Below are 57,671 nucleotides of genomic sequence, written 5' to 3'. Positions count from 1 at the left end.
ATTAGAGGTTAACTCATTTATTCAAGCCCAGCCTCAAAGGTCAAAAAGATTTCGCTAACTGTTTTATCAGCAAGGGATTGATCTGAATTAGGGCGCTCAATTGCCGCATGTAAGAGATAACGTCCTGCTGAAGGTAAGATCATTGAAACTTTACCGTCTTTATCTGAGGTAAATTCGATTTCCTCTGGTTTGTTACGATATAAGCTACCGTCTTTCATAATGGCGACTTTAACGCCTTCAACGGGCTTACCATCGAAAACAAATTGCAGGGTAGCAGCTTCGTTCTCAACAATATCTGCAGGATGAGTCACAGGCACTAGTTCTAAATATTCCCCCTTAGGCTTTAACACTTCCTCAGTTGGCTTATTACGTGTGACATAGGTTTCAACCCGCGACACATTTAAAGAACTTTCAAGTTCATAGGCTCCCTTTGGCATAGCAGCAGTTGTGGCTTTTTTATCCATACGGCTGCGTACAACCCCTTCTTTTCCTTTAACTTTATACTGAGAAAAATAACGAGGTGAAACTTCTTTTTCAAACTTATAAGTGCCATCTTGCATCAGTTGCACATCAAACACCGACTTACGTCCGCCCGTGTAACTTGAGCTTGGAGACGTTGGTTTTCCATTTGGCTGTAACACACGCACATCACTGGCACTAAAAGGTTTATCCATCATAAACACTTGATTGCTGGCAGACACATCTGAAGTAATCCACACAATTTCTTCACTTTCAGCCGAAACGTTGAAGTGGCTAGGTAAAATCCATCTGTCGTGGCTACTTGCCAATGGGCTAATACAAAGTGTGCCAAGTAATGTAATAAGACGTAATTTCATGCCTTTTCCTTAAGTTTAACGATTAATATACGGGCTAAATATTTAATGGATTGACTCAATGAGCCATGCCGCTTAAGCGTATGTCGATAACGCCAGTTTCTGTCGTGGCGGGCAACTGCACAGAGAAATCTCCTGCAGCTAAATCGATATTTTGTCGTACAAGATCGCGACCACCGTGTTCACGCACCACTTCAATAAATACAGTGTAAGTGGCAGGTTCAAGCACTTTTCCCGCCTCATCTTTTAAATCCCAATCGATTTTGTAATGACCCGCGGGACGTGTCGCAGATGCAATACCGTCAACAAAGCTCATATCTTCGCGTCCGGCTTTACGCCACCAACGACGGATATCTTTCAACCATTTATGGCCTTCATCCCATACCCAAAGGCTTAAGGTTTTAACCGTTTGCCCCTTGGCATCCTCAACCCATACGGCCACATAAGGTCTGTGATATTGCCCTTCGGTAATTTCAGGCAAAGTTAAATCGACTGTCATTTTAGGCGTCGCAAACGCCACAGAACTGACAAACAAAGCACTCACCGTAATGGTGCGAATAAGATGACGCATACTCGGCCTACACTCCTTATGGAACAAAATAAACATACACAAGCCCGCAACTACTGCTGACGAGTACCATGTATAACAATGACTTTTTGAGGCGCTTGGTTTGAGGCAGCAACAAATAAGCCCCAGTGAGCGAAAATAAAATGATAAGCACAGCGCTGAGATCGAGTATCCAAGCCCAAGCTGTGCCTGTGTTACGGCCCTTATGCAAATCATTCACTACGGCAACGACACCGTAATCTAAGGTTTCGACATAGGCTTGCCCGTCGAGTAAGTCCAATGTCAGACTCCGATAAGTACCAGGTCCTTTGCTGACTAAACTAATTTCATCTTCATCGATATCGGCACTCGCCATATCCATAGCCCATTCACTTTTCAACCAATGACCCGCAGCCAGACGCCATTGTGAGTCTTGGGCATTAACGGGTAACAAATAGGCTGGGATTGGCACTTGTTCCCGCTTAGGTTCCTGATCAGCTTGAGAAAACCAATTAGGATGATTTAACGTTATACCTGTCACCGCAAAAAACAGCATCAGCAATAATAAAGCCATAGACACATAAACATGAATAATGCGGGCAAAGGACAAAGATGACTTACTGACTCTTAATTTCAATGATGCACTCTCAAAAACAAACCAAAGAGAAATACCTCCAGAGTCTGCTTTCCCTATGCAGCTAAAGATAGAAATGAGCTGCATTAAACTAATTTAATGCGCCGAGATTAAATGAGATCTATTATCAAACAGAACAAAGTTTACAAACTTTACATATTCAATACTGAAAAAGAAGTTAAAAAGTAAGAAGAAAAATAAGTGCTAAAAATAAAGCACTTAGGGGTAAATCTGTTTTTAGCACTCAAAAACCATTACCTTCGATTAAATTAGCAGCAAATAATCTATTGTATCACCTGTAAATACCTATAAAATTCATAAGGATAAAATTCAACATTTGGGCTAATTTTTTTGCTTAAAATTTACTTTGCCACCCTCTCGTTTACCTTATGCCAATCAGCTACAATCCGCCGCCGGCGACTTGCTGGTACTTCCAAGGAAATATCATCTTGAGTACATCTCTGCTCAAAAAAATGCGCTGCCTGCATATTGTGTGGCTCGCATTAATGCTCAACGCCTGCGTTGCACCACTATTATTAATGTCACCTCAAGGCCAGCTCATGTGGGCCTTGCTTAAACCCCTTGTCGGTTTAGATCCGAACGATGTCGGATTATTCGAACAACCGCTCATCAAAAACCGTATGCAGGAATTGCTGGGTAAAAATTACGATACCACCCTATCCCTGCTCAAAACGGCCGACAAGATCCAACAGGAAGGTCCACTCATCTACTTAGTGTCAACTTACACCCCTGTCCCCGAAATGGCCGAAAAAGCGGGTCTTGTTTGGAACTCAGATACCAACCAAATGGCAGTCATGCTGATGAAAGGCGGTGCACCCTTAGTGATTTCTGAGCAATTCAGTAATCAGGTAGAAAAACGGGTCCCAAGTTGGCCGAAGGAATTAGCCGACTATACCGATCCACAGAAGTTACAACAAAAAGCCTTAGAAGCGGGCGCAAATCAAGTACAGCAACAATTAGCAATACCTGATGCTGTCAAAGCCGTTGCAACAGGTGATGTTAAAGCGGCCCAAGGTGCCGTTATTGATAGTGCGGTCACAGAGAATGCCGTCATTAAGAATGCTGCAATGCCAATCAATATCACTGAAGCGGCTGCAAAAGTCGCCGTTCCAGCGGCTCCAGCAGAAATAAAATCGCCACCTGTTACTCCTGAAGTCAAAAAGCAATAAAACGGATCACCACAGTGCCAGCTCAAATGGCACTGTGGATTAACTTTGAAAATAGCTGAATTGCCACAACCAACGGGAATTATAGAGACAAGGGAAAGGCTGGAAGGGCTAATATTGAAGGGAAACTGAAAGCAAAATAACGCTAAGCTGAAAATAGTTAAAAGTTAAAAAGCAAAAAGCCTGTCCGAAGACAGGCTTTTTAACTTTTTGGCTGGGGTACAAGGATTCGAACCTTGGGATGCCGAGATCAAAACCCGGTGCCTTACCACTTGGCGATACCCCAATAAACTGTGTTTAATCTTCTATCGAAGATTGCATTTTGATGGTACGGGAAGAGAGACTTGAACTCTCACACCTCGCGGCACCAGAACCTAAATCTGGCGTGTCTACCAATTTCACCATTCCCGCATCAAAATGTACCAAAATTGTCTATTCAACATTTTTGGATTTTTCTCTGATAAATCACTTTAACAGAGTTAAATATGGTAGCAATGGCGGGACTTGAACCTGCGACCCCAGCATTATGAGTGCTGTGCTCTAACCAGCTGAGCTACATTGCCAATGGCTGGGGTACAAGGATTCGAACCTTGGAATGCCGAGATCAAAACCCGGTGCCTTACCACTTGGCGATACCCCAATCAACTTGGAAACTGAGAAAAAATGGCTGGGGTACAAGGATTCGAACCTTGGAATGCCGAGATCAAAACCCGGTGCCTTACCACTTGGCGATACCCCAACTAACTCTGTTTCAAACATCCGCTATCGCCGATGTTTCTAAATTCATATATCTAAAAAATGGTACGGGAAGAGAGACTTGAACTCTCACACCTTGCGGCACCAGAACCTAAATCTGGCGTGTCTACCAATTTCACCATTCCCGCACAGCTTCATGTTTACATCGTGAAGAGATGCTAGCAATCAATGCTAGAGTAAATCGTGATTCATTTTATATAAGAAATTTATCTTAAATAAAATGGTAGCAATGGCGGGACTTGAACCTGCGACCCCAGCATTATGAGTGCTGTGCTCTAACCAGCTGAGCTACATTGCCACATCGATATTACGCGCACCTCTCAGCGAGGAACGGGGCGTATTATGCTTATTCGAGGTATCTAGGTCAACAGCTTTTTTTCGCTATTTCCCTTAGGTTAAGCTGTTCGGCTATTACTTCACCAAACTGAGCAACAGATGTGCTAAATAACACCTTGTTGCTCATACTTAGCTTAATTTATCGAGACTTACAGCGTGAATAAGCTTTGCTATACGTTAAACAGGAAATGCATCACATCGCCATCTTTAACAATATAGGTTTTACCTTCCACGCGTAACTTACCGGCTTCTTTCGCGCCAGCTTCACCTTTGTGGGCAATAAAGTCATCAAATGCCATCACTTGGGCACGGATAAAACCGCGTTCAAAATCGGTATGGATAACGCCCGCCGCTTGCGGAGCACTCGCACCCACTGGCACAGTCCAAGCACGCACTTCTTTCACGCCTGCGGTGAAATAGGTTTGCAGATTCAGTAATTCATAACCTGCGCGGATCACACGATCTAAACCTGGTTCTTCGATACCCAGATCCGCCATAAACTCATCGCGCTCCTCGATTTCCATCTCGGCCAGTTCAGATTCAATCGCCGCACATACGGCAACAACGATAGCGTTTTCAGTGGCAGCAATGGCGCGAACGGCATCTAAGTGCGGGTTATTTTCAAAACCATCTTCCGCAACGTTAGCAATATACATGGTCGGTTTTAAGGTTAAGAAGTTCAGGTAAGCCACCGCTTCCAGCTCTTCTTTCGATAAATCCATTGAACGCAACATTTTAGCTTCGTCTAAAATGGGGCGCATTTTTTCTAATACTTCCACTTCAAACTTAGCGTCTTTATCACCACCTTTAGCACGTTTCTGCTGACGCTGAACCGCACGCTCTAAACTGTCTAAGTCAGCTAACGCTAATTCAGTGTTGATGACTTCGATATCGCCAGCAGGGTCAACCTTGTTAGCAACGTGAACAATGTTGTCATCATCAAAACAACGTACGACATGACCAATCGCATCGGTTTCACGGATGTTAGCGAGGAACTTGTTACCTAAGCCTTCACCTTTAGATGCGCCAGCCACAAGACCCGCAATATCCACGAATTCCATGGTGGTAGGTAACACACGTTGTGGATTCACAATCGCAGCTAACGCATCCAGACGTGGATCCGGCACAGGTACAACACCAGTGTTAGGTTCAATGGTACAAAACGGGAAGTTAGCCGCTTCGATGCCAGCCTTAGTTAACGCATTAAAAAGCGTTGATTTACCTACGTTAGGAAGACCAACAATGCCGCATTTAAAACCCATATGCTTACCTTTCTCTCGATTATTGGCTGACAAGTCACACTCATCAGCGAGGTTTAGTCGTCCTGCCCTATGGCAGCACATTACTGAATAATTAAATCACTTGAATCACTTAACACTTGAGTCTCGCCAAAGGCAAAACCTACTCCGCTTTAAAGGAGTGTAATCTGTTCATGGCTTTCACCATGTCTTGTTTAAACAAAATTTCGGTAGAACGCACGGCTTCATCTATCGCCGCCTCGATAAGCTCTTGCTCTTTAGCAGGTGCTTTTCCCAGTACGTACCCACTCACTTGATTTTTATCACCGGGATGACCGATACCTAAGCGTAAACGGTAGAAGTTTTTATCGTTAGCCAGTTTAGCAATAATATCTTTCAGACCATTGTGGCCGCCATGACCGCCACCGAGCTTAAACTTAGCCACACCGGGCGGCAGATCGAGTTCATCGTGAGCGACCAGAATCTCTTCCGGCGTGATGCGAAAAAAATTCGCCAAAGTGCCAACCGCTTTACCGCTTAAATTCATATAAGTCGTCGGGATCAATAAGCGGACATCTTTACCGTGCAATACGGCTCTGGCGGTCAAACCAAAATACTTACTATCGGCCACTAAAGTCACGCCGCAAATTCTCGCTAACTCAAGTACGTACCAAGCCCCCGCATTATGGCGAGTGTGTGCATATTCAGCACCTGGATTAGCCAGACCAACTATTAATTTTATTTCGCTCATGACACTCAATATCGTTATTTCGTCGATGACAGCCGCGCAAAGTGCCGACTGAACTGACCATACCTGCTAAAAACGCGGCATTTTAGCACTCAAACCCCAAGTCAACAAATGCCACGTCATCGGACAGGAGCAGAACATAAGGTCAGAACACAGAACAACAAAGCGTTAATTAAGTCCCATAGCATATTTAAGGACAGTCTTTTTGAGCGGGGAATTGATGTTTGCCAACTTTAACGCGCCATTACGCAGCAGCTTTAGCGGCAGAATATCGTTGCTAAAACCGGCGTAAAACAAATCCATCGCCGTCATCATCAATTGATTATCGCGATAACGTTTGCGCTGATATTGGGCAAGCACTTCATTCGACCACCAGATATTATCTTGGGCTAATGCATCCTTGATAACCGCTAAAAACGCTTCGACATCCTTAAACCCAAGGTTCACCCCTTGGCCTGCGAGGGGATTAATAGTGTGAGCGGCATCGCCTAAAATCACCACATTATGGCGATAGTAACTCTGGGCATGGCGACGAGTGAGGCCAAAACTGCCTTTATTCTCAACGGTAAAATCAGCGTCCAAACGCGCTGGAAAATGCACTCTTATCTGATCTGCAAGCTGTTTATTATTAAGCTGCATTAACTGCTTAATTCGATTGGCATCGTCGTACCACACCAGCGAAGCGTTATTGCCTGGTAAAGGTAATAATGAACGCGGTCCTTTGGGCGTAAACTGCTGCCAAGTCACATCCTGTTGCCCCTGTGCGGTGTTGATATTAATCAACATGGCCGATTGAGCGTAATCCCAACCCGAAATGCCAATTCCCGCCCATTGACGTACCTGCGAGTGAGCACCATCGGCGCCAACCAACAACTTAGCGGTCAGTTTACTATTTGACTGTAAGTGCACGCTCACACCGTCGCTATCGCGGGCAAATGCCACCACTTTATCGGGACAATATAAGGTGATGCCAGCTAATTGTGTCATCTGTTGCCACAGGGCAAGTTGGATTAAACGGTTTTCGACTATATGACCTAAATGGCTGGCACCAATTTGCGAACTGTGGAATTGGGTGATGCAGCCATCGAGCTCCCAAGTTTCTAAGCCCAAATAAGGCACATTACGCATCTTGAGCAATGAGTCCAAGGCGCCAAGACGTTCAAGCAGCGTTTCAGAAGCCACACTGATGGCCGAGACTCGCACATCTAATGGCTGTTCGGCTTGATAAGCCTCTGGCGCAAAAGATTCAATCACCGCCACTTGCAAACCCTGTTGGGCTAATCCAATTGCCGTCGCCGCACCAACCATGCCGCCGCCGACAAGAATGACGTCGAACTCAGTACTTTCAGCATGAGTGCCTTCAGCATGAGTAACGTCAGCATGAGTCACGTTAGAATCTGTGGTGTCGGATATCATCTGTGCATGTGTATCTTCAATCTGGCTCATCCTACTTACCACCTTAGTTACGACCTTAGTTAGCACCTTTAAGCCCTTCTGTATTTCTGCTCAAGCGACTTTTCACAAACCCGCTCGATTATGCCTTATATCAAGATACCACGGAAATGTTGAGCGCATTTCGATTCGAAATCCGTGAAGACATAGGCATTCAAGCCCGAATAGTTTGCTGGAAATAACGAAAGCTCAGCATGTTAACAATATTAATCTTGCCCAAATGCAGCCGAACAATAAAAACCTAGCATTTGTGAGGGTATCGCCCTTGGCAAAAGCCAACAGCTAAAAGTGTGGACAAAGCTGGTCAGCAGCCGTAACAGCAGGTAAAATGTCGCGCTATTTTTATTGGTCATCTTAGGGCGACACAACTGATGAGTAAGAAACTCCATATCAAGACTTGGGGCTGTCAAATGAATGAGTATGACTCATCCAAGATGGCTGATCTGTTAGGCGAATACCAAGGTTATACCTTGACTGAAGAAGCGTCTGAGGCAGATATTCTCCTGCTCAACACTTGTTCTATCCGCGAAAAAGCGCAAGAAAAAGTGTTCCATCAGCTAGGACGCTGGAAGACGCTTAAAGATAAAAATCCTAATTTGATTATTGGCGTGGGCGGCTGCGTTGCCTCACAAGAAGGCAAAGCCATTAAAGACAGAGCCCAGTGTGTCGACATTATTTTCGGACCACAAACCTTGCATCGTCTGCCCGAGATGATCGAGCAAGTGCGCCGTGGTGATAAAGCGGTTATCGATATCAGCTTCCCTGAAATCGAAAAATTCGACCGTCTGCCAGAGCCACGCGCCGAAGGCCCAACCGCGTTTGTGTCTATCATGGAAGGTTGCAGCAAATACTGCTCGTTCTGTGTTGTACCTTATACTCGCGGCGAAGAAGTCAGCCGTCCATCGGACGATATTATCCTTGAAATCGCCCAATTGGCAGAGCAAGGTGTGCGCGAAGTAAACTTGCTCGGCCAAAACGTGAATGCCTATCGCGGCGCAACTCACGATGGCGCAATTTGTACTTTTGCGGAATTACTGCGTTTCGTGGCAGCCATCGACGGTATCGACCGTATCCGCTTCACGACCAGTCATCCGATTGAATTTACACAAGATATCATCGACGTTTACGAAGATACCCCTGAGCTTGTAAGCTTCTTGCACTTGCCAGTGCAATCGGGTTCTGACCGTATTCTCACGGCGATGAAACGCGGCCATATGGCGATTGAATATAAGTCAATCATCCGCCGCCTGCGTAAAGCCCGTGAAGGGATTCAAATCAGCTCGGACTTTATCATTGGCTTCCCTGGCGAAACCAAAGAAGACTTTGCCGATACCATGAAGTTGATTGAAGACATAGGTTTCGACCACAGCTTCAGCTTTATCTATAGCGCACGTCCGGGCACGCCAGCGGCGGATTTACCCGATAACGTCGATATGGAAGAGAAAAAACAACGTCTGGCGATTCTGCAAGACCGCATCACCCAGCAAGCCATGCGCTACAGCCGCCACATGATGGGCACAGTGCAACGTATTCTGGTTGAAGGGCCATCGGTGAAAAATCCTATGGAACTGCGCGGCCGTACTGAGAACAACCGAGTGGTGAACTTCGAAGGTCAACCAAAACACATTGGTACTTTCGTGGATGTCGAAATTGTCGACGTTTACACTAACTCACTGCGCGGTGTCTTTATCCGCGGCGAAGATGAAATGGATCTACGTCGTAGCCTGCGTCCTGCTGAAATTCTGGCCAAGCGCAAGCAAGATGATGAACTGGGTGTGACTCAATTTAAGCCATAAGCGCTAAATCGGCTTAACTTAAAAAATACCTATATAAAGAAGGGCGACTTAGTCGCCCTTTTGCTTTCACGCACTTTTGTTTAAGTCTACCGAGGCAATTGTTATTTTCCGTTAGCAATTATCGGCTATGGCTCGTAAACTAAAATTATCTTGCGATGGTTAACCAACCTCGTACCCTGCTTTCTTATTCGCTATTGGGAGTGCTATTTGTCCAGTAAATTAACTACCATGAATCTGTATCTCGAACCCGCAGAAACACGCCGTTTGGCTTCACTGTGCGGTCCATTCGATGACAATATCAAGCAGATAGAACGTCGCGTTGGCGTTGAAATCGTCCGTAAGAACAATCATTTCCAGATCACCGGACTGCCACGCAATTGTTTAAGCGCCAACAACTTACTCAAAGAACTCTACATCGAGACCCAAACGGTTAAAGGCAGCACGCCCGATCTTGAGCCTGAGCAAGTCCATATCGCTATTCAAGCGGCCATTGCCCTAGAGCAAGCAGACGCTAACGACGACAGCGGTATTAATATCAAAACCCGCCGCGGTGTCATTAAGCCACGCAATCCGAATCAAAGCTTGTATGTAGCCAATATTACGCGTCACGATATTACCTTCGGTATCGGCCCTGCAGGAACGGGCAAAACCTACCTTGCCGTAGCAGCGGCAGTAGATGCGTTAGAGCGCCAAGAAGTGCGCCGCATTCTGCTGACTCGCCCTGCAGTGGAAGCGGGTGAAAAACTCGGTTTCTTACCCGGTGACTTAAGTCAAAAGGTCGACCCTTATCTACGCCCCCTCTACGATGCCCTGTTCGAAATGCTTGGCTTTGAAAAAGTGGAACGCTTAATCGAGAAAAATGTAATAGAAGTGGCGCCGCTTGCCTATATGCGCGGTCGTACCCTGAACGATGCCTTTATTATTCTCGATGAAAGCCAAAACACCACAATCGAGCAGATGAAGATGTTCCTTACCCGTATCGGTTTCAATTCCCGTGCGGTGATCACCGGCGACATCACTCAAACCGACTTACCTAAACATCAAAAGTCAGGGCTACGTCACGCGATTGAAGTGTTAAGCCAAGTCGAAGAAATCAGCTTTAACTTTTTTGTCTCCCAAGATGTAGTGCGCCATCCTGTGGTTGCCCGTATCGTTGAAGCCTATGAAGCCTTCGAGTTAAAAGAGCAAACCTTAAAAGCCAAAAAAGAAAGCCAGCACCAAAAGCAACAGCAGGAAGCCGAAACACATGAGTCTTGAGTTAGCCTTAGATATTCAACATGCCAGCACCAGTGAGTGGCTACCAACGGACGAACAATTCGCCCTTTGGGTCACTACCGCAATTGGTAATAGCATGGATGAAGCTGAATTAACCATACGTATCGTCGATAGCCGCGAGAGCCAAATGCTCAACAATACCTATCGCGGTAAAGACAAACCGACCAATGTACTGTCATTTCCCTTTGAAGCACCACCAGAAATTGAACTTCCTTTACTCGGAGATCTTGTCATTTGCGCGGCAGTCGTTGAAAATGAAGCCCGTGAACAACAAAAACCACTAGAAGCGCACTGGGCACACATGGTTGTACATGGTTGCTTGCATCTGCTAGGGTATGATCACATCGACGATGAAGAAGCCGAAGAGATGGAGTCATTAGAGACTCAACTCATTGAAAGCTTAGGTTTTACTGACCCATATAAGGAACAATAATTAGCTAAGATAATCCCTATCAAAAGCTAATGAGAAAACTATGAGTGACGATATCCCCCCTAGTACGAACGCCCACAAGAAAGGTTGGTTTGATAGAGTAAGTCAGCTATTTCAGGGCGAACCTCAAAATCGCGAAGATCTAGTCGATGTGATTGATGGTGCCGAGCAGCGCGATTTGATCACCCAAGATACCCGCGAGATGATAAAAGGTGTATTAGACGTTTCTGATATGCGTGTTCGGGATATCATGATCCCAAGAGCTCAAATTGTCGCCCTCCAGATAGACAATTCGGTCGAAGAGTTACTTGCGACTGTGATTGGTTCAGGTCACTCGCGCTTCCCCGTCGTTAACGAAGATAAAGACCATATCGAAGGCATATTGCTTGCCAAAGATTTGATCCCTTACGGTTTCTCCAACAGTGATGAGCCCTTCTCACTGGATCGCGTGATCCGTCCCGCCGTGGTTGTGCCCGAAAGCAAACGCGTCGATGTTCTGCTAAAAGAATTCCGCTCTCAACGTTACCATATGGCGATTGTGGTTGATGAGTACGGCGGCGTATCGGGTCTTGTGACTATCGAAGATATTCTTGAAGAAATTGTCGGCGAGATTGAAGACGAATTCGACCACGATAGCACTGAAGAAACCGAGATCCGCAAAGTCGGCAACACGGTTTATATGGTTAAAGCTTTGACGCCAATCGAAGATTTCAACGAAGAATTCAACACTGAATTCAGCGATGAAGAGTTTGATACCGTCGGTGGCTTAGTCTCACACGCCTTTGGCCATCTGCCAGAACGTAACGAGAGCATCATCATTGAAGGCATAGAATTTAAAGTCATCAATGCTGACACTAGGCGTTTAATCCAACTCAGAGTTAAACTCCCCGATCCTAATACTGGCGAAGACGTAGAATAATCACTCGTGCTAAAAAAAATTCGGGCTTTTGCCCAACAACAGTCCCAACCTAGTGCTGTGAGACTCGTACTGGCATTTGCCCTTGGCGCCAGTACGGCGCTTTCATTTGCGCCCTATTCCATTTGGATAATCTATCCGTTTGCCATGGCTATTGCCCTCTGGCACAGCCGAACGCTGAGCGCTAAGGCAAGCTTTTACTATTGGTTAAGCTTTGGATTTGGCTGTTTTTCCGTAGGGATCAGCTGGGTTCACGTGAGCATGGATACCTTTGGTGGTATGCCGCTCATTGCCTCCGTTGGGTTAATGGCCTTGTTAGCCTTGTATTTAGCCTTGTATCCCGCTCTAACTGGTTTAGCGCTGGTTTGGTTAACTAAAACGCTGAGCCATGATGGTAAAACTCGATTTGGTCTTTGGCGTAATCTCGCCCTATTCCCCGCGTTATGGACCTTGACCGAATGGGCTCGTGGCTGGGTAATGACAGGCTTCCCTTGGTTATGGGCGGGTTACTCGCAAACTCAAGGGCCGCTAAAACCCCTTGCCAGTATCATAGGCACACTGGGAATAAGTTTTGTATTGGCCATGTTCGCTGGTGCATTAGCGCTTTTTTTTACTAAGCGTTATAAGAGCTTACTGCTTTTATTGCCGCTCAGTATTCTGGCCGTGTGGGCTGCGCCTAAACTTTGGGACATTCATCCTACGGGTGAAAATGTTAAAGTGGCACTGGTACAAGGCAATATTCCCCAAAGCATGAAGTGGGAACCCGATGCCCTGTGGCCGACACTGTTAAAATACATGGATTTATCCCGCGAACATCTGGATGCCGATATCATTATTTGGCCAGAAGCGGCAATTCCAGCGCCAGAATCTATGGTGCAGGATTTTTTAGATAACGCCAATAAAGTCGCCAATCTAAACCATACCTCAATTATCACTGGCATTATTAGCCATCAAAACAATGAGTTCTATAATTCATTGATTGTGCTTGGTAATCATAATCAGAAACAACAAGCAGGCCCTGACTATGAGGGCGATGGTAGCAATCAATTTAAGAAACACCATCTGTTGCCAATTGGCGAATTTGTCCCCTTTGAAGCGCTGCTGCGCCCGATAGCACCTTTCTTTAATTTGCCCATGTCGTCCTTTACACGAGGCGAATATCAACAGCCGAACCTCAGCGCCCTAGGCCATAAAATCGCGCCAGCAATTTGTTATGAAATAGCCTTTCCCGAACAGTTGCGCGACAACGTTAATCAAGGGACAGATATACTATTAACTGTCTCTAACGATGCATGGTTTGGTAGCTCAAATGGGCCATTACAGCATATGGAAATCGCTCAAATGCGCGCGGTTGAATTGGGTCGGCCTCTATTACGCGCAACCAACAATGGCGTGACAGCCATAGTCGATGAGCATGGCAATATCACAGCGTCATTACCACAGTTTGAAATAGGCGTGCTAAGTGCAACTATTCCATTAGTCACAGGACAAACTTGGTTTGCAAAATTAGGCCAAATGCCCCTACTGATACTCTGTGGTTTAATCGTTCTACTCGGTCTTGCCCGACGTTTTAAAGCGCAATAGGATTTAGGTCATGCATTACCAAGTCAATAAACAAGATGTGGCAGGTTTTACCTTAATTGAACTTGTCGTGGTGATTATTGTGCTTGGGATCTTGGCTGTGATTGCCGCGCCTAAATTTATCGGTTTGAGTAAAGAGGCTCGGGTACAAACCTTAAGCCAATTACAGGCCAGCGTAAAAACCGCCAACACACTGGCCTACTCAAAAACCCAAATGCCTAGCCTACTGAGCCAAGCGGTAGCTGGGCGCGATGATATTATTGATATCGACCTCAATGGTGATGGCACGCCAGATACACGATTAAAATGGGGTTACCTCGATAATACTGATGTGGAAAAATGGATCACCTCAGATGATAAGCTCATCATTCAATATCAAGGCGTTGATATCACTTACATAGGTTACGATCTTAACAACAATACCTTAGTGGATGACGATCAATGCTATTTCCGCTACACCCAAGCCAGCGATGCCAGCACTGCGCCGCAATATGATATCAACACCCAAGGTTGTTAGGCTGACACTCAGTTAACCTGTGTTATCCCGCAATTGTCTGCGAATACATTAGGCTGATTGCGCGTTCCACGTTAAGGTGAACGATTAGACGTGGCCTTATACCAATCACAGTGACTGTGTCTGCATAGCCAATATGATTGGTACCATTACCTCGTTCCTTAACCAAGGTACACAGTCAAGGCAACTCTATGGCACAGCTTCGCGTGCGCTACCAAACCCACGAATTTGGGGATCTCGACATTCATGTCAGAACCCTAAGAAATAACCAAGAATTTGAAGACCTAGATGGCGAAGCTGAAAAGCTCGGTATTTCCTCCGCAACTTGGCCATTATTTGGCATAGTTTGGCCGTCTAGCCAAGTGCTATCCCATCATATGGCCGATTATCAAATTGATAATAAACGCATTCTTGAAGTTGGCTGCGGTATAGGGCTGGCAAGTCTAGTGCTAAACCACAGACATGCCGACATCACAGCAACCGACTATCACCCCGAGTCAGAGAATTTCCTTAAGCAGAATGTCGATTTAAATCATGGTCGTGCGATTCCATTTGTTCGAACTGGGTGGGCAGATGCACAAACTAATTTAGGTTTATTTGATCTCATTATCGGCAGCGATCTCTTGTACGAACAAGAACATGCCGATCTCTTATCACAATTTATTGAGCAGCATGCTAAACCAATTTGTGATGTAGTCTTAGTCGATCCAGGCCGTGGTAATCATGCAAAATTCAGTAAACGTATGGTGACCTTAGGTTACGAACATACACAACATAGACCCATTCACACTGAATTTTTATTAGCGCCCTTTGGCGGTCAAATCCTCAACTACTCTCGTACCAACAGTTGATACAGCCTAATTAATGCAGATATGAGCAATTTAGGTCTAGTCTAATAGAACTCAAAAAAAACGACGCAGAGGCGTCGTTTTAGCTGCATAACATCATCACCTTGATTAAGGCGTTAGCGGCTCGCGGGTAAATTCTTCATGATCACACTCTGGACAATCTGGGATGGGACTTGGAAATTCAATACTCATTTCATTGCCACAGTTAGTGCACACCATGATGCCCTGATTCACTATGTCACCACTCTTGTAGTAGCCTTGGTGCTTAAAATCTTGCGTTAACTCATGCCATTCGACTTGGCTGCGGTCGGTGATTTCACTGAGCCAATGCCAAAGCGTATTCTCTAAAGTAATCACGGTTGGGCTATGACTCAAACTATCCGCGTTCTGCTCACGGAGAAAACTCGTAATATCACGCTTTAAGAATTGTTCGACTAAAGCGAGTTCATCTTCCCCTGCCTGTTCTTTAAGACGTAAATACTCCTTACCTTGAGTGACAGAATTTAATAAGTTCTTTACAGTCATAGTGTTATCTTCTGAAAATTGAGATTTCACTTCGGTAATTAAGGCTTGATACAGTCCTAGTAACGCGTTACTTCTATCATTCATAACCAATACTCCTTCATACGAACCTTTTTAATGCATCGCTTCTAGTTTATTCTATGCAGATCTTACTCGCGCTGATATGGCGTTAGATCCAATAATAGGCGGCACTGCCGGAAATAGAGTGATGCAAGAGCAATATAATCCCTCAGAAATTGAAGCCTTAGTGCAAAAGCACTGGCATGACAACAAAACCTTCGAAGTCACTGAAGACGCAAACAAAGAAAAGTTTTATTGCCTTTCGATGTTTCCGTACCCTTCTGGCAGACTCCACATGGGACACGTACGCAACTATACCATAGGTGACGTAGTTGCACGCTTTCAACGTCTTCAAGGCAAAAACGTGCTCCAGCCTATTGGTTGGGACTCCTTTGGTTTGCCCGCAGAAAATGCCGCGATTAACAACAAGACTGCGCCTGCGCCATGGACCTATGAAAACATAGAATACATGAAGAACCAGCTGAAATTGCTGGGTTTTGGTTACGATTGGAGCCGTGAAATCGCCACTTGTACCCCTGAATATTATCGCTGGGAACAATGGTTCTTCACTAAGTTGTACGAGAAGGGCCTAGTCTATAAAAAGACAGCTTCAGTCAACTGGTGTCCAAACGATGAAACCGTACTGGCGAACGAGCAAGTTCAAGACGGTTGCTGCTGGCGCTGTGATACCCCTGTGGAACAAAAAGAAATTCCACAGTGGTTTATTAAGATCACTGCCTATGCAGAAGAATTGTTAAACGATATCGATACCTTAGATGGCTGGCCTGAACAGGTTAAGACCATGCAGCGCAACTGGATTGGTCGCAGCGAAGGTGTAGAAATGACCTTCGGCGTCGCAGGTCACGATAAAAGCTTCGATATCTATACCACGCGTCCAGATACCTTAATGGGCGTGACCTATGTGGCGATTGCCGCAGGTCATCCATTAGCTGAAATCGCCGCACAAACCAATCCTGAGCTTGCCGCCTTTATCGATGAGTGCAAAAACAGCACAACATCAGAAGCCGAACTCGCGACCATGGAAAAACGCGGCGTGGCCACAGGGCTTTTCGCCATTCATCCGATCACAGGCAAGCAAGTGCCGATTTGGGCCGCTAACTTTGTACTGATGAACTATGGCACCGGCGCTGTGATGTCGGTTCCTGGCCACGATCAACGTGATTTCGAATTTGCCAAGAAATACGGTCTAGCGATTGAAGCGGTGATCAAGCCAGTTGATGGCGACGTTGATATCAGCGAAGCCGCTTATACCGAAAAAGGCGTACTGTTTAACTCCGGTGAGTTCGACGGTTTAGACTTTGACGCCGCCTTCAATGCCATCGCTAACAAGTTAGTCGCCGAAGGTAAAGGCAAGCGCCAAGTCAACTATCGCCTGCGCGATTGGGGTGTTTCACGTCAGCGTTACTGGGGCGCACCTATTCCTATGGTGACCTTAGCCGACGGTACTGTGATCCCAACGCCAGAAGATCAACTGCCCGTATTACTGCCAGAAGATGTCGTGATGGACGGTATTCAAAGCCCAATCAAGGCCGATAAAGAATGGGCGAAAACCCAAGTCAACGGTCAAGATGCACTGCGCGAAACCGATACCTTCGATACCTTTATGGAATCCTCTTGGTATTACGCCCGTTACTGCAGCCCGCAGGCCGATGAAATGTTAGATCCCGCTAAAGCCAACTACTGGCTGCCTGTGGATCAATATATTGGCGGTATCGAACACGCCTGTATGCATTTGTTATATTTCCGTTTCTTCCACAAACTGCTGCGTGATGCGAGTCTGGTTAACTCTAACGAGCCAGCAAAACAACTGCTGACTCAGGGTATGGTGTTAGCCGATGCCTTCTACTACACCAACGACAAAGGTGCCCGCGTATGGGTATCGCCGTTAGATGTAGCGACCACCGAAAAAGACGACAAGGGCCGTATCACTAAGGCTATTGACAAAGACGGCAACGAGCTGGTTTATACCGGCATGTGCAAGATGTCTAAGTCGAAAAACAATGGTATCGATCCTCAAGTCATGGTCGAAAAATACGGCGCCGATACGGTTCGCCTATTTATGATGTTCGCCTCACCACCAGAATTAACTCTGGAATGGCAAGAATCTGGCGTTGAAGGCGCACACCGCTTCATTAAACGTCTGTGGAAGCTTGCAAACGAGCATGTGAACCAAGATAACAGCGAAGCCTTAGATGTCAGCAAGTTAACTGCCGATCAAAAAGCGCTGCGCCGTGAAGTCCACAAGACGATCGCCAAAGTAACCGACGATATCGGCCGCCGTCAAATGTTCAACACTGCGGTTGCCGCCGTGATGGAACTGATGAACCATCTGCAAAAAGCACCACAAACCACAGGCCAAGACAACGCCATTATCGGCGAAGCCTTATCCGCCATCGTACGTTTGCTGTACCCTATCATTCCGCATGTGAGCTTTAACCTGTGGAACGAGTTAGGCAATGCTAGCAACATCGAAGATAGCAAATGGCCAGTCGTTGATGAAGCTGCGCTAGTTGAAGACAGCAAGCTCATCGTTGTGCAAGTCAACGGTAAAGTTCGCGCAAAAATCACAGTGGCCGCCGACGCTGATAAAGAATCAGTAGAAGCCTTAGGCATGAGTGATGAACACGTGATCAAATACCTAGACGGTCTGACAGTACGTAAAGTGATCTATGTGCCGGGCAAACTGCTCAGCATAGTGGCCAATTAACGGCTGCTAATAACTCGCTATACTCAAAGCCAATGAAGTTGCAGCATAGCTGCAACTTCAAGCCTGCAGGGTATACCAAGAATAGGAAACCGCGAAATCTATGCAAATCAAACGCATATGCTTCGCAATCATGGCACTGATCATTATGACCAGCGCTGGTTGCGGTTTTAAGCTTCAACGCAGTTATCAGATCCCTGATGCCCTCAATCATTTGAGTTTGAGCAGTGTGGATGAATACAGTGAACTCACTCGTTTGGTGCGTGAACGCCTGCGCTTGAACAATATCCAAGTTGTCGACGCCGCAGATAATGTTCCAGTATTAAGATTAATCACCGACTCCCTTGAGCGATCGACATTATCTTTGTACCCAACAGGTAACGTCGCCGAGTATGAGCTGATTTATTTAGTCGAATTTGCTGTGGCATTGCCGGGCAAAGAAGCACAGCCTTTCAAGGTTGAAATTCGCCGCGACTACTTAGACGATCCACGTACCGCATTGGCAAAGAGCCGTGAAATGGAATTGCTGACGAAGGAAATGCGTATCCAAGCTGCCGATCGTATTCTGCAGGCAATGGCCAGTACTGAGGTGAATTAATGCGGGGCTATCATTAAATGAGAGTCTATCCAGACCAACTCTCCCGCCACCTTAACCAGTTATTTCCTTGTTATCTGATTTTTGGGGATGATCCTTGGTTGATTGAAACCACCAAAGATCAGATCCGCCAATTCGCCAAGCGTCAGGGATTCGATGAGAAAGTCCAACTCATTCAAGAGACGGGCTTTAATTGGAACGATCTGACTCAGGAATGGCAGGCCATGAGCCTGTTTTCCAGTAAACGCTTGATTGAGCTAACCCTTCCCCAAGCTAAGCCCGGTGCCGAAGGCTCAAGCACACTGCAAGCCCTATTGCAGACGCCCAATCCCGATATGCTGTTGATTATCGAAGGGCCAAAGCTCGCCACAGAGCAAACCAACAGTAAATGGTTTAAGACCTTAGATGCCCATGGCATGTATCTGCCCTGCGCCACGCCAGAGGGCGAGCAGTTTATGCGCTGGCTTGATGGCCGCATCAAGCACTTTAAGCTCAATCTGCAGCCTGATGCCCGTGCTATGCTGCATTCTCTGTATGAAGGGAATTTACTAGCTGCCGATCAAGCCATGCAATTGCTGCAACTCCTGAGCCCAGCAAACCCCGTCAGTGCCGACGAACTGGGCCACTATTTTGAAGATCAGTCGCGCTTCACCGTATTCCAACTCACGGATGCATTGCTGAATAATAAACAGGATAGCGCGCAGCACATGCTAGCCCAGCTCAATGGCGAAGGCACTGCCTTACCTATCCTGCTGTGGGCCTTGTTTAAAGAACTCGGTTTGTTATTCAATTTGAAATGCGAGCAAGCCCAAGGCGTTGCGCTCAGTGCACTCTGGGGTAAACATCGAATTTGGGATAAACGTAAACCACTGTATCAAGCGGCGCTGCAACGACTCAGCCTTGAACAACTCGAACATATGCTCGCCCTCGCCTCGAAACTTGAGCTCAACTTAAAGCAACAGGGGAAAGAGGATTGGACTGGTCTGAGCCACCTGTGTCTGTTATTTGATCCTAGAGCCCATCGGCATCTGGCACATATAGCCATAGACTAATCATAGGTTAACCAAAGGCTTGATATGCGTATTGGTATTTTAGGCGGCACCTTCGACCCGATACACTATGGTCATATCCGTCCTGCGATTGAAGTGAAGCAAGCATTAGCCTTGGATAAAATCCTGCTGATGCCGAACCATATTCCGCCCCATAAACAGCAGCCAAACTTAACCACAACACAGCGCCTCAAAATGGTAGCCGATGTCTGTCAGCAACTCGACGGATTTGCACTGTGCGACATCGAAGCTAAACGCGACACGCCTTCCTACACAGTTATCACGCTTGAGCAACTGAAAAGCTTACATCCTGAGGATAAGCTGTTTTTTATCATGGGGATGGACTCTTTCCTCCAATTAAAAAGCTGGTATGAGTGGCAACGCCTATTCGACTTTGCCCATCTCGTTGTCTGCCAGCGCCCGGGTTGGCAGCTCGATGCAGAGCATCCTATGCAGCAGATATTGACGGCCCGCAGTCAAGCGCCCCAAGGGACAGACGAAGGTCGTGCTAGCAGTCTCCATAAAAACTGTGGGCAGATTTTCCCTGTGACAATTACACCACAAGATATTTCCTCAACTCAAATCCGTGAACAACTGGCAAAAGGCGAAATTCCCGCCGACTTACTCATGCCAGTCACGCTAGATTACATCAAAAATCAACGACTTTACTTACCTTAGCTCGAACCGTAAGCAGATATCGCCAACTCAACTGCCAATGACAATGTATTCCCAGCAGCAACACTGGTATACTACCGCGCTATTTAAAATTAATGAGGTACGCCAGCGTGCAGAGCGCGGAATTAAAACAGTTTGTTGTCGACAAGATCGACGACTTGAAAGCCAGAGACGTTGTTGTTCTGGATGTCAGCAAGCAATCTAACATCACTGACTACATGGTCATATGTTCAGGTACATCAAAGACTCACGTTAAAGCTATCGCCGAAAACCTTGTGGTTGAAGCGAAAAAAGCCGGTATTCCACCTTTAGGTGTTGAAGGCCGCGAAAGCAGCGAATGGGTTCTTGTGGACATGGGCGATGTGATCCTGCACGTTATGCAAGATCAAACCCGTGATTTCTACCAGCTTGAAAAGCTCTGGTCAGAAAAGCAAGACTGATGAAGTTACAGCTCATCGCAGTAGGAACACGGATGCCCGATTGGGTTACCCGTGGTTTCGAAGAATACCAGCGCCGTTTTCCCCGTGATATGGCGCTGGAGCTTATCGAAATACCCGCTGGAAAGCGGGGGAAAAATGCCGACATTGTCCGGATACTTCAAAAAGAAGGCGAACAAATGTTGGCGGCCATTCCCAAAGGCAATCATATTGTTAGCTTAGATCTCCCCGGCAAAAACTGGACGACCCCCGAGCTAGCAACCGCACTGACTAAATGGCAACTCGATGGTCGCGACGTCAGTTTACTGATTGGTGGACCTGAAGGATTAGCACCAGCTTGCAAAGAAGCGGCAAACCAAAGTTGGTGTCTATCGGCATTAACCTTACCTCACCCACTCGTACGGGTGGTGGTTGCCGAAAGTTTGTACCGCGCGTGGAGCGTGAACACGAATCACCCCTACCATAGAGAATAGCGGGATCTTGATGTTAACGAGTGTCAACCACCCGTCATGGGATCAGCCGGAGATAGCATAAGTGTCGCCAAAAAAGCGGATAACAATGCATGATCACGCCGCCGAGGCGTCTCTTTTTAAGCGCAGGGCGCTTTTCACTTTTTTTTGCGTTTTCGCTCTATTTTGCGTATTAGTCACCAACCTTTATCATTTACAGGTTGAATCCTATAAAGATTATGCAACTCGCTCAAATGATAATCGCATCCGTGTTGTTCCAATTGCCCCTAGTCGTGGTCTCATTTACGATCGCAACGGTATACTTTTAGCTGAAAATTTACCCTTTTATTCCCTCGATCTCGTGCCCGAAAAAATCAGTAACATGTCAGAGACCTTAGATGAACTCGGCAAGTTAATTGAGATCAGCGATGACGAGCGCGAAACCTTTACTGACGCCCTGAAATTTCATCGCCGTTTCAAACCGCTAACACTCAAAAACCAGCTCACCGAAGAACAAGTGGCCATTTTCAGTGTTAACCAACACAGATTTCCGGGGATTTCGGTCGAAGCGGGTCTTAAACGTAACTATCCCTACGGCGCGCAAATCACCCATGTGCTGGGCTATGTAGGTAAAATTAACACCCGAGATCGCGCCCAACTTGAACGCAGCGATCTGTGGAAAAACTATGCGGCAACCAAAGACATTGGTAAGCAAGGCATTGAAAAATTTTATGAATCTTTGCTGCATGGTAAACCCGGACACTTAGAAGAAGAAGTGAACAACCGCGGCCGCGCCATTCGCACCTTAAAAATTGTTCCGCCAGAGCCGGGGCAAGATATTTACCTCACCTTAGATCTCAAGCTGCAACAAAAAGCGGTGGAACTACTCACAGGTCTGCGTGGTTCTATTGTTGCCATCGATCCCCGTGACGGTGGAGTATTAGCTATGGTATCGAGCCCAAGCTATGATCCAAACCAGTTTGTACAAGGCATTAATAGTAAAGATTACAGTGCGTTACTCAATGATAAATCCCGCCCTTTGATCAATCGCGCGACTCAAGGTCAATATGCACCTGCGTCTACCATCAAGCCTCACCTCGCACTGTTAGGCCTTGATGAGAAAGCCATTAGCGAGAGTACCCGAGTGTGGGATCCCGGTTTTTGGCAAATACCTGGTGTTGAACGTAAATACCGCGACTGGAAACGCTGGGGGCATGGCTGGGTCAACGTTTATAGCGCGATTGTAGAATCCTGCGATACCTTTTTCTATGAGTTAGCCTATAAGGTCGGTGTCGATCATATCGCCCGCTTTATGGAGCAATTTGGCTTTGGCCAAAATACAGGGATTGATATCTTTGAAGAATCGGCTGGCAACATGCCATCCAAGGAATGGAAACGCTTAAAGTACAATCAAGCTTGGTATATAGGCGACACTATTTCCGTCGGTATTGGCCAAGGTTATTGGACGGCAACGCCATTACAACTCGCTAATGCCGTTGGGATTATGGCCAACAAAGGCCGCCGTCTCCCGCCACATCTGCTGAGATCCATTAAAGACAATACTGCCAAAATTGACTCACCGATTAATGAGTTACCGCCAATTGAACTTAAAAATCCCCGTAACTGGAATATCATCAACGAAGCTATGCGCCAAACTGCAAATAAGTCACGCTTTACCGATGCCACTTACACTGCCGCAATGAAAACCGGTACTGCACAGGTCATCGGCGTGGCGGAAAATACTAAATACGATGCCAGTAAAATTGCCGAACATTTCCGCGATAATGCCTTAGTTGTGGCCTATGCGCCCTTCGAGGATCCTAAAATCGTCCTCGCCGTCGTGATGGAAAACGCAGGTTGGGGCGGCGCAAATGCTGGCCCAGTCGCTCGAGCTATGCTCGATGAATATATGCTTAGAGATACTTGGAAACCCATACCATGAGTACCCATAGCCAATATCAAAACATCTGGCAACGCTTGCACATAGACTTGCCATTATTGCTCGGACTATTAGCTGTGATGGGCTTTGGCCTGTTTGTCATCTATTCTGCCAGCGGTGCAGATTTAGAGATGATGGAACGACAACTATTCCGTATGGTGTTGTCGCTAGGCATCATGTTTACCATGGCACAAATCAATCCTGAAGCGCTTAAACGTTGGGCATTACCCATTTATCTTGCGGGGGTTGTCTTGCTGCTTGGGGTACACTTTTTCGGTGAAATCAATAAAGGCGCGCAGCGCTGGTTGAACTTAGGCTTTATGGAGTTCCAACCATCTGAGCTTATTAAACTCGCCTTCCCCATCACAATGGCTTGGTATATCAGTAAGTTCCCTCTTCCCCCCAAGAAACGTTACCTCGCTGGCGCAGGAGTGATTTTACTCGTACCAACCCTATTGATCGCTAAACAACCCGACTTAGGCACCTCAATTTTGGTGGCTGCATCGGGGATTTTTGTGCTGTTTTTATCGGGTATGAGCTGGATCATTGTTGGCAGCTTTATCGCGGCAGTACTCGCCTTCCTGCCTATCCTTTGGTATTTCTTGATGCACGATTACCAAAGAACGCGGGTATTAACCTTGCTCGATCCAGAGCAAGATCCCCTCGGCGCGGGTTATCACATTATCCAGTCGAAAATCGCCATCGGCTCAGGTGGACTTTGGGGCAAAGGTTGGCTCGAAGGCACTCAATCACAGCTTGAGTTTATTCCCGAGCGCCATACCGATTTTATCTTTGCGGTGATCGGTGAAGAATTTGGTTTAATTGGCAGTATCTTACTGTTAGTTATGTACCTTTACATCATAGGCCGTGGGTTAGTCATCGCCTCTCGCGCACAAACCAGTTTCGCTCGTCTACTGGCTGGCAGTATCACGCTGACGTTTTTCGTTTATGTTTTTGTGAATATTGGCATGGTTTCAGGTATCCTGCCCGTGGTAGGTGTACCACTGCCCCTTGTCAGTTATGGTGGAACCTCCATGCTGACATTGATGACAGGGTTTGGCATTCTTATGAGCATTCATACCCATAGACGTTTCGTAGATAGATAATTTTAGGGACTTTTTTATGCCTACTCTCCGAGCTTATTTGGCTCCACTCGGTTTACTGTGTTTAAGTTCATGCTTAGTCGCATGCACCACGGCAAATGAACCGACACCCGCGCAGGCACCCGCTTCAAGCATGCCAGTGGCTCCGGCCGCTGAAGTCGCACCCGCCAATCCCGCTGAACTCAAAGAAGAGTTTATCCAAGCTCAAGTAAAACAAGGTTTTACTCGGACAGAAGTGCTCGCTTTTCTCGATAAAGCAAAATACAACCAAGGGGTTATCGATGCGATGACCCGTCCATGGGAAGCAAAACCTTGGCATGTGTATTACCCGATTTTTTTAACAGAAAAACGTCTTGATGCAGGGCTCGCTTTTTGGAAAAAACACGAGAAAACCATTGCTAAAGCCGCAGCTAAGTACCAAGTCGACCCACAGATTATCGTTGCCATTATTGGGATTGAAACCTTCTACGGGCAGTTCACTGGTAATTACCCTGTGATTGATTCCCTCTATACCTTAGGTTTTCACTATCCGCCTCGCGCCACCTTTTTCCGCAAGGAATTTGGTGAGTTGATGAAATTAGTCAAAGAAGAACACTTAGATATCAATACCCTCAAAGGCTCCTATGCGGGTGCCATGGGTTATGGGCAGTTTATTCCCTCAAGTTACCGCCATTACGCCGTCGATTTCGATAACAGTGGTAACCGCGATTTATTGCAAAGCCCAGAGGATGCGATTGGCAGTGTCGCCAATTATTTCCATGAACACGGTTGGCAAGCCAATGCACCCGTTGCTTTGCCGCTGGTCAATAGCAGCCAAACAGCGCCAAAAGCGAAAGTATGGGCAGGCGAAAAGCTCAATTATAAAGTCGCCAATATTCTAACGCCAACCTTGTCCTTGGCTGATGCGAGGGACTTGGATGTCTCGCAAAAAGCCTTACTCATTAAACTGGAACAAGCCGATCACGATGATTATTGGCTTGGCTTAAACAATTTTTATGTAATCACTCGCTATAATCGCAGTCCTTTGTATTCAATGGCCGTTTATCAATTTAGCCAACAATTAAAGGAACAGCATGCCGCTAAAAAATAATCTTTTACAGCTTGTCGCTTTGGTTGCGTGCTTCACACTTGTTGCGTGTTCTTCGAGCCCAAACCAAGCTAGCTCCAGCACAAACAAAAAAAATATGGACCCCAACAAGGGGCGCTATTCGCTAAAGAATGACAAGCTGCCACTCAATCCACCCAATGTGGATCATGTGCCAAATGCCACGCCTAAATACGAACCCTATAGTCGCCGCGGTAACAAGCCCTATACTGTTTACGGCGAGTCTTACACTGTGATGAACACAGGCCAAGGTTTTAGTGAAACGGGCCGTGCCTCATGGTACGGTGAAAAATTTCATGGCTATGAGACATCCAATGGTGAACCCTATGACATGTATTCCATGTCGGGTGCCCATAAAACGCTGCCACTACCAAGTTATGCTCGGATCACTAACTTAGATAACAATAAGCAAGTGACCATTCGTATCAACGATCGCGGGCCATTCCACTCAGACCGTATTCTCGACGTCTCCTACGCCGCCGCCTATAAACTCGGCATGCTCGGCAAAGGAACCGCGCGGATCAAACTCGATGTGGTGTATGTCGGCAGTGTCGCGGCCACTAATTCGGCTATTGCCAGCGCGCAAGATACAGGTAATCATTACATTCAGTTAGTCGCATCGAAAGATAAAGCCAAACTCAATACCATGGCGAAAAATCTGGAGCGAAAATATCAGGTAAAGACCCGTGTACAAGCCGCAAACAATATGTTTAGACTACAGCTCGGCCCCATAGGCCAACCTGAATTAGCAGACAAACTGCTCAATAACGTCCAGCAAAATGGGTTTCCTGAGGGCTATATAGTCCATGAGTAATGACTGTTTGCTCGGACCAGAATTGATTTAAAAATAGAGATGAAGGAACCTTCACTAAAACCCACAGTCAGAAAGTGGTACACTGTTGGAGATCTTCTCGAATCCTTTCCATTTAATACAACCAAAAGACGTGCCAAGTTAATGATGAATTTTGTAAAAAGTCCCATTAAAACATTGCTGCTAATTTCCAGTGTGTCTCTCCCCGTTTATGCTGCGCAGCCTATTATTACACCTGATGCACCAGCAGTGGCCGCCAAGGCTTTCGTCTTGATGGATTATAATTCGGGCCAGATTATCGCTGAGAGTAACGCTTATGAAAGCCTTAACCCAGCCAGCCTAACTAAAATGATGACCAGCTATGTCATAGGTCAAGAAATCAAAGCGGGCAATGTCTCGGTCGATGATGATGTGACTATCAGTAAAAATGCCTGGTCTAAAAACTTCTCTGACTCCTCTAAGATGTTCATTGAAGTCGGTACTACCGTTAAAGTCGGAGATTTAAACCGCGGTATCATCATCCAATCGGGTAACGATGCGTGTGTGGCTATGGCAGAGCATATCGCTGGCACCGAAGGCGCCTTCGTTGACATGATGAACTCATGGACAAAACAGCTGGGTATGCGTGATAGCTACTTCGAAAACTCCCATGGCTTAGACTCAGAAAACCACAAAACAACCGCCTATGATATGGCATTGTTAGGTGCAGCCTTAATCCGCGACGTTCCAGAAGAATACCGCATCTATAGCGAAAAATTTTATACCTTCAACGGTATCAAACAATATAACCGTAATGGTTTGTTGTGGGATAACAGCATGAGCGTGGACGGTATCAAGACAGGCCACACCTCTGGTGCAGGTTATAACTTAGTGGCATCTGCAACCAAAGATGGCATGCGTTTGATTTCTGTGGTTCTGGGTACTCAAAGTGAATCAGCCCGTAAAGCTGAAAGTAAAAAGTTACTGACCTATGGCTTCCGTTTCTTTGAAACTGTCACGCCTTACAAAGCGGGTGATAGCTTCACAACCCAACAAATATGGTACGGTGACAAGAGCACTGTTGATTTAGGCGTCGCAACAGATACACCTATTACGATCAGCCGTGGCCGCGGTAAAGACTTGAAAGCAAACTTCGAATTGACTAAGCCATTAGATGCACCGTTGAAAAAAGGTGAAACTGTAGGCCGTCTATTCTTCCAACTTGATGGTAAAGACATTGCCCAGTTCCCACTGGTGACGTTGCAAGAAGTCAACGAAGGTAGCTGGTTTAGTAAATTAGTCGATTACTTTAAGCAGATGTTTTCTGGATGGTTTAGCTAAGCTAAGTCCCATAAATAAAGCCACCTTAGGGTGGCTTTATTTTTTTGGGGAGTGCATCGCCCTTGAATCGGGTATAATCGCCACCATATATATCCCAATATAGCCGCTAAGAGTACTGAGTATGTTAGACACTAAATTTGATGAACTGATGGATTTCCCTTGCGCATTTCCTTTTAAGGTCGTCGGTGAAGCCCACGAAACGCTAACTGACAAAGTCGTGGCTGTGGTACAAAAACATGCACCGGGTGATTATTCACCTTCGACAAAAACGTCGAGCAAAGGTAGCTATCACTCCATTACTATCCGCGTGACAGTGACCAGCAAAGACCATATCGAAATTTTGTACACTGAACTTGCCGCCATCGAAGGCGTACGCCGCGTACTATAAATATTCCTCAAGGCCATGAAATGTGATCTGTCTTACATTTATGGTCAAGAGGCGTATAATAGCGCCACTCAATTCTAAGGGGAGAGGTTGCCCTTGCAAGACACGACTTTGCACATTCGGCATCTTGGAAAACAAGATTACGAATCAGTGTGGCATGCCATGCAGCACTACACTGACACGCGTAATAGTGAGAGCCCAGATGAGCTGTGGATAGTAGAACACCCACCCGTGTTTACCCAAGGCCAAGCTGGTAAAAGCGAGCATATTTTGAATGCTGGCGATATTCCTGTGATCCAAGTGGACCGTGGTGGCCAAGTCACTTACCACGGCCCTGGACAACTAGTGGTATATCCTCTTCTCGACATAAAACGTAGTAAAGTCGGCGTGCGTCAACTCGTTACTCATATAGAGCAAAGCATTGTCGATATGCTCGCCAAGTACGACATTAACGCTTATGCCAAGGCCGATGCGCCGGGCGTATATGTGAATGAACGTAAAATTGCCTCCCTCGGATTACGCATTCGTAAAGGCTGTTCATTCCATGGATTAGCCCTCAATGTCGATATGGATTTAGCACCATTTCGCCGCATCAACCCTTGCGGTTATGCCGGTCTTGAAATGGTGCAATGCAAAGCACTTGGCGGACCACAAACCGTGATTGAAGCGGGCGAGCAACTTACTATTACTTTTAGCCAATTACTGGGCTATCAACACCTAGTTCATCATCAAGGATTAGCAGCGTCATGAATAGGCCTGAACGTTTACAACCCGGAGTAAAACTAAGAGATGCCGATAAAGTGTCTCGTATTCCGGTCAAAATCGTCCCATCAGAGCGCGACACTATGTTGCGTAAACCCGATTGGTTACGGGTTAAACTGCCGGCATCGAATCAACGCATTTTAGACATCAAGCAAGCGCTGCGTAAAAATGGCCTGCACTCGGTCTGTGAAGAAGCCTCTTGCCCTAACCTCGCGGAATGCTTCAACCACGGCACAGCAACCTTTATGATTTTGGGTGCGATTTGTACTCGTCGTTGCCCATTCTGCGACGTGGCCCATGGTCGTCCGCTTAAGCCTGATGCTGAAGAGCCAGTTAAATTGGCGCAAACTATCCGCGATATGAAGCTAAAATATGTGGTGATTACCTCTGTAGATCGTGACGATTTACGTGATGGTGGCGCACAGCATTTTGCCGATTGTATCCGTGAGATCCGCAAGCTTAATCCGGACATCAAGATCGAAACCTTAGTGCCTGATTTCCGTGGTCGTATCGATGCTGCCTTAGATATTTTATCGACTGAACCGCCTGATGTGTTTAACCACAACTTAGAAACGGCGCCCATGCATTATCGTAAAGCGCGCCCAGGTGCGAATTACCAATGGTCGCTCGATCTGCTAAAACGCTTTAAAGAACGTCATCCAAATGTGCCCACTAAATCAGGCCTGATGATGGGACTGGGTGAAACCAACGAAGAGATCGCTCAAGTACTGCGTGATCTGCGTGAACATAAAGTTGAAATGCTGACCTTAGGCCAATACCTACAGCCGTCTAAGTTCCATTTGCCGGTTGAACGTTATGTGCCACCAGCCGAGTTTGATGAGCTTAAAGCCTTAGCCGATGAATTAGGTTTTACCCATGCAGCCTGTGGTCCATTAGTGCGCTCAAGCTACCATGCGGATCTGCAAGCCCAAGGTAAAGAAGTGAAATAACCTTCTTGCTTAGATGCAGAGCTTAGGTGATGTAGATTTCAAGGTTATTAAAATAGAAAAACAGCGCTTAGGCGCTGTTTTTTATTGGCTGTTTTTATGACTGTTATTTATGAAGAGTGGTTCGTATAGCTGTCGTTATACGACATGAACGCTAATGCTCTGCTTATTCTTGGGTTATCGCTAAATCCATCAAGATAGCATCTTCTTTACCGCCCTCTATCGGGTAGTAACCTTTACGACGTCCCGACTCAATAAAGCCAGCCTGTTGATATAAAGCACGGGCGGCAAAATTGGACTCTCGCACTTCTAACATAAGCACCACAGCGCCCGATACCTTGGCCGATGCCATCACAGCCTTGAGTAATAACTTACCGTAACCTTTGCCCTGCTGACTCGGTAATAGGCAAATATCCAATAAAGTCACTTCATCGATAATTTGCTGCACTATCGCAAACCCTAAGAGTCCTTCGACGTGATAAGTATCTGAATCCGAAGCGACGTCAATATTTGCCTCAGTATTTGCATCTACCTCTAAGTGAGCTCTCAGCTTTAAACCTAGGACACGGTACAAGTGACCAAAACAATCGGCAAGATTCCCCTCACTCATGGGATGGCTATGGGTCAAGGATTCAAGCTGCGCCATTTGGGGAACATCTTCAAGCGTGAGAGCCACAAGCTCAACAGGCAAACCTGCGGTCAATTGTGCTGCGAATGGTGTTGTGAATAGACTATCTACTGGTGGGATGTTCAACGCCGGTATTCCAAAGTATTGGTTATTAATGTATTTACGAGTAGAGCTTAAGACTTACTTGGCGCTTGGCCGCTAACTTGGTCGCGCCATTGGTAAATCTGCTGCCAGAGCGCGCTTTTAGCCTGCCAACCCACTAATAAATCGGCCAACGGCTCAGACACTAACCATGCGGTACGTGGCCTGACTTTGTGACGTCGCAGATCCCAAACGATCTGTTTACCCGTATGGGGCTCACAGTCAAAATCACATTCGTCACGCTTTATGTCGATAAGCGTTAGCACAGCGTCAATAAGCGGCTCTGCTTCTGGTAACTCACCGTTTTCATCCCAAATCACTAAATAAGGTTTCACCTTAGTGTCGCGCACTCGCCAAGTTGTCACATTCATGGCGGTTAAATAGGCTGATTTATTCATTAGGGTCAGTTTTATTCAATTAAAGTATCGACTCACAATATCCCGCTAGGATAGCAGTTCTGCCATGGCATTGTTACTGCTGCACGGCGAAAGGAGATGATATCTGGCTTTATCGCTTACGAGATTTAACACTCGAAAGTTCAATCGAATTTATAGATTTACAAAATCTAATTTACTCATTTTACATTTAATATCAGAAGATTAGACTAAACACACTCAGTAAGACAATAGAAGGAAAACGCCATGATTAACATAGGTATCAATCAAGCTCACAGAGAAGAAATCGCCGCAGGGCTAAACCAACTATTGGCTGACAGCTACAGTCTTTACCTTAAGACCCATAGCTTTCACTGGAACGTTACTGGCCCAATGTTCACTAGCTTACACTTGCTATTTGAACAGCAGTATACCGAACTTGCCCTTGCGGTCGACCTTATCGCAGAGCGTGTACGTGCATTAGGCGCCAGAGCACTCGGTTCATATTCAGCTTATGCCGCGCTGACCGAGATAAAAGAAGATCAAGGTGTCACTCAAGCCGAAACCATGATCCGCGAACTATTAAGCGATCAGGAGCTAGTAATCCGCAATGCCAGAGCCTTGTATCCGCTGGTGAATCAAGCGAATGATGAGGCAACTGCGGACTTGCTCACCCAGCGCATCCAACAGCATGAGAAAAATGCCTGGATGCTACGCAGCTTACTCGCAGAATAATCGCTAAATAGATTATTGCTCTGACCAAAGCAAAAAAGTCGCCAAGTAAACACTTGGCGACTTTTGTCTTTAAAGCTTGATACACAGAATAGATTAGAGGTACTTAATCCAAGCCTGAGTGCTGTGTTTTTTATACTCGCTAAATCGCTTAACGGGATAATACAATGCGATGGCTAACACGCCCGCGATAAACCAAACCCATCCTATATTGTTCACGCCAAAGTACTCACCATGGTTTGCGCCAAAGATGAATTTAGCTAAAGTATACAGCAGTAACAGCACGTACAAATGCAAGATATAGAAGAACATAGGCACTGAGCCAAACACAGACAACCCATGGCCGACTCGTGCTAATCTCCCATCCACTTTCCCACTTGATGCAAAATACCGCTCAAAGGCCACTAAGCAAAAAAACATGCCGCCTAAGGTCACCAGTAAAAAGCTTAATGATGGCGGGTATTTCGTTAAATTAAATACCGACATCAAGGTTTCACCCAAATGTGCCCCCGACAGCCAAGGCAAGGTTTCGCCATAAAGGTTAAACCCACGTAACACCGCAAAAAGTACCCAACAGCTGATCCCTAAAAACAATAGCTTTTGCTGGCGAGCCGATGCATCAAGATGGCTTCCGTTCGGCTTATTACTAAAAAGTGGCCCTGCAACATAACCCAGTAAGATCACCCCAATCCAAGGCAGCACGGGATAACTCACCTTAACCCTAAGCGCACCTTCGCTGACGAGATAACCGCGGTCGTGCAATATGGTCCACAGACCGTAAGCCCACTCACTGGGCTGAAAACCAATTGGCGTCAACAGATTATGGCCAAAAACAATCGCAAATCCTAAAAGGGCCATCCAAGGTCTAGGCAGGTTTATCAGCGCAGCGAGCGCTAACATACTCAGACCAATCACCCAAATCACCTGTAACCAAAGGGTGTAATAGCTGACCATCCAAGAGAGGTTAGAGACGTTAATCACTAAAATTTCCAGCGCGATTAAAAATAGCCCGCGTTTAATCAAAAACATACGTGCTGAACGTGGCTCGCCATGGCTACGATTGGCATAGAGCCATGCAGAAACCCCGGTTAAGAACACAAAGACCGGCGCACAAAAATGGGCGGCAAAGCGACTCACAAAAAGCCCCCAAGAGGTCGAACTCAAATCCATAGGATCGCTCACCTGCATGTGAAAGAAAAACCGCTCCCGCACATGGTCGAGTAACATGATAAGCATCACCATGCCGCGCATCATATCGATACTATTAATCCGGGTGCGGCCAATAGAACGACCCAGTTCTTGCTCAGCAAAACCTGAAGATAACGCTGGGTTAGCACTGATATTAGAATTCATAGCTGACACTCACTTTAATGCTACGTGGCTCACCCGGCACGGCCCAAAGAGCGGAATAGCTACTCGCGATGTAATGTTCATCCAGTAAGTTATCCAGATTCACTCCAAGGCTTAAGTTGTCGCTTAAGTGGGTGTTCATAAACAACCCAACTAACTGATAAGAAGGCAATTGAAAACTCGGATCGGCAGAATCACCGAGGCGCGAATCCACATAACGCCAGCTAAGCCCTAGATGACCATCAATAGAAAGCCGATTCAAATCCTGTTTCAGAATCACACTCGCGGTATGCTTTGGCACATTCACCAGTGGACTACCTGCAGGAATGAGCACGCCCCAATCAGGATTCAAGCTGTCATTGGCGGTACGGGTATTCAAATAGGCATAGGATAATTTTGCTTGTAAATCCTCCGTCAGTTCGGCGGCTAAATCGAGTTCAACCCCGCTACTTTTAGCTTTACCTAAGGTGGCAGAAAAACCAACATTGATAGGATCTGAGGTCAAGATATTGCTCTTTTGAGCATCGAACACGGCTAAACTACCGTTTATAGGAAGATCGTTTAACCAAGTACCATTAAACTTCATCCCCAGTTCAACCGACTGACTCTCTTCCGCTTCGAAGGGCTTACCCGCAAAGTCAGTTCCAGAAAGCGGTAAAAAGCCTTCAGAATAAGAGCTATAGAAACTTAAGGCATCGGACCATAAATACACCAGACCCACCTTGGGGCTGACTCGACTATCGGTTTGCTCTGACAGAGTATCTTTCGCGACTTCACTGATATCTTGCTGATAACTATCGAACCTTAACCCAAGGTGCAACTTCCACTTTTCAGTTAAATCCATTTGATCTTGCAGATAGGTCCCCCACGCCTTTTGAGTCTCGTTATTCTCATACAACAAACTCACCTCTGGCTGAGGCCCACCGTATTGAGGGGCATAGATATCGATGGCATATTCACCTTTTTTGCCCCGATAACGATATAGCCCCGTCTTCAAATTGTAGTGATAGGCATCGGCACCGAGCAGCAAATTATGACGAATAAAACCCGTATCCACATGACCACTTAACTCTAGACGCAGTGAATTGTCCTCAGAGGCGTAGTCACGATATCTGTGCTGCCTAGTCAGCGTGCGACCATCATCAAATAGCGATTGCCGCCCCTTTGCTAACTCTGCATCAGACGAATACCCCTTCAAGCTAGAGTCTCGATAGTTATAGCCAGCAGTTAATGACCAATCATCATTTAATTCATAGTCATAGGTCAGCTGATGCCCTGTGGCATTCACCTCCGTTGCGCCATCATTAGGCTCACCTAAATAACGCGAGCGTGGTACGGTATTAATATCGTTATTGAGCACAATAATGCCGCGATCGAATAGCTGTTCCTGCTTGAGGTATTCCATTTCATATAGCAAAGAAGCCTTTTCGGAAATCTGCCAACGCACAGACGGCGTAACGATTTTTTTATCGCTAAACACATAATCACGAAAACTATCGTGTTCCTGCCAAGCGCCATTAATCCGAAATGCCAAGTTATCGGTTAAACCTGAGGTCACATCACCTTCTAACCGATATTGGTCGAAACTCCCAGCCGATGCTTTTAAATATCCACTGGTTTCATATTGGGGTTTCTTAGTGACGATATTAACTGTGCCACCGGGCTCCGAGCGGCCATAAAGTGCCGAACCTGGGCCTTTTAAAATCTCGACATAGGCAACGTTTGATAAATCTCTATGACCACTAAAACCTCGGCCACCATTAAAGCCATTGATTAAATACCCCGATGGCATGTTTTCGTTGCCCGGAAAGCCGCGTAGGGAAAAACTATCCCATAAACCACCGCCATTGTTTTGCCGCGCCACACTCGCGGAATAGTCCAGTACATCTTGAAACCGCGTCAGCCCCGCATCTTTTATCAATTTCTCGTCTAGCACACTGATCGCTTGGGGAAGTTTAGTTGAGGACACATTGCCACGATAGGCTTGGCGATAGTGGATACTTAAACGTTCAATGTCAGTGTCAAGCACTGCGTCACTCACAGTATCAATAGCTTGTGAACTCGATTGACTGCTTTCTGCGGCCAACAGCATTGAAATAGGATTGAGCACAAATAAGGCGCCCAGCAACTGCGCAGTGCGCTTAGGGACATAAAAAAAAGTCATTTTCACTCCGAAAATAAACAGCATCGGCGCCTTAGCTAAGCCAAGGCGCTCAAAGTTAATTAAGATAAATTGAATAAACAGTAACTTATGCTGTTATAGGCGGAGCACGACTATTGAAGAAACGACTAAAAGGTCGCTTAAAGGAAACGGCCTGAAACTCAACCGAGATATAACCCTGCTGAGCGAGTTGAAAATGAAAGGGTGTACTGGTTAGCGCATGTTGCAACTGGTGCTGATGTAAGCACAGCGAACAATTGGCCTTGGAGTCTTCACTAGCATGGGAAACACTGTGAACAGCAATGGCAACAGACAATAGCACCAATATGGCTGCAAGCCATATTGCTAGGGTGCGTCTTGTTTGTATCACACTATTCAAACCCTACTTCCTCAGATAATTTGGCAGGCGATTGTATGTTAAGCACTACTAAAGTTGCAAACCGATTTACCTAAGCCGTAGGGCTTAAATGTTACAAGAGGTAACTTATCTCATGAGTCATTAGCTATGCAGTCCATAGACTATTTACAGCCAGCTACTTTACATAACCCTTTAACACATCATCAATCATAATATTAAGGGATGTTATGCCCGCACCTGTGATATACCAAGCCTCGGGATCCACAAAAATAATGTTCCCCGTCTTCCAAGCGTTAGTTTCACGCAAAAGAGGATTATCAATAGATTGTTTATCCAATACAGGGCTTCGCTCCATCACTGCGGTTCTGTCAACCACGTAAATGATGTCGGGATTGTTTTCAAGAATAAACTCGCTTGATACAGGTTGACCGTGCAATCCCATCAGCTCTGAAAGGCTAGCGGGTTTAACCCCTAGCGCACTGTAAATGAACCCATAGCGTGAACGAATACCTAAAAATCGAAAAGCACCATTATTATGTAGCACCACCAAGGCTTTTTCTGGCCTGTCCTTAATGATCATTCTGGCGGCGTGGATCTTACTTTCCAGTTCATCCACTTTATGTTTTGCCAAGGTTTGCTTATCGAATAATTTACCCAGCATCAATAAGTGTTTTGTGACTATATCAAAGTAATCGCTGTTGCTGTCTTGGTAATCAATATCCAAATGAATGGTTGGTGCCAAATTGGAAAGCGCTTGATAGTGACTAGCTTGAACGGACGACATCAGCACCAAATCGGGTTTAAGTGCATAAATACGTTCCATATTGGGTTGAACGATAGCACCTAAATCAACGATATCACTATTGTTGCTGTAGTCTTTCAGGTAGTAAGGAACAAAATCCTTTGGCATACCGACAATGGGAATACCCAACTGTTCGAGATAGTCGACTTCATTCATATCTAGGGCCGCAACACGTACTGGCCGTTTTGTAATAACAGTAGTGCCCAGCTTATGCTCTACCTCTATCGGGGCAAAATCCAACTCAGCCGTTGAAGCACTCGTATCCAATGATGCAAGTTGTACTGATTCAGTTTTATTGTCGCAGGCCAGCAAAAAAGCCGAGCTAAATAACAGAATCGCTATCACTTTAGTCCCACTTCTACATTTCGACGTCACTTGTATTCTCCTTGTAAGTTGAAGTTGAAATAGTTACATACTGTTCCTTGACTCGTTTTCAGCACCTCAAGATCCAGTTCGTACAGTGCTTTTAACCTTTGTGCTGTGACGACCTCTTCAACGGGTCCAGCGCAGTGCACAACGCCTTGCTTCATACCGACAATATAGTCGGAGTAGTTAGCTGCAAAATTGATATCGTGAACCACTAACACTACCGTTCGTTTGTAATCGTCACACAGATGGCGAAGTGCCCGCATTATGCTAACGGCATGTTTCATATCCAGATTGTTGAGCGGTTCATCTAACAATAAATAATCCGTTTGCTGCGCAATCGCCATTGCCAGAAAAGCCATTTGGCGTTGTCCGCCGCTAAGTTCATCAATAAATACATTGGCTAATGACTGTAAAGCTAAAAACGACAGCGCTTCATCAATGGCGCGATGATCTTCCTTTGTGAGTGCCCCTTGGCTATAGGGAAAACGACCAAATGCCACTAACTCCCTGACCGTCAGGCGTAAATTGAGGCTGTTAAACTGACGCATGGTTGCCACTTGCTTGGCATAATCCTTCAAAGGAATATTGTGGATAGCAGTACCTTTGAGTAATACCTCGCCCTGCTGGATATTCAGTAACCGACCAATCGACATCAGTAAGGTACTTTTGCCGGCACCGTTGGGGCCGATAAGAGAAGTCATCTGATGTTCGGGAAATTGTGCAGTGACATTTTTTAGCACAGGTTTCGCGCCATAAGACTGATATAAGTTATTGACGGTTATCACACTGCGCTCCGAGGTTTAAGAATTAAGACAAAGAAATAGGCGCCACAAAATAGATTAATTAACAGCCCAACACTGGTTTGATAATTAAACAGATGCTCAACAAGCATTTGCGCGATCAGAAAAACCGAGATAGCAACGGCGCATCCTGTTATCAAAGTAAATGAGTGCGACGGATGCCTTGCCAGTGCATAGGCCATGTTCGCGACAAATATCCCCATAAAAGCAGTCGGCCCCACTAAACTGGTTGATATTGCGACCAATACCGCGATAAGACCCAATAGCAGGCGCACCACTTTTTGATAATCAATACCAAGAGAGATAGCTTGCTCCCGCCCCATCAGTAATACATCAAGTACAGCACGCACTCTCCAAGCGGCAATACACACGGCACTGACAAGTACTAGAGAGATAAGCAATTGCTCTGGTTGAGCGCGGTTGAACGACGCTAGGCTATAGCTCTGGAAAATAGAAAACTCACCGGGACTGATAGAATATTGGATTAACTGAGTAAAACTGCCTAACACCACAGTGAGCACTAAGCCCACAAGCAGTAGGAAGAACACATCATGTCGATCTCCGCTAAATAGCCAGCGGTGAATCGCCATTGAGTAAAGCAACATCACCACGACTGAGACAAAGAAATTGCTGTTAGCGGTGATCAGAATACTGCTGCCCGTCCCTAAGATAAGGATCAACAGTGCCTGCAAAATCAAGTAAACCCCTTCATACCCCATGATAGATGGCGTTAAAATGCGATTTCCGGCTAAGGTCTGAAACAGTATCGAAGAAAACGCAATACAGACACCACCAAGGCAAATAGTGCCCAAACGCACCAATCGATTCGGTATGACATAGTCAAAATCAAAGCCTGAGCCCATCAATAAAAATGTGACTGCTAATATTACAAGCAGCCCCCAGCTCAAAAAATGCCATGCACTGTTTTTCATTTGATTTTCCAAACGATAACTAAAAAGATGAGCCCACCTAAACAGCTTGCCGTTAGACCTATAGGAATTTCAAACGGATATAAAATAAGCCGACCAAGTAGGTCACAGATAATCAATAGCGTTGCGCCAGCAAAGGCGATAATAGGCAAAGTGCGTTTTAAATTATCGCCGTAACGCATAGCGACAATGTTAGGAATAATTAAACCAATAAATGGAATACTCCCGACTGTGATAACTGTGGTGGCTATGGTTAGGGAAACCAGTACTAACCCTAAGATAACTAGACTGAAATAACTCAGTCCTAGTGTGGTAGCCAAGCCTTCGCCCATTCCTACAATGGTAAAGCGCTGTGCATAAAGATAGGTCAGCATGACTATGGGAAGGATCAGATAGATGATTTCGTAGTTACCTTGCACGATTTTTGAAAAATCACCCAGCATCCATCCCTGCATACTCTGCATCATATTGTTTTGATAGGCATAGAGTTCCGCTATCGCACTGAGTACACTGCCAAACATAATCCCAATAATTGGAATGAGCACCGGACTCTTATACCGAATACCACGAATAATCAGAATAAAGGCTAAGCTCGCAAGCAGGCAAAAAACCAAAGCGCCTAACATTCTGGCGGTGACACCCATACTTGGAGCATGAATGATTGAAATTAATATGCCTAGTTTGGCGGCATCAAGCCCGCCACAAGTAGCAGGTTCAACAAACTTGTTTTGCACAATCTGCTGCAAAATCACACCACAGACAGCGAGCCCTGCGCCTGAGCAAATCAAGGCAAAGAGCCGCGGCAGACGACTTGCAGATAACACCAACCAGACATCATCCGAGAACGTCAGCATCTGCGTCACAGAGGCATACTTTGCACCTAGCAGCAGTGAGGCGAAACAAAGCACAAAAAAGCACGTCAGTGCATAAACTACCTTCACAAACTGATACTTCCTATACGCAATAAATCTTGTACTAATCTGCAGCCGCTATGAAATGTTCATATCGATGCACTATGTTTGAACCTTATCGGATCCCCCTGCCTTTTGAGCATGGGTAACGGCAATACCCGCTAACACTAAGTCACGTTTTCGCTCCCACCATTTGCGGGCACCGACCTTCATGATGTCTACCATCGCATTTATCTGCTCAGCTTTATCAGGGAGTTTGGTGGCTTCATCTTCCCAAATTGCGATAATTCGCTCTTTACGCGTTCGGCCATCGGCTTCTGGTTTAGTGGTTGACCACCATCCCAAAAAACACTCCCCCACCATGTCAACTAAGATATCAACGGCAAGCACTGCCTCATCAAGGGAGAAGCCTTTGAGTTGCAGCTTTTCGACCGATTCAGCAAAAGAACGTATACCCGATGACGGTGTAACACTGGCCTGATGGATAGATTCAGCGAGGCCAGGATGACGCTCATAGAGTGTCCAAATGGCATCGGTCAATATGATCAATTCACTCCGCCAATCTGTGGCTGCTGGCGCTCGCCAGTCCAGCTCATTAATTGCAAGCTCTGCGGCAATGGAGATAACATCATTCCGACCTGCTACGTGATGGTAGAGTGAAGAATGATCGACCTTTAAATGTGCCGCTATAGCTGGGATGGTCGCTTGATCAACTCCAATCTCCAACGCGGCTCTAGCGATAGCCTCACGGGAAATACGGCTAGGTCTGCCACGCTGGCGTTTTTGAGTGGGTTGATCCGGTACTTGTGTCATATCGATAAGGTTTCCAAGGCAAAAATGCCATTCTAACCGCTCTTGCTACCCGCTGCATGGCAATACCCAATACAGCGGGTAGAAGCTAGCCGCTAAAACTTCGCCCTAACGCCCACGCCTATTTCTCGTGGTTCAAGTAAATATGCATCCACGCCTCCGGTACTTCTGTCAGCCATTTTTGCCACAGGAGCACATTCATCCAGTAAATTGCGTGCATAAACAAAGGCTTCAAAATATTGATTGATTTGATAGGAAGAATTCAGGTTTACCGTTGTGTAAGACCCCACTCTTAACTCAGGCTCATTGGTATCCGTTGAAAAGTATCCATCCGTATGACGCACATCACCGCTCACTTTAAAGGCGTCTGTGATCGCATAGTCAAACCCAAGATTGAACATATATCCTGGCGCTTTACTAAACTCGTTGCCGACAAACTCCTCGCCACGGTAGTCATTAAATTCACTTATCTCAGTTTCAAGTAAACCCAGCCCACCATATAAGCTAAAACTATCGGCAACTTTAAAGTTCCAATCTAATTCAATCCCATAGCTTTGCGCTTCATCAGCATTAATAATGACAGAACCAAAGGGTCGTCCATCTAGGTAGTCAGTAACTGAACGTTGTGAATCATTAAAGCGGGTGTAAAAGAGATTGCTATTTATGATCAAGCGTTGTTCAAGCAGATCGATACGGGTAAAAAGTTCATAGTTCCATGCTGACTCGGCATCGAATGTATAATATTCGCCACCGCGGAAGTTAATGCCTGTACCACCAGGAATATTGCCTTCACTGATCATAGCGCCGATTAGGACGTTATCAGTCAGATCATAGGACAGGGCAACCTTAGGTAATAACGCCATAAACGTCTCTTCATATTGATGGCGCACACCTGGGATGTAGCTCGCAATACCATCGTGGCTAATTTCATCAGACTGATAACGGAGTGCGCTGGTGAATGCCCACTTAGGTGAGAAGCGCCATATGACTTCACCGTAGGGGGCAAAACTGGTATGTCTCAAGTCGGCGTCGGCATTACCAAATACGTTGTTCAGCTTGTTGTTGGTTTTATCATCCCAGTAGAAGACACCGGCAACCCCACTAAACTCTGAGCTTTTGTCACCAAAGTTCAGCCTTATATCATTCGAAAAGTTTTCATTATCTCGTTTTGCAATTCCTTGATAAGGTGCTGCGAAGTGATAATCAAACTGCCCTTCTGAATACTGCAGTTGGTTATGTAACTTCATCCCATTGTCGAACACATATTCAAGATCAAAAAGCCCGACATGATTGCTGACTTCTTGATTATCCTGAAAAATTGAACGATTTTCTAAGTCATCATAGGGTTCTGATACCACCTCATTTCTGGGACGTTTAGCCTCAGTGGAGGAATAAGTCAGCATGGCGGAAAAGTTGCTGTATTTTTCGGGTTCCCATAGCAACTTCGCCCGTAGATTTTGGTTTTTAAACTCAAAATCCAAATCATGGGCAGTAAAATCGGGGTTAACGTAATCAACAAAGGTATCTCTAGCACTGTAATCTGCGCTAATTCTTGCGGCAAAGTCATTACTGAGCGCACCGGACGCCATGACCGAAAAACGCTGCTTATTCCGACTGCCATAAAGTGCTTGCGCTGCAAATTCTGGCGTATAAGTGGGGTTATGGGTATGGATGACTACGGCGCCAGCAATACTGTTGGCTCCTTGACTGGTCGTTTGCGGACCACGGTAGACTTCAATAGACGACACATCCCACACGCCTGCGGCACCTAAATCCAGTTCTGCGGGGCTCAGATATTTACCATCAACACTGATAGTTGCACCCGGCACAGGCTTAGATAAGTAGGCATTACCCGCTGCAACAGGCCCTTTAGTATCCGTACCGCGGATAATGGGCGCATCGGTATTTCCGGCATAAATTAAGTTTGGCGTACCGCCGAGAATTTCAGAAATCGTTGATTGGTCGGCATTTTTCCTCAACTGTTCTTCGGTGATCACTGTCACTGAGCTCGCAGTTTCTTTCAGCGTGCGCTCGATTTTCTGACCGTAAACTGTGATAACTTCAATATTTCCCGCTGCATCTTTTTGCTTGGATTGCTTATCTGGAGCAGTTCCACTGTCAGCAATAGTTGAGCCTGAAATAGCGCTAAGCCCCAGCGCAAGAGAACCGATAACCCACTTTGATTGTGGGTAAAACTTACCAAATCGGGGCATGTGTAATAACTCCTTATACGAAAGATTTGTTGCCAATGAGAATAGTTATCAATTATATTATCGCCGTTCAAAACATTTATCAACACCGTGTTGATAAATAAAAATGACCGCTTAATATGGTCGCCATCTCATGGCGGTTCAATTTTTATGAAACAAGGAATTTGGCTCGTGGATGTTCATTTGCCCATAAACTCTGGCACTCAGACTATTTTTTACTCTGCAATATCAAGACTTCATCGCTTCATTGGCCTTGTGTTAATCACACTTTCCAGACCGAAGCCCAGCCTGTTCCACTTCGATTTTTTAGGTGAACATTAAAATGCAGCGACTTTTCAGTCCCACTTCAACATTAGCCTTCGCCCTACGTCCGGCGATTCCTGCACTCACTTTCGGAATGCTGCTAGCGGCAAGTGCTGGCATGACGACACTAGGTGCACTCTGGTGCATGATTCAACTTATTGCTGGTCATCATTCGCTATGGTTAGCGGGGGCGCTCATATTTGGGGTAGTGTCAGCGTTGCTATCAGCTGGCGCATCTTGGGTTAACCACAATGCTGAGGCGCAATTTTCTGGAAGATTAAGGCGTCATGTTGCAGCGCATCTTGTCAGGCTCCCACCAAGTACATTGGCAAAATATAAGGGCGAAAAGTTAAAGCGATTAATGGTCGATGACATAGCATCATTGCATCATATGATCGCGCATTTACCCTCTGAGCTAGCGACCTTTATTATTGTCCCTGCCATCACTATCGGCTTGCTGATCTTAAGCGCGGGCTTAGTTGCATTACTTGCCCTTATCCCAGGCCTAGTCGCAGCGCTTTTCTATTTGGTGGTGATCCCAAGGCTTGCTGCAAAACAGGGTGAAGCACGAGTTAATGTGATGGGAAATATCACTGCTGCAGTGGATGACTACGCCCGTGGTGCGCCTGTATTTCGCATTTATGGCGCACAAACGGGTGCTATGGCCGATTACCAAAAGGCAACTAAGCATTTTATTGAGGAGATCATTGAGCGGGTAAGCAAGGTATCCACTTCAGTCGCCGTGGCCACATCACTACTGCAGGCTGTCTGTACTTTTGCCATTGTCTATGCCATCGGGTATGAATGGCCGCCAGAAAACCTTGCTGCAGCCTTGTTCTTCAGTCTGGCCATAGTCACGCCAGCCCTAAAGCTCGGGCATGGGCTTGATTATCTCGCAACGGGCCGCGCTGCCGCTCAGCGGCTAACGGATTTTCTTGAGCAATCGAGAGTTCCTGTTGGTAACGGCAATATTGAGCTTAATGCAAATATGCCGCTCACCCTCACGAATGTTGTGCCTTCAGTGTCTACAAGCAATCAATCTGTGCCCATTAACTATCAATTTAGATCTGACAGAGTGACGGCAGTTACAGGGATCAGTGGTGTTGGCAAATCCACATTACTGCGCTTATTAGCTGGCATGGAGCAGCTAAATGCCGGAGATATTCGACTCGCAGGTATGGCACTCAAAGAGATGGATGAAGCCTCGATTAATCACGCGATCATGCTATTACCACAAAGTGCGGGACTACTGGCGACCTCCATCGCCGACAATCTCGCGCTCACCGCACCTTGTGCCACGGATGACGATTACTTAACAGCATTACACTGCGCGCAATTGGATAAACCCTTAAATACTCATGCAAGCACACTGTCTGGCGGTGAAATACAACGCGTTAATCTTGCCCGTGTGTTTCTTTCACCCGCTAGGGTGATATTGCTTGATGAACCCACATCGGCCCTAGACAGCGAAACGGCGTTTAACGTGTTCACAGCACTACGCCATCACGCAAAAACAAACCACAAAACGATTGTGATGGTCACCCATGACTTAACGCTTGCCGAGCTGGCGGATGACAAGCTCGCACTCAAACATCATCACAGGGAAGGAGAAGGCCAATGATAAATCGTCCCCAAGATTACACAGCCATAAAGCACTTAATACCTGTTGCCTGCGGTTGGGCTGTGGCGGCCATATTGGAAGCGGCATGCTACATTCAACTGGCTTTAGCCATTACTCAGCAGCAATCACCACAAAAAGTACTATCCATTGCCGCAATAACCATACTCACCACAATACTGGTTTCGCGTTCAGGTTTTTGGGCTGGCGCAAGGCTGGCCAATGCGCTCTACAGTGCATTAGGCACGACCATGCAACAAGCTAAACTCTCTTGGTTTACACCGAGTGTCAGGACACTACTCATAGAAACTGTCTCTCGAAGTATTCCTGGCTTTATGAGTATTCCGGCACATCAATTTCAGGTCTTTATTCATGCACCGCTTATTCCGCTCTGCATTACTTTTGGCATAGGATTGATCGGTGGCATACCACTGGTAATGATGTTGGCGAGCTTGTTGCTCTTATCGTTTGTGATTCAGAGTATGGCGCAACGGGCCCTTGCCCGCGCAGATATGGACCGAAACAACGCTGAACTGGCAACGAATCAATCCACTCTTGAACTTATAGATCACGTAGAATTACTCCGTACAGCAGCGGGATACAATCGTGCGACCGAGCGTTTAGAGCAAAACTGGCAAACACAAGAAATCGCATTGGAACGAACTAATCGCGCCGCTGCTATAGCAACATTACTGTCGGCTATCGCCAGCTTTTTACCTATTGCAGGCATGGCACTCTATCTGGTGTTATCCGGTATAAACAATACAACAATGTTGCTCGCAGTCTTGATGTTGACCATCCGCGCGACGGCGCCACTTGAGACTCTCGCCGTGGCGGCAATAGGCATTAATGATCAGCTAGCGGCTATTAAACACTATCGACAAGCGACTCATGCGCCAACGCTCAAAGAGCCAAGCCAAGCACAACAAAAGACACCGAACAGTCATACAATCGAACTGAATAACGTAACATTTCCTCCTGCGGTGCAAAATATCAATGCCACTATCGAGCCAGGTGAACGCGTGCTGATTTGTGGCCCGAGCGGTTCAGGTAAAACCAGCTTACTTAAGTTATTGATGCGCTTTGATGATCCCACCCTAGGCCTGATCACTTTGGGCAAGGTGCCACTCACGTCAATCCCTGCTGCTGAACTTGCCCGCTTTTTTGCCTATGTGCCGCAGGATCCACTCATCTTTACCGGCACCATTGCCAGTAACATTCGTATTGGTAACCCTGATGCCGACGATCAAGCCGTAGATAAAGCGGCACGCCAAGTGGCGCTAGATGAAGTATTAGACAGATCAGAACTGGGCATTTACCAAGAAGTCGGCTTGCAAGGCGCAGGGTTATCGGGAGGAGAACGCCAAAGGCTTGCCTTAGCACGCGCGCTTATCAAAAATGCACCGATTCTGATAATGGATGAGGCCACCTCGGCATTGGATGAAGAGACAGAAAAGCGCGTAGCCAAGGCTATTTGCGAACAGAGTTGTACATTGGTTTTAGTTTCGCACCGAAACCAATCACTTTGGCAGCCAACCAAAATAATAGAATTTCATCAATCAGTTGCCTCAAAGTAGGATCGGCTTTCTACGCATTAAAAAACTGAATTACTGATATCTGACACAGATTACAGTGATTAATTTGTCGTTACAGACCAACATCTCAATGAGCAATAACTGCAGCCGAAATGACATGAATCATTTCGACTGCAGTTATTGCTCGTGCAAAGGAAGATGAGCATCGCTGTAGAACCGACCAAGCCTTGTTGGCATAACGCTCACTGAATCAAAGCATAAATACTCGAGCTTCCTCTCGCTTTTGAGCTATAAAATCCCTCAAATTATCAGCTACCCGTTAATAAACTAGTAACCATATTTTGCGACAGGGTGCCAGTTTTTATTAACATCCTCTTCAATAAACTTTTGTTTTTCTTTGATTAAATCCGATTCAACTAACCCTATCGCTTGATGGGCCTTTTCCTTAGTACTGATATCTGGATAAGTAACTTGAGTCACGTTAAGTTGCTTCAATATTCCAGCGAGCAGATGACGTGCTTCGTTCGCTTGTTCGATGGCTTTATCTAAAAGCTGCTTACCTTCTTGTGGATTATGTGCATACAAACCATGTGAGGACATGGCAAAGTCCCAGCGCCACTGACTGTGTCGTATCGCCATAATGGGCTCATTCATATTCTCCCATTTAGCACCTGCATCCCATGCCGCTTTGGCTTCATAGTGAGCCTTGACGAGCAGAGCTTCAACTTCGCGGGCTTTGGTCTCAATCGTTAATTTATTGGCCGCGAGCTTGGTTTCAATTTTGGTTTTACTGCTATGGCAGCCACTGCAACTGTTATCAAAATGCGGTAAAGCTTTATCAACTTTATGGCTAGTAAATTCAACACCTTTTGCATCCTGCTGGGTAGGCATATGGCAGGTAATGCAAGTGACACCGACTTCGGCATGTTTACTGCGACTCCAGTGTTCAAACTCAGGATGACGTGCTTTGAGTACGGGCGTTTTCGAAAGAGGATGGATCCATTCGAAGAAGCGGCGAGTGTCATAATATTTTTCAATATCGTCGGCTGTGCTGCCAAAAATCCAGGGAATATTAACAACATTACTTTTTTCCGGACGGAAATAGTAAGTGACATGACATTGACCACATACCTGCGCACCTTGCATATTGGTATCTTGTTTATCGAATGGCAGGTGAATTTTAGCCATAGCCTCTTGGGCATGGGGGCGAGGTAAAGTTAACTTATTAGTGCCAGATTCATGGCAATCACTGCAATACACTACGCTTTGGATCTCTTTGCCCAGATCGGTAAAGTTTTTAGCGGAGTATCCTTCAAATCCCAGTTGTTCAATCAATCTAGGGGCATCCGGTGTCTTGCAGGTCCAACAACTGGCGGATAATCCTTTCTCTCCAGCCTTAGGGGGGACACCTGTACGTAAAGTATGCGTCACATCAGCAACGGCAAAATGGTGTCCACGTGGGCTATGGTACTCTTTGGCATAGGAAGATCCTGCCCAGAGTATGATGCTGGCGGGATAATTGGCGAGCATATCCTCGCGCTCGACCTGTTCAGAGGTCGCTTGCCAAGATTGATATTGGTTAGGGTATTTTTGTTGATTGCTAGTATCGGAAGCCGCTACAGATGTACATGTAGTTATGGCGAGCAAGCAAATCATTTTTAGCAATGTAACTGTTTTCAAATAAGTTTTCACTTTGTATCCTTTTGTCCTAACATCAATATTAACCTGGGCGCCCATCGATACGGGGGCGAGAAAGTATCGGCAAGTAATGCCATACAAACAGTGCAAATGCGATAAACCAGCAACTGCCAGCCAACCATAACCAGACTTGGGTGTGGGCCGGAAACCAGATGGGCATTAGCGCCCTGAGCAGTGCCGCTAACGGTAGGCAAATAAATGCCAAGATCATCTTAGGGCCCTCATAAATATTTCGACTTGTGTGCCCGAGTGACACTCTGGAAATCATCGAAAGACACAGGGTAGCCATACAGCCAATAGCAAATAGGTGAAGCAAACTGCGATAGGCATATTCATTATCGAGATACCAACTCATGGCTAACAGGCTGAGTGGCAACATTAAATAGGCAAGATGCAAGGACCACAGCATAGGTTCCTTCAGTGTTTTATGGGGTAACCAGCGTGCAAATCGGACCAGCTGCAAGAGCCCTGCAATGAGCAGTAAGCCTCGCTCGACTTCCAGAGGTATAAGGTGGATGAGTGATTGAATGACGAGCAAGATCATTGTCAGGATCAGCGGGTATTCAATCCAAGTTAAGGGTTCTGCTTTGGTGGCCTTAATGCGCATCGCGGTAAAGAATGGAATGACACGCCCACCGACTATGGTGATAAGTAAGGCTAACCACCATAACATCGCCTGCCAGATCTGGTTGGCAAGAATAAAGTCGCGCTCAAAAAGGGCGTAATAGCTGACATTGTTAATCACGAGTGCAGCAAACAACATGATCGGAAAACCAATATTGCGCCATTGCTTCACCTTATAAATGCAGCGCCATAGGGTAAGGCTTGCCATACCAAGGAACAATGAATCAAACAAGGCGGGCAAAATGAGCGGAACCTGCATTGGGAGTAAGAGTAATAATCGTGCAAGTAACCAGCAGCTAAAGGTCAATGCAAGTGGCCATCCCTTTAATGTAGGTTGGTTGGTCCAATTTTGAACGGCTGTCAGCAAAAATCCACACACAATTGCCATAGCAAAACCGAACAACATTTCATGTGGATGCCACCATAGCGGCAATATTTGGCTCCAAAAGGATGAAGGGAAAAAGCTATATTGGGGAGTAAACCAAGTTAATAGCCACAAAGGGATATATAGCGCAGCTAATATTGCTCCCCCAAGGAAAAAAGGTCTAAAGCCTAAGCGCCATAACGCGTGAGTACGTTCGGTTTGTGTAGGATCATCAATATTTAGCATAGTTGTTAGCCGAGTAGCAGAACGATGACGAACACACTTAAGATGCATTCAATATAATCCTTATATTGTACTGTTATGACCTTCAATTCAAACTAAATCTTAGATTTTGGAACTAAGATCCCAAAGATGAACAAAAAATAAAGTGTCGTGGAATACTCATTTCTGACGGCTAATAGGCTTGATCAATGTACTGCGGGTTCATGATGGACAAAGGTTCGATGCAAACTTTTACACAGGTAACGGCACAAACAGTCACACATTGGTAAATTTTAGATGGGAGAAATACCGTTTTGATTTAAATAACCGTGGCTTTGATTGGCCTATCTTATTTCGAACACAGCCAAGACTTTGATAGCACAGGCAGCTCAATTTATAACGGCGATAACAGTTGCAGATGATTATGTGGTAACTCGCTTTAGCATCGATTATCAGGCTAGAAACTGGCGGATTAGTGACTTCGCCAACAACCTATTTGATGAACAAGCATTGACAGCAAATAGCCTACAAGCCGCAGTTATGTGGAGGGTTACAACAAAAAAATGGAAATAGTACCGGCAATTGGTAGCGTTAAAAAATGGCGAGTTATTCAATCCAAGCAAAATCATTTTTTTCGTTTTATTCAACACAAAATAAAACGGCTCGCATATTTCTATGCAAGCCGTTGTTTTATTTGGCAGGGGTGGCAGGACTCGAACCCGCAACCATCGGTTTTGGAGAAAGAATCTAAAAGCATCTGTATCAACGACATTGGTAAAAACGCAGAATATGAGGTGTAAAAATAAAGAAGCTAAGCGACTGTTTTTATTGGGTATGAGAATACATATTCTACTTACAAAATTCACTATTTATGAAAAAAAATACACTAGCGATTTAAATTTCTATTGTACTGTTCGGTTTGCCTATCAATGGATGAAACCAGAGTCTACGCTTGCTGAGATAACCTGAACTCGGGATAAAAAATTGAACTAATGGCCCTACACGAGATGGGATCTTTCGACCAAGAGAAACTGTTCGAGTATCAAAACAAGTACGGCGCCTATTAGCCACTCTTCAGCGATAACCACTCTAGCCCCTGCTCTGCAAATACGAATAATCTATCGCTATAGCCTTGGGTGATCGCACTGCAGATTATCTCAGGGTCAATATTCTGATAATCATGAACTAATGCGTTACGCAGGCCTATCACTTTACGCCAGCCACTCAATTCATCATCAGGTTGTGCTCCTCGTTGGCAAAGGATCTCAAATGCTTGGTAGGCATCCTGAGGACTATGCCCCGCAAGGGCCTTAACCCAATGTTTTGCAATGCCAATACAGGCTCCAATAGATAGCTGTAAAGTACGCTCTGCAGCACGATATTCAAGATTAGATAAGGCACGCTGACTGAGTAATTGACGCAATTCTCCAAGCTCGGCTTGATACCGGCTAAGGCTTAGACAAAGTGACGAAATATAGGCATTATCCGACATAATACAGCAGTTCCCTTATAGGCTTTGGGCTGAATAATCGAGTTCCATTTGCGACATAATGCGAGACTCTTGTTGCATTCTGCGACCTTCATATCGACTAAAGATAATTTCGTTGGCGTTAATGATACCGAAGGCCAGAGGGATGGGGGCAAGATTGATATCGACAACTGACAGCTTTCCTTCAGCTAGCCCCAATGACCTTTGTCAATCCATAGCGAGCAGTTCGGCTCTAATACGAGCAAATTTTGAATGATTTAGTTATCAGTTAAGTGATTTTGGGATAAAGCTAGAAGGAATCGATATGCCTAGGCGATGCGCTCTGATGTAATCAAACTAAAGGTTGGTTTCTTACTTCACTACTCTCTACTTTTATAGCGACTCACTTAGCAATAGAGGCAAAATATCGGCCCATTCAACAAAGATCAAAGGATCACAAAATCGATCTGTTCAAGTTGGTATATCCGAGCACACCTACTTTTTGAACCCCTGAGAAAAATTGAATAATAATCAAGTAAAATCAATATTATAGATAGCGTTCAAAATTATGAACGCCCCCTAAAAGCCCGTTAATAAAACAACAACCAAGCCCTCTAAAATCCTCATATGTAGTGAAGCACTGCGCGTCGCCGCCCCCGCAATCAACCGCGCCGGAAGGACCCTCGATGATAATGGTTCGCATCTACATCGAGTTGAGAGCGATTCTCATCATCATAAAGTGTCGCGTTCGGTTTCAATCAAACCGTGAGCATCGGCGAGACACAAAATCCGCCCATCTGAAAATCAAAATTCCTCATAATTGCACATGATCATCGCTCCATTCCTATCCATGCAGGATGACTAATATAGGTAAAGATAACGAGTCTGGCACTCGGTTAAAATGAGCCTAGTCCTAGACAGAAGCAATTCACCTAAAACCGTCAAAAACCTTGGCTTTTACCCTCTTCACCCATTGCCAACAATTAACACTAAAGCAACAAATGCACGCTATTGCATCCTCCACTAGGGTTGATGCAATGACTCGTCTGTAGCCTTACTGCTGCATGGGCTAGAGTGCTCCCAACTTTTTGAGGCTATCTAGGGATTATCTAGGCCGCATCAAAAAACGGTTGAACCATATTGGTGCAACACATTGAACAACACCCATTAAATTAAAACATATCAATAACAATTCAAACTAAGGCAGCATGAGCCTAAAAACGCGTTCAATCACTCAGAAACAGTGTGCAGATCATCCCACTTTGCCTGCTTTTAATGACCAAAAACGGCGAGCGGATAGCACCCAAGCAGGATGAGGCAACGACCTAAACCGTGAGCCGAATAGAAGGATCCATTTAGGCGCCAGCAATTCACCCAGAACTACCAAAAAACTCACCTTTTGCCCTACCCTTTACGCCCCTCAATCCTTAACACAAAAGCAACAAAAGCGAGTCGTTGCATCCTCCTCTAGGGTTGATGCAACGACTCGCCTGTAGCCCTACTGCTGCATGGGTTTGAGTGCTCCCAACTTTTTGAGGGGATCTAGGGATTATCTAGGCCGTATCGAAGCTCTGTTGATCTCTAATGCTGTAATACCTCTATCGCCATATAACATATAAGCAACAACTACAACTAAGAAAACGTGCGGTATTCTCACTCGTCATCGTCGCTCAACACACCTATATCAGCCCTATTTATGCCGGCTTCACCCACAGACATGAGTAAATGCCTGAACGACTAAAACATCTGCAGGTAAACACACGGCTAAATCATAGGACCAAGCGGAACAACACGCTTAGGTACGTGCCATTATCGACCACCGGCATTAGCGTATAACTGCGCATAGCTCATGATGTACATTAGGATTGGTTAAAGCTGACGACTGGGCATGAGCGTAACGTGATCGGGTACACGTCCCCAGGTGAAGATAGTGGTCTAAGAACTGGACAAACTGAACACAGGATGCAATTAGGTCCGACAGGTTGCTTTAACTCACTTCTGCAACAAACCGATTTAACTATAGGCATCTTCATCTGCAAACAAGCTAGAGTTTGCAATACTTGAATTAATCTGAAAGGAAAACTGAACTATTCAATACCATATAAGGTTGTGTGCTTCATAAAGCATAAAAACGTCATGTATAGGCTGGCTTTAGGATTTTATGGAAGCACTGGCTTCGTATAAATAATAGCGGCGATATACTTAACTCTCGCGGTACTCATCTTGTTTTAGACGCTTGAGGATGCAACAGTCGCTAACATGGTGGTTATCGCAGGATACTAAGGATGAAAGTGAGGCCTCTAGCTTGGCCAACTCCCGCTGAGTTTGGCGAATATGCTCGAGTTGCTCCGCAATGATCTCATCGACCACTGCGCAAGAGTTGTGAAGATGCTGCTGGACTTCTACCAGACGACGAATGTCGCTCAGGGCAATATTCAACGCTCTGCAGCGGCGGATAAAAATGAGGGTATCCACATCCTGCGGGGCGTAGTATCGGTAACCATTGGCCATTCGCTTTGGGGGAGGTAGCAATCCTTCCTGCTCATAGAAACGGATAGTTTTTACTGGAACCTGTGAGGCGGATGCCAGTTCGCTGATTTTCATCTTGACCCTCCAGTAACTGTAAGCTTTAGCCTGCATCATACCACTTACTAATTATTTAACGCTATTGGACATACCTATGCCTCACTTATCGCCCTTAGCCTTTCTGTTATTATCCTTGGGCGCCACTTCATCCTATGGCGCTCAGGTCAATGAAAAAGACGAACACGCCGCAGACATTAATACGCCTCAAACCGCCGCAGAGCCGGTCAGCCAGTATGAACATGAAGCCTCCCATGAACAAGGTAGCCATGATGACAAACATACCGATGAACACGGTGACGATCATGACGAGGGAATGGAACGAATTTTGGTTCAGTCCACTCGTTTAGGACGGGTAGTTGATGATCAGCCCATGAGGGTTGAAGTGGTCACTCACGAGGAAATCGAGGAAAAGGCGGCTATGCGGCCAGGAAACATTTCCATGATGTTAGCAGAAACGGGTGGGGTACGAGTGCAAACCACATCACCCGCCCTCGGTAGCGCGAATGTGCGTTTGCAGGGAATGGATGGCCGCTACACTCAATTGCTGGCAGATGGTCTACCGCTATACGGCAATCAAGCATCATCACTCGGTTTACTGCAAATTCCGCCTACGGATCTGGGACAGGTAGAGGTTATAAAGGGCTCGGCTTCATCCCTCTATGGTGGCTCGGCTTTAGGCGGGGTTATTAATTTGGTCTCTAGACGACCGGGCGATGAATTTGCTGGCGAGACACTCCTTAACCTGACCTCTAAAAATGGCCAAGATTTTACGGGTTACGCCGAATCTCCCCTCAGCGACAATCTCAAGGGATCTATTACAGCAGGTGCCCATTATCAAACCATCGAAGACATAGATGCCGATGGCTGGGCCGATCTGCCGGAATACGAACGTTATACCCTGAGACCAAGGCTGTTTCATGAAGGTGACAATGGCGATAACCTCTATGTGACTGCTGGCTACATGACTGAAAATCGTCGAGGCGGAACGATAAATGGGCACACAGTGGCCGATGGTAATCCCTTTATCGAGACTCAGAACTCAGAGCGTATGGATGCAGGTCTTGTCTATCATAGACCCGTTGCTGATACCTTGACCTTTAGTACCCGCGCCTCCGCCATGGTGCAGGAACATTTCCACGGCTATGGGGTTGATAACGACAACGATAAGCACGGCAATTACTTGCTAGAGACCAGCCTGTCTGGCTATCGCGACAATCTAGATTGGGTGATTGGTGCGGCGTATCAATCAGATACGTATGAATCGGACAACTATTCCGACTTTGACTATTCTTTCGATGTGCCGGGGCTTTTTGCAATGGTGGACTACAGCTTGATGGAGGATTTGATCGCCTCTGTCAGCGCCCGTATGGATCACCATAGCCAATATGGTACCGAGCTTAGCCCCCGATTCTCGCTCTTGTACCGTGCCGATGGTTTCACAGTACGCGGTTCCTATGGCCAAGGCTATTACGCACCAACCCCATTTGTGGAAGAAATCGAAGCCGCTGGCTTGTCGCGACTTGAGCCTCTTGGGGAGCTCAAGGCAGAAACCGCTCGAACGGCCTCAGTAGATTTTACCTACCGCTTCGATGATTTAGAAGCTAGCCTTACCCTGTTTGGTTCGAATATCCGTAATGTAACCGAGCTTGAGGCTTTTTCCTTGGAAAACAATGATACCTTCGACAGGGTCCGTCTAGTCAATGCTGAAGGAGAAAGCCAGATCCGCGGTTCAGAAATGCTGCTACGCTACTACCTTGGCGATCTCAAGCTGACAGCAAGTTACCTTTATCTGGATGCAACTGAGCCGACTCAAGGCCGAACGTCTCGCCGCGAGATTGCATTGACGCCCAAACACTCCGCAGGATTCGTGGCGATGTGGGAGCAACACGGTAACTTTCGCGCGGGGTTCGAAGCCTATTACACTGGCATTCAACGTCTAAATGACAACCCTTATCTGACCGAGTCTGAACCCTACTGGCATCTTGGCCTGATGGGTGAAATGACCTTTGGCCGCTACAGTTGGTTTATCAATCTGGAGAATCTGCTAGACATTAAACAAAGCGATACTCATCCGCTGCTGTTGCCCGAAAGGACTCCTGCGGGACAGTGGACAACTGATATCTGGTCGCGTAACGATGGATTTATTGTCAATGCAGGAGTCAGGATTAAATTCGGTTAAACTCTTATGCCTAGGTTTGCTTTCACGGATAACGAGCAAAATTAGGGATTAATTTTTAACTCAAAGCATGGACTTTATTTCTAAAATATCTGTTATTGATTAACATTTTTTGCCATGGTGGCATGCAGTGAATCTGTTCCGACAGAGGCATTCGTGCCGCTAATGGTTAAAGTTGGGGTTCTGTCGCAAAGTTGACCATAAGAGTTTCAGAGTAAATAAACTGCGGATATTAATTTGGAGCAGCCACAACCTGACACTCAATTTTGCTGACCGGCATTATCCATCAGATATCATCATGGAGACGCTTCGTTATTACCTTGCTTATAAACTTAGCTACTGTGATATTGGGGAAATATGATACGTCTGCAGGTGAAGATAGTGATCTAAGAACAGGTCAAACTGAACGCACAATTGAACTAGATTTGTCTGGACTTAACCTATCAATATTCAAATCACGATGAAGTTAGTTCCGACAGGTTGCTTAAACTCACTTCTACCCCAAAGCTTTTCATGAGCAACAAAGGACTCGATACCAACTGTGCTCAAGTTGAACAAATTTTTGTAATGCATGAAGTTCCCACTATTACTGAATCAGATCATTTTTCTAGTGCCATGAAATTAGATCGATTCCAAATATTTTTACGAATAGCGCAAAAAACCAAAAGCAAATTACGGTTATCGTGGCACTCACTAGTAACGATGGCCAGAAACCCAAACGTTGTAACAGTGATGGAAATATCAGGAACATAGGTAATGTAGGTATTACATACCAGAACGTGTACCAAGCATGGTTCGCTATTTTTTCCATTGGCTGTTTTTCAACATATAACCAAACCATTGCTAAAATGGTAACCAACGGCAATGCCACGATCAGCGCTCCAAGTTTATCACTACGCTTTGCAAGCTCAGAAGCTGCAACAACGACAGCTGCGGTGATCATATACTTTGTCAGTAACCAGCCCATTCCAACCTCACTATGAGTTATTAAAAACCGATTGCCTATCGGTTTTTGTTCTGCCACTATAGCGATCATTATGGCAAGAGAAAAGTGTTATGCAGTTAGGTGAATTAGAAAAGCAGGTTTTGCAACATCTTTGGACTGAGTCTGAAGCGGATGCTAAGCAAGTACATGCGGTGCTTGGGTTGTCTCGAGAGAGTTCACTCAATACCATTCAGAGCACCTTGGATCGCTTGTTCAAAAAAGGATTACTGAGTCGAACTAAGCAGGGTCATGCCTACTTTTATCGAGCAAAAGTAGACAGAGAAGCCTTAATAGCCAAACTTATTACCAATGTTACTAGCGACTTTATCGAAGAGGGTGAGCATAGTCTGATCGCGGCATTTAGTTCAGTATCAGCTAATCTGAATGATGCTCAGCTAGATATCTTGGAACATTTAATTGAAGAACAACGTCAACTTCGGAAGGGATAATTAGGCTTATGTTTGTTGGCGATTTAGCGATTACACTGAATTTACTAAGTGTTGCAGTGCTGGCATTTGCTATCAGTGTTGTGTTCATCTCGATCGCTCTACGATTCACGTTGCCTAGATTAGAACATCTAACTTTCAGGTTACGTAAAGTTATCTTATGGTCGTTAGTCACAGCGCCTTGGTGGATAGCCATTAATTGTGTTGTCTTTTTCTGGCCGAAGCAGCAAGATTTGTTTTCTGCTGCTTGGTTAAATGAATTTGTTCACTGGCACCATATTGATATTTTTAGCTTCGACAGTTGGCACGCAGTTACCTTGCTTTCGGCCTCGGGATTTTTGATTTGGTCGATAATAAAGACTGTTTATTCTCGCAAAAAACAATCATCAACAATGGCGTCTCTGCTTGGATTATCAGATGTTCACCCCCAAGAAGTAAATACTCAGCATCGTTATTATTTATTACCTTTGGCAATACCGGCAGCTTTTACCACTGGGCTTATTTCTCCCAAAATTTATCTGACTACGGCACTACAAGAACGGGTTAATGAGCAGGAATTAGATATTATTATCCGGCATGAAATGGCGCATGTCGCTGCCCGAGATCCTCTATTTAAAGTGATCTTCGCGACTTTTGCAGGCTTTTTCCCGCTCGGGATGAAACAACATTTGGTCAAGCAATTTACCTTGCTTACTGAACAGATGGCAGATCATGCAGTGACAAATGAACACGACCATCTTGACGTCGCTCAGGCTCTGGTTAACGTTGCCAGAATGCAACGAAGCATCACGCTAGGTTGTGATGGGTTGCAAACGAGTTATTTCGGCAATGATCAAACCAGCGTACGAGTGCAGCGCCTAATTTATCCTGTTTGTACATCTTCTCGATTGGCAATCGGTTTAGCTATTGTGTTGTTAGTTATAGCACCAGCATTAACCGCTTCCACGGTGGATAGCCTCCACCATATTATCGAAACTTTTTTCACCCATTAAGTAAGGATTGGGAATGAAAGCTATTCTTTGTAAACGCACAGCCAAAAAACCGATAGGCCATCGGTTTTCTGCTGCATTGATAGGAATGAGTATTATCCTATCGG

Annotated in this window: 53 protein-coding genes, 7 tRNA genes and 1 pseudogene (1 of these 61 only partly in view); 30 read left to right on the top strand and 31 right to left on the bottom strand. The window is 45.8% G+C overall.

Translation table 11 applies throughout. The features are described 5' to 3' along the window. Positions 1-17 precede the first annotated feature (17 nt). Genes L5M71_RS00610 through L5M71_RS00600 form a run of 3 tightly spaced genes read right to left on the bottom strand, consistent with a single transcriptional unit; the run spans position 18 to position 2,017 of the window. Complete coding sequence (locus L5M71_RS00610; RefSeq protein WP_263205876.1) at positions 18-836, bottom strand: DUF4198 domain-containing protein; 819 nt, start codon at positions 834-836, stop codon at positions 18-20. A 55-nt stretch (positions 837-891) separates the two neighbouring features. After that, positions 892-1,404, bottom strand: a complete 513-nt coding sequence (locus L5M71_RS00605; RefSeq protein WP_113939297.1) for a DUF2271 domain-containing protein — start codon at positions 1,402-1,404, stop codon at positions 892-894. 16 nt (positions 1,405-1,420) lie between these two features. After that, the gene (locus L5M71_RS00600; RefSeq protein WP_212599331.1) at positions 1,421-2,017 is read right to left on the bottom strand and encodes a PepSY-associated TM helix domain-containing protein; all 597 of its coding nucleotides are present in this window, start codon (positions 2,015-2,017) and stop codon (positions 1,421-1,423) included. A gap of 470 nt (positions 2,018-2,487) precedes the next feature. Between L5M71_RS00600 and L5M71_RS00595 the strand changes: the two genes are divergently transcribed. Further along, positions 2,488-3,204, top strand: coding sequence for a hypothetical protein (locus tag L5M71_RS00595; RefSeq protein WP_263206145.1), 717 nt, complete (start codon positions 2,488-2,490; stop codon positions 3,202-3,204). A gap of 208 nt (positions 3,205-3,412) precedes the next feature. Here the strand turns inward: L5M71_RS00595 and L5M71_RS00590 are convergent. The 10 genes from L5M71_RS00590 to L5M71_RS00545 all read right to left on the bottom strand — a co-directional run bounded on the left by L5M71_RS00590 (position 3,413) and on the right by L5M71_RS00545 (position 7,725). Continuing rightward, positions 3,413-3,487, bottom strand: a tRNA-Gln gene (locus L5M71_RS00590). Between the two features lie 40 nt (positions 3,488-3,527). After that, positions 3,528-3,612, bottom strand: a tRNA-Leu gene (locus L5M71_RS00585). Positions 3,613-3,687: 75 nt separating this feature from the next. After that, positions 3,688-3,764 (bottom strand) — tRNA-Met (locus tag L5M71_RS00580). 2 nt (positions 3,765-3,766) lie between these two features. After that, a tRNA-Gln gene (locus L5M71_RS00575) sits at positions 3,767-3,841 on the bottom strand. A gap of 24 nt (positions 3,842-3,865) precedes the next feature. Continuing rightward, positions 3,866-3,940, bottom strand: a tRNA-Gln gene (locus L5M71_RS00570). A gap of 60 nt (positions 3,941-4,000) precedes the next feature. Next, positions 4,001-4,085 (bottom strand) — tRNA-Leu (locus tag L5M71_RS00565). A 93-nt stretch (positions 4,086-4,178) separates the two neighbouring features. Further along, a tRNA-Met gene (locus tag L5M71_RS00560) sits at positions 4,179-4,255 on the bottom strand. Positions 4,256-4,463: 208 nt separating this feature from the next. Then, positions 4,464-5,555 carry a redox-regulated ATPase YchF gene (gene ychF, locus L5M71_RS00555; protein WP_028761466.1) on the bottom strand — a complete coding sequence of 364 codons (1,092 nt, stop codon included), beginning with the start codon at positions 5,553-5,555 and terminating at the stop codon, positions 4,464-4,466. A gap of 139 nt (positions 5,556-5,694) precedes the next feature. Next, positions 5,695-6,282, bottom strand: coding sequence for an aminoacyl-tRNA hydrolase (pth, locus tag L5M71_RS00550; protein WP_263205868.1), 588 nt, complete (start codon positions 6,280-6,282; stop codon positions 5,695-5,697). Between the two features lie 165 nt (positions 6,283-6,447). Beyond that, positions 6,448-7,725 (bottom strand): FAD-dependent monooxygenase, encoded by a 1,278-nt coding sequence (locus L5M71_RS00545; RefSeq protein ID WP_263205865.1) that lies wholly within the window; start codon positions 7,723-7,725, stop codon positions 6,448-6,450. Between the two features lie 377 nt (positions 7,726-8,102). Here L5M71_RS00545 and miaB point away from each other — a divergent pair, with 377 nt between their 5' ends. From miaB to L5M71_RS00510, 7 genes are all read left to right on the top strand, one after another. After that, entirely contained in the window at positions 8,103-9,527 is a 1,425-nt protein-coding gene (gene miaB / locus L5M71_RS00540) for a tRNA (N6-isopentenyl adenosine(37)-C2)-methylthiotransferase MiaB (protein WP_006082739.1), read from the top strand. A 207-nt stretch (positions 9,528-9,734) separates the two neighbouring features. Continuing rightward, the gene (locus L5M71_RS00535) at positions 9,735-10,784 is read left to right on the top strand and encodes a PhoH family protein (protein WP_263205863.1); all 1,050 of its coding nucleotides are present in this window, start codon (positions 9,735-9,737) and stop codon (positions 10,782-10,784) included. Beyond that, entirely contained in the window at positions 10,774-11,235 is a 462-nt protein-coding gene (gene ybeY, locus L5M71_RS00530; RefSeq protein WP_105251690.1) for an rRNA maturation RNase YbeY, read from the top strand. Before L5M71_RS00535 ends, ybeY begins: the two co-directional genes overlap by 11 nt. A gap of 40 nt (positions 11,236-11,275) precedes the next feature. Further along, on the top strand, positions 11,276-12,151 hold the full coding sequence (corC, locus tag L5M71_RS00525) for a CNNM family magnesium/cobalt transport protein CorC (RefSeq protein WP_006082742.1): 876 nt from the start codon (positions 11,276-11,278) through the stop codon (positions 12,149-12,151). Between the two features lie 6 nt (positions 12,152-12,157). Further along, positions 12,158-13,732, top strand: a complete 1,575-nt coding sequence (gene lnt / locus L5M71_RS00520; RefSeq protein WP_263205861.1) for an apolipoprotein N-acyltransferase — start codon at positions 12,158-12,160, stop codon at positions 13,730-13,732. Between the two features lie 10 nt (positions 13,733-13,742). Beyond that, a complete protein-coding gene (locus L5M71_RS00515) occupies positions 13,743-14,246 on the top strand; it encodes a Tfp pilus assembly protein FimT/FimU (protein ID WP_263205857.1) in 504 nt (167 codons plus the stop codon). Between the two features lie 188 nt (positions 14,247-14,434). Further along, positions 14,435-15,094, top strand: a complete 660-nt coding sequence (locus L5M71_RS00510) for a class I SAM-dependent methyltransferase (protein ID WP_113939289.1) — start codon at positions 14,435-14,437, stop codon at positions 15,092-15,094. Between the two features lie 105 nt (positions 15,095-15,199). Here the strand turns inward: L5M71_RS00510 and L5M71_RS00505 are convergent, their stop codons facing one another. Continuing rightward, the gene (locus L5M71_RS00505) at positions 15,200-15,700 is read right to left on the bottom strand and encodes a zinc ribbon-containing protein (protein WP_263205854.1); all 501 of its coding nucleotides are present in this window, start codon (positions 15,698-15,700) and stop codon (positions 15,200-15,202) included. Positions 15,701-15,821: 121 nt separating this feature from the next. Here L5M71_RS00505 and leuS point away from each other — a divergent pair, with 121 nt between their 5' ends. From leuS to lipA, 14 genes are all read left to right on the top strand, one after another. After that, positions 15,822-18,401: a leucine--tRNA ligase gene (gene leuS, locus L5M71_RS00500; RefSeq protein WP_263206142.1), complete on the top strand. Its 2,580-nt coding sequence runs from the start codon at positions 15,822-15,824 to the stop codon at positions 18,399-18,401. Between the two features lie 100 nt (positions 18,402-18,501). Beyond that, entirely contained in the window at positions 18,502-18,996 is a 495-nt protein-coding gene (gene lptE / locus L5M71_RS00495; protein WP_263205852.1) for an LPS assembly lipoprotein LptE, read from the top strand. A 17-nt stretch (positions 18,997-19,013) separates the two neighbouring features. Next, positions 19,014-20,045: a DNA polymerase III subunit delta gene (gene holA / locus L5M71_RS00490; protein ID WP_173243234.1), complete on the top strand. Its 1,032-nt coding sequence runs from the start codon at positions 19,014-19,016 to the stop codon at positions 20,043-20,045. A gap of 24 nt (positions 20,046-20,069) precedes the next feature. Beyond that, positions 20,070-20,720 carry a nicotinate-nucleotide adenylyltransferase gene (nadD, locus tag L5M71_RS00485; protein ID WP_263176247.1) on the top strand — a complete coding sequence of 217 codons (651 nt, stop codon included), beginning with the start codon at positions 20,070-20,072 and terminating at the stop codon, positions 20,718-20,720. A 107-nt stretch (positions 20,721-20,827) separates the two neighbouring features. Beyond that, positions 20,828-21,157, top strand: a complete 330-nt coding sequence (gene rsfS / locus L5M71_RS00480) for a ribosome silencing factor (protein WP_006082751.1) — start codon at positions 20,828-20,830, stop codon at positions 21,155-21,157. Next, a complete protein-coding gene (gene rlmH, locus L5M71_RS00475) occupies positions 21,157-21,627 on the top strand; it encodes a 23S rRNA (pseudouridine(1915)-N(3))-methyltransferase RlmH (protein WP_006082752.1) in 471 nt (156 codons plus the stop codon). The genes rsfS and rlmH overlap by 1 nt, the downstream gene beginning before the upstream one ends. Before the next feature lie 61 nt (positions 21,628-21,688). Then, positions 21,689-23,545, top strand: a complete 1,857-nt coding sequence (mrdA, locus tag L5M71_RS00470; RefSeq protein ID WP_131523225.1) for a penicillin-binding protein 2 — start codon at positions 21,689-21,691, stop codon at positions 23,543-23,545. After that, entirely contained in the window at positions 23,542-24,648 is a 1,107-nt protein-coding gene (gene rodA / locus L5M71_RS00465) for a rod shape-determining protein RodA (protein ID WP_113939282.1), read from the top strand. The genes mrdA and rodA overlap by 4 nt, the downstream gene beginning before the upstream one ends. Before the next feature lie 16 nt (positions 24,649-24,664). Further along, a complete protein-coding gene (mltB, locus tag L5M71_RS00460; RefSeq protein ID WP_263205848.1) occupies positions 24,665-25,735 on the top strand; it encodes a lytic murein transglycosylase B in 1,071 nt (356 codons plus the stop codon). Beyond that, entirely contained in the window at positions 25,719-26,564 is an 846-nt protein-coding gene (locus tag L5M71_RS00455) for a septal ring lytic transglycosylase RlpA family protein (RefSeq protein WP_263205845.1), read from the top strand. The genes mltB and L5M71_RS00455 overlap by 17 nt, the downstream gene beginning before the upstream one ends. 141 nt (positions 26,565-26,705) lie before the next feature. Beyond that, on the top strand, positions 26,706-27,881 hold the full coding sequence (locus L5M71_RS00450) for a serine hydrolase (protein ID WP_028761483.1): 1,176 nt from the start codon (positions 26,706-26,708) through the stop codon (positions 27,879-27,881). Positions 27,882-28,002: 121 nt separating this feature from the next. Next, positions 28,003-28,269: a DUF493 family protein YbeD gene (gene ybeD / locus L5M71_RS00445; protein ID WP_006082758.1), complete on the top strand. Its 267-nt coding sequence runs from the start codon at positions 28,003-28,005 to the stop codon at positions 28,267-28,269. 93 nt (positions 28,270-28,362) lie between these two features. Next, a complete protein-coding gene (lipB, locus tag L5M71_RS00440) occupies positions 28,363-29,016 on the top strand; it encodes a lipoyl(octanoyl) transferase LipB (RefSeq protein WP_263205843.1) in 654 nt (217 codons plus the stop codon). Further along, entirely contained in the window at positions 29,013-29,978 is a 966-nt protein-coding gene (gene lipA / locus L5M71_RS00435) for a lipoyl synthase (protein WP_028761485.1), read from the top strand. The genes lipB and lipA overlap by 4 nt, the downstream gene beginning before the upstream one ends. A 163-nt stretch (positions 29,979-30,141) precedes the next feature. On the opposite strand, the gene rimI is transcribed toward lipA, so the two are convergent. Further along, on the bottom strand, positions 30,142-30,729 hold the full coding sequence (gene rimI, locus L5M71_RS00430; protein ID WP_411569128.1) for a ribosomal protein S18-alanine N-acetyltransferase: 588 nt from the start codon (positions 30,727-30,729) through the stop codon (positions 30,142-30,144). 47 nt (positions 30,730-30,776) lie between these two features. Further along, positions 30,777-31,142 (bottom strand): hypothetical protein, encoded by a 366-nt coding sequence (locus L5M71_RS00425; protein ID WP_028761487.1) that lies wholly within the window; start codon positions 31,140-31,142, stop codon positions 30,777-30,779. Between the two features lie 243 nt (positions 31,143-31,385). Here L5M71_RS00425 and dpsA point away from each other — a divergent pair, with 243 nt between their 5' ends. After that, the gene (gene dpsA / locus L5M71_RS00420) at positions 31,386-31,853 is read left to right on the top strand and encodes a DNA starvation/stationary phase protection protein DpsA (RefSeq protein ID WP_263205841.1); all 468 of its coding nucleotides are present in this window, start codon (positions 31,386-31,388) and stop codon (positions 31,851-31,853) included. 93 nt (positions 31,854-31,946) lie between these two features. Here the strand turns inward: dpsA and L5M71_RS00415 are convergent, their stop codons facing one another. The 9 genes from L5M71_RS00415 to L5M71_RS00375 form a co-directional block, all read right to left on the bottom strand. Then, positions 31,947-33,203: a DUF1624 domain-containing protein gene (locus tag L5M71_RS00415; RefSeq protein WP_263205838.1), complete on the bottom strand. Its 1,257-nt coding sequence runs from the start codon at positions 33,201-33,203 to the stop codon at positions 31,947-31,949. Further along, positions 33,193-35,364: a TonB-dependent siderophore receptor gene (locus L5M71_RS00410; protein ID WP_263205835.1), complete on the bottom strand. Its 2,172-nt coding sequence runs from the start codon at positions 35,362-35,364 to the stop codon at positions 33,193-33,195. Before L5M71_RS00410 ends, L5M71_RS00415 begins: the two co-directional genes overlap by 11 nt. Before the next feature lie 85 nt (positions 35,365-35,449). Continuing rightward, entirely contained in the window at positions 35,450-35,740 is a 291-nt protein-coding gene (locus tag L5M71_RS00405) for a DUF2607 family protein (protein WP_028761491.1), read from the bottom strand. A 154-nt stretch (positions 35,741-35,894) separates the two neighbouring features. Beyond that, complete coding sequence (locus tag L5M71_RS00400; protein WP_263205833.1) at positions 35,895-36,896, bottom strand: siderophore ABC transporter substrate-binding protein; 1,002 nt, start codon at positions 36,894-36,896, stop codon at positions 35,895-35,897. Next, positions 36,893-37,675, bottom strand: a complete 783-nt coding sequence (locus L5M71_RS00395) for an ABC transporter ATP-binding protein (RefSeq protein WP_113939275.1) — start codon at positions 37,673-37,675, stop codon at positions 36,893-36,895. Before L5M71_RS00395 ends, L5M71_RS00400 begins: the two co-directional genes overlap by 4 nt. Then, entirely contained in the window at positions 37,672-38,622 is a 951-nt protein-coding gene (locus L5M71_RS00390) for an iron chelate uptake ABC transporter family permease subunit (RefSeq protein ID WP_263205831.1), read from the bottom strand. Before L5M71_RS00390 ends, L5M71_RS00395 begins: the two co-directional genes overlap by 4 nt. Beyond that, complete coding sequence (locus L5M71_RS00385) at positions 38,619-39,560, bottom strand: ABC transporter permease (protein WP_263205829.1); 942 nt, start codon at positions 39,558-39,560, stop codon at positions 38,619-38,621. Before L5M71_RS00385 ends, L5M71_RS00390 begins: the two co-directional genes overlap by 4 nt. A gap of 72 nt (positions 39,561-39,632) precedes the next feature. Further along, complete coding sequence (locus L5M71_RS00380) at positions 39,633-40,343, bottom strand: TetR/AcrR family transcriptional regulator (RefSeq protein ID WP_263205826.1); 711 nt, start codon at positions 40,341-40,343, stop codon at positions 39,633-39,635. A gap of 92 nt (positions 40,344-40,435) precedes the next feature. Further along, positions 40,436-42,553 (bottom strand): TonB-dependent receptor, encoded by a 2,118-nt coding sequence (locus L5M71_RS00375; RefSeq protein ID WP_263205822.1) that lies wholly within the window; start codon positions 42,551-42,553, stop codon positions 40,436-40,438. A 319-nt stretch (positions 42,554-42,872) separates the two neighbouring features. Here L5M71_RS00375 and L5M71_RS00370 point away from each other — a divergent pair, with 319 nt between their 5' ends. Next, the gene (locus tag L5M71_RS00370) at positions 42,873-44,474 is read left to right on the top strand and encodes an ATP-binding cassette domain-containing protein (RefSeq protein WP_263205820.1); all 1,602 of its coding nucleotides are present in this window, start codon (positions 42,873-42,875) and stop codon (positions 44,472-44,474) included. Then, entirely contained in the window at positions 44,471-46,048 is a 1,578-nt protein-coding gene (locus L5M71_RS00365; protein WP_263205816.1) for an ABC transporter ATP-binding protein, read from the top strand. The genes L5M71_RS00370 and L5M71_RS00365 overlap by 4 nt, the downstream gene beginning before the upstream one ends. Positions 46,049-46,333: 285 nt before the next feature. Here the strand turns inward: L5M71_RS00365 and L5M71_RS00360 are convergent, their stop codons facing one another. From L5M71_RS00360 to L5M71_RS00340, 5 genes are all read right to left on the bottom strand, one after another. Further along, entirely contained in the window at positions 46,334-47,743 is a 1,410-nt protein-coding gene (locus L5M71_RS00360; RefSeq protein WP_263146835.1) for an ammonia-forming cytochrome c nitrite reductase subunit c552, read from the bottom strand. Continuing rightward, positions 47,727-48,938, bottom strand: a complete 1,212-nt coding sequence (locus L5M71_RS00355; RefSeq protein ID WP_263146834.1) for an NnrS family protein — start codon at positions 48,936-48,938, stop codon at positions 47,727-47,729. The genes L5M71_RS00360 and L5M71_RS00355 overlap by 17 nt, the downstream gene beginning before the upstream one ends. A gap of 1,039 nt (positions 48,939-49,977) precedes the next feature. After that, positions 49,978-50,406, bottom strand: coding sequence for a type VII toxin-antitoxin system HepT family RNase toxin (gene hepT / locus L5M71_RS00350; protein ID WP_263205813.1), 429 nt, complete (start codon positions 50,404-50,406; stop codon positions 49,978-49,980). Between the two features lie 15 nt (positions 50,407-50,421). After that, the gene (locus tag L5M71_RS00345) at positions 50,422-50,601 is read right to left on the bottom strand and encodes a hypothetical protein (RefSeq protein ID WP_263205810.1); all 180 of its coding nucleotides are present in this window, start codon (positions 50,599-50,601) and stop codon (positions 50,422-50,424) included. 1,983 nt (positions 50,602-52,584) lie between these two features. Then, the gene (locus L5M71_RS00340; RefSeq protein ID WP_263205807.1) at positions 52,585-52,986 is read right to left on the bottom strand and encodes a Cd(II)/Pb(II)-responsive transcriptional regulator; all 402 of its coding nucleotides are present in this window, start codon (positions 52,984-52,986) and stop codon (positions 52,585-52,587) included. 76 nt (positions 52,987-53,062) lie between these two features. Here L5M71_RS00340 and L5M71_RS00335 point away from each other — a divergent pair, with 76 nt between their 5' ends. Next, entirely contained in the window at positions 53,063-55,147 is a 2,085-nt protein-coding gene (locus tag L5M71_RS00335) for a TonB-dependent receptor plug domain-containing protein (protein WP_263205804.1), read from the top strand. A gap of 250 nt (positions 55,148-55,397) precedes the next feature. Further along, positions 55,398-55,502: pseudogene (locus L5M71_RS00330) on the top strand (IS6 family transposase); the annotation flags it as partial. Positions 55,503-55,751: 249 nt separating this feature from the next. Here the strand turns inward: L5M71_RS00330 and L5M71_RS00325 are convergent. Continuing rightward, on the bottom strand, positions 55,752-56,111 hold the full coding sequence (locus L5M71_RS00325; protein ID WP_263206137.1) for a DUF3147 family protein: 360 nt from the start codon (positions 56,109-56,111) through the stop codon (positions 55,752-55,754). Positions 56,112-56,200: 89 nt separating this feature from the next. On the opposite strand from L5M71_RS00325, the gene L5M71_RS00320 reads away from it, so the two are divergent. The 3 genes in view from L5M71_RS00320 to L5M71_RS00310 are tightly spaced (at most 13 nt apart) and all read left to right on the top strand, a layout consistent with a single transcriptional unit that may run on beyond the window. Next, positions 56,201-56,578 carry a BlaI/MecI/CopY family transcriptional regulator gene (locus L5M71_RS00320; protein ID WP_014609901.1) on the top strand — a complete coding sequence of 126 codons (378 nt, stop codon included), beginning with the start codon at positions 56,201-56,203 and terminating at the stop codon, positions 56,576-56,578. Between the two features lie 8 nt (positions 56,579-56,586). Further along, positions 56,587-57,567 (top strand): M56 family metallopeptidase, encoded by a 981-nt coding sequence (locus L5M71_RS00315; protein ID WP_263205802.1) that lies wholly within the window; start codon positions 56,587-56,589, stop codon positions 57,565-57,567. Positions 57,568-57,580: 13 nt separating this feature from the next. After that, positions 57,581-57,671, top strand: the 5' end (the start) of a protein-coding gene (locus L5M71_RS00310) for a TolC family protein (RefSeq protein WP_263205798.1). 1,193 nt of this gene lie beyond the right edge of the window; only the first 91 of its 1,284 coding nucleotides appear in the window; it begins with the start codon at positions 57,581-57,583; its stop codon lies off the right edge, out of view.

This window comes from Shewanella sp. SW1 (assembly GCF_025653545.1).
Classification (GTDB): domain Bacteria; phylum Pseudomonadota; class Gammaproteobacteria; order Enterobacterales; family Shewanellaceae; genus Shewanella; species Shewanella oncorhynchi.
This window is presented reverse-complemented; position numbering and strand designations above follow the sequence as displayed.

Coding starts and splice junctions, on each gene's coding strand:
- L5M71_RS00610 (WP_263205876.1), bottom strand. CDS start 836: ATGAAATTACGTCTTATTACATTACTTGGCACACTTTGTATTAGCCCA.
- L5M71_RS00605 (WP_113939297.1), bottom strand. CDS start 1,404: ATGCGTCATCTTATTCGCACCATTACGGTGAGTGCTTTGTTTGTCAGT.
- L5M71_RS00595 (WP_263206145.1), top strand. CDS start 2,488: ATGCGCTGCCTGCATATTGTGTGGCTCGCATTAATGCTCAACGCCTGC.
- ychF (WP_028761466.1), bottom strand. CDS start 5,555: ATGGGTTTTAAATGCGGCATTGTTGGTCTTCCTAACGTAGGTAAATCA.
- pth (WP_263205868.1), bottom strand. CDS start 6,282: ATGAGCGAAATAAAATTAATAGTTGGTCTGGCTAATCCAGGTGCTGAA.
- L5M71_RS00545 (WP_263205865.1), bottom strand. CDS start 7,725: ATGAGCCAGATTGAAGATACACATGCACAGATGATATCCGACACCACA.
- miaB (WP_006082739.1), top strand. CDS start 8,103: ATGAGTAAGAAACTCCATATCAAGACTTGGGGCTGTCAAATGAATGAG.
- ybeY (WP_105251690.1), top strand. CDS start 10,774: ATGAGTCTTGAGTTAGCCTTAGATATTCAACATGCCAGCACCAGTGAG.
- corC (WP_006082742.1), top strand. CDS start 11,276: ATGAGTGACGATATCCCCCCTAGTACGAACGCCCACAAGAAAGGTTGG.
- L5M71_RS00515 (WP_263205857.1), top strand. CDS start 13,743: ATGCATTACCAAGTCAATAAACAAGATGTGGCAGGTTTTACCTTAATT.
- L5M71_RS00510 (WP_113939289.1), top strand. CDS start 14,435: ATGGCACAGCTTCGCGTGCGCTACCAAACCCACGAATTTGGGGATCTC.
- L5M71_RS00505 (WP_263205854.1), bottom strand. CDS start 15,700: ATGAATGATAGAAGTAACGCGTTACTAGGACTGTATCAAGCCTTAATT.
- leuS (WP_263206142.1), top strand. CDS start 15,822: ATGCAAGAGCAATATAATCCCTCAGAAATTGAAGCCTTAGTGCAAAAG.
- lptE (WP_263205852.1), top strand. CDS start 18,502: ATGCAAATCAAACGCATATGCTTCGCAATCATGGCACTGATCATTATG.
- holA (WP_173243234.1), top strand. CDS start 19,014: ATGAGAGTCTATCCAGACCAACTCTCCCGCCACCTTAACCAGTTATTT.
- nadD (WP_263176247.1), top strand. CDS start 20,070: ATGCGTATTGGTATTTTAGGCGGCACCTTCGACCCGATACACTATGGT.
- rlmH (WP_006082752.1), top strand. CDS start 21,157: ATGAAGTTACAGCTCATCGCAGTAGGAACACGGATGCCCGATTGGGTT.
- rodA (WP_113939282.1), top strand. CDS start 23,542: ATGAGTACCCATAGCCAATATCAAAACATCTGGCAACGCTTGCACATA.
- mltB (WP_263205848.1), top strand. CDS start 24,665: ATGCCTACTCTCCGAGCTTATTTGGCTCCACTCGGTTTACTGTGTTTA.
- L5M71_RS00455 (WP_263205845.1), top strand. CDS start 25,719: ATGCCGCTAAAAAATAATCTTTTACAGCTTGTCGCTTTGGTTGCGTGC.
- L5M71_RS00450 (WP_028761483.1), top strand. CDS start 26,706: ATGATGAATTTTGTAAAAAGTCCCATTAAAACATTGCTGCTAATTTCC.
- ybeD (WP_006082758.1), top strand. CDS start 28,003: ATGTTAGACACTAAATTTGATGAACTGATGGATTTCCCTTGCGCATTT.
- lipA (WP_028761485.1), top strand. CDS start 29,013: ATGAATAGGCCTGAACGTTTACAACCCGGAGTAAAACTAAGAGATGCC.
- L5M71_RS00425 (WP_028761487.1), bottom strand. CDS start 31,142: ATGAATAAATCAGCCTATTTAACCGCCATGAATGTGACAACTTGGCGA.
- dpsA (WP_263205841.1), top strand. CDS start 31,386: ATGATTAACATAGGTATCAATCAAGCTCACAGAGAAGAAATCGCCGCA.
- L5M71_RS00415 (WP_263205838.1), bottom strand. CDS start 33,203: ATGAATTCTAATATCAGTGCTAACCCAGCGTTATCTTCAGGTTTTGCT.
- L5M71_RS00410 (WP_263205835.1), bottom strand. CDS start 35,364: ATGACTTTTTTTTATGTCCCTAAGCGCACTGCGCAGTTGCTGGGCGCC.
- L5M71_RS00390 (WP_263205831.1), bottom strand. CDS start 38,622: ATGAAAAACAGTGCATGGCATTTTTTGAGCTGGGGGCTGCTTGTAATA.
- L5M71_RS00380 (WP_263205826.1), bottom strand. CDS start 40,343: ATGACACAAGTACCGGATCAACCCACTCAAAAACGCCAGCGTGGCAGA.
- L5M71_RS00375 (WP_263205822.1), bottom strand. CDS start 42,553: ATGCCCCGATTTGGTAAGTTTTACCCACAATCAAAGTGGGTTATCGGT.
- L5M71_RS00370 (WP_263205820.1), top strand. CDS start 42,873: ATGCAGCGACTTTTCAGTCCCACTTCAACATTAGCCTTCGCCCTACGT.
- L5M71_RS00365 (WP_263205816.1), top strand. CDS start 44,471: ATGATAAATCGTCCCCAAGATTACACAGCCATAAAGCACTTAATACCT.
- L5M71_RS00360 (WP_263146835.1), bottom strand. CDS start 47,743: ATGGGCGCCCAGGTTAATATTGATGTTAGGACAAAAGGATACAAAGTG.
- L5M71_RS00355 (WP_263146834.1), bottom strand. CDS start 48,938: ATGCTAAATATTGATGATCCTACACAAACCGAACGTACTCACGCGTTA.
- hepT (WP_263205813.1), bottom strand. CDS start 50,406: ATGTCGGATAATGCCTATATTTCGTCACTTTGTCTAAGCCTTAGCCGG.
- L5M71_RS00340 (WP_263205807.1), bottom strand. CDS start 52,986: ATGAAAATCAGCGAACTGGCATCCGCCTCACAGGTTCCAGTAAAAACT.
- L5M71_RS00335 (WP_263205804.1), top strand. CDS start 53,063: ATGCCTCACTTATCGCCCTTAGCCTTTCTGTTATTATCCTTGGGCGCC.
- L5M71_RS00325 (WP_263206137.1), bottom strand. CDS start 56,111: ATGGGCTGGTTACTGACAAAGTATATGATCACCGCAGCTGTCGTTGTT.
- L5M71_RS00320 (WP_014609901.1), top strand. CDS start 56,201: ATGCAGTTAGGTGAATTAGAAAAGCAGGTTTTGCAACATCTTTGGACT.
- L5M71_RS00315 (WP_263205802.1), top strand. CDS start 56,587: ATGTTTGTTGGCGATTTAGCGATTACACTGAATTTACTAAGTGTTGCA.